The organism is Streptomyces sp. NPDC101234, assembly GCF_044767525.1.
GTDB classification, from domain to species: Bacteria; Actinomycetota; Actinomycetes; order Streptomycetales; family Streptomycetaceae; genus Streptomyces; species Streptomyces sasae.
Genome location: NZ_JBIWOA010000011.1, coordinates 225,380 through 283,050, shown reverse-complemented (window position 1 = coordinate 283,050; position 57,671 = coordinate 225,380). Strand labels below are relative to the sequence as shown.

Genomic DNA, 57,671 nt, shown 5'->3' with positions numbered 1-57,671 from the left:
ACGACACCGCACGCGCCGGCGAAGCCCCGCGCCCCCGTGATGCCCCGCGCGCCTATGGCGCAGCACCCGCCGACGACGCCCCGCGCCTCCACGGACCACCCCGCGCCCACGACACCACCCACACCTACGACGCCCCCCGTACCTACTGGGACACCCGGCACCGCGAAGGCGACGACCTCGCCTCCGGCGGCCACATCGGCCTGGACCGCCCCGGCAACGAGATCTTCTACGCGGTACGGCTCGGCCGGCTCCTCACCCTGATCGGCGACCTGTCCAGCCCCGCCTCCCCGCTGTTCGTGCTCGACGCGGGCTGCGGCAAGGGGCACTTCGCCCGCTCCCTCGTCCGCTGCGGCCACCACGTCGACGCCTTCGACGCCAGCGAGGAGGCCGTCACCCACGCCCGCGCCGAGGGCGGCGGCCCCCGCTACGACGTCTCCGCCCTCGACGAGTGGCGCAGCCCCTGGCTCTACGACGTCGTGCTCTGCGTGGACGTCCTCTTCCACGTCCTGGACGACGCGGAGTGGGCGGCGAGCCTGCGCAACCTCGCCTCCCTCGTCCGGATCACCGGCCGGCTGATCGTCACCGACGAGGACACCCAGGAGCCGGTGCCGCGCGGCGACTACATCCTGCACCGCCCCACAGCCGCCTACCGCAGGGAACTTGAGCCCCTCGGCCTGGGCCACACCCTCTTCCGACCCTACGGCTTCCGCGAGAACCGGGTCGGCTTCCATGTCTTCACGAGGACCCGCTGATGCGTCTGACCGATCTGCTCCACCCGCACCTGGACGAGGTCACCTCCGTCGTGGACGCGACGAGCGGCAGCCTGCGTCTCGACCCGTATCTGCACCTCCCGCCGGGCGTCACGCCGACCAGGCACGAACAGCCCGTCGGTGAAGGGGAGTTGCTGCTCCTCTGCCACGGCCCCGACCCCGCCCTGCACGGCGACGAGGCGGACTGTCTCGCCGCGCTGGAACGCATGCGGCCCGGCGGCCGCGGCCTGATCGTCTTCGGCCACCCCGGGACCGACCTGCCCTACCACCGCCTCCTCGACGCCCTGGTGGCCCACCGCTGCCAGGTGCTGCACGCAGCCTCGCTCGGCTACACGCATCTGCACGCCGGCGCGGTGTTCGCATGCACCGAGGAACTCCTGCCGCCTCACGACTGGTTCGGCCGCCCGCTGCCGGCCGACGGTTTCGCCACCGCCCTCAGGATCGCCGACGAGTACGTCCTCGCCGACTTCGTCTCCCGCTCCCAGCGGGCCCGGCTGATCGACCTGGAACGCGCCACCGAGGAGACCGCCCGCGCCCTGGAGACCGCCCGCGAGGACGGTCTCGCCGAGCGCCTGGCTGTCGCCGTACGCGACAAGGACCAGCTGGCGGCCGCCCTGCGCGGGGCCCGGGACAGGGTCGACGTCCTTGAGACAAGGGTGGCCATGCTGGAGGGCTCCACCTCGCTGCGGGTGGGCAAGGCGCTGGTGTCGGCTGCCCGTTCGCCGCGGCGCGGCGCGGTCCGGCTGCCCAGGGAACTGTACGGGCTGTGGCGGCGACGGAACGGCGGCAAGGGGCGGACCTCAGGCTCCCCAGCCGCCGCCCCCGCCCCGGAGACGGGGGCCGACGACCGCTTCCACCTCTCCCACCGCGCCCTGTCCGTGGCGCCCCGGGACCGGCTGGTGATCACCGGAGTGCTGACCGACCGCACCGCCGAGGACTTCGCGGCGGACGCTGTGGTGAGCCGTGTACTGCCGCACGACGGACGGCTGCTGGTCGAACGCACCGACCCGGACGTCTTCCTCGTCCAGCTCAGTGCGTGCACGGACGAGCACGGCCCCTGGGCGCTCACCGGCACCGGGCTCGCCCCCGACCTGGACCGCACGCTCGCCGAACTGATCGGCCAGGCACGGGCGTCGGGCCGTACGGCCGTGCTGTGGCGGGACGGCCCGGCAACGTGCGCCCCCGGTCTCTCCCTACTTCCGTGGGACGCCGTCCTCGACGGCGACACCGGGGTACGGCTCGCCCGGCTGGACCCCGTCACCGACGGCCGGGACCGGATCCGGGACGTCTTCCAGCAGGACAGCACCCGGGTACGGCTGGCCCTGCTCGCCGAACTGGCGGGCGCCCCCGACCCGTTGGACGCCCGCCGGGTCGCCGTACTGGCCGCGCCCCGGGACGCGACCGACGTCGCCCGGCTCGTCGCCCAGACCCTCGGCCAGCAGCACCGGCCCGCCGAGGTGGTCGTCGCCGACCCCGGGGGCCTCGCCCTCGACGAACTCACCGCCGCTTCGGTAACCGTCCACGCCGGACCGCCCACCGCCCCCTGGGTCGCCGACTGGGCGGACCTGACCGAGGACCGCCCGGACACCCTGCTGCTCGACCTGCTCTGTGCCCAGGAGTTCTCGGGCGCGGACGCGGTGGGCCTCACCCCGGCCGCCGACGACTACGCCTTCGTACCGACCCTGCGCCCCCTGCTCGTACGCCGGTCCCTGCTCGACTCCGGTGCCCCGCCGGACACCTGGTCACGCGCCGGGCACCGCCTGTTCGCCGTGCGTGGAAAGGAGCCGTCATGACCCGCACCCTCAGGGCGCTCGTCTACGGCGACGTCGACCTCAACCTCATCGACGGCTCCGCCGTCTGGGCCCAGTCGACGGTCCAGGTGCTGTCCCGGGCGGGCTGCCGGACCCGTCTCGTCCTCAAGGCCCCGGTGGCGACAGGGAGGTTGACCGACCCGCTGGCCGGACTGCCCGGCGTCACGGTGGTGCGCCCCTACGAGGAACACCTCGTCCCGGGCCAGGGCGCCCACCCGCTCTCGCCCCTCCAGGCCTCGCAGTTGCTGGCCCGCCTCGATGCGGCGGAGCCCTGCGACCTCCTGGTGCTGCGCGGCCGCAGGCTGGTACGCCAGGTCGTCGCCGACGGCGCCTTCGAGGGCCGGATCTGGGCCTACCTCACCGACATCCCGCAGTCCCCGGCCGAGATGACCGAGGAGGCCCGCACCGACCTCGCCCGCATCGCCACCGCCTCCCGGCAACTCCTTTGCCAGACCGAGGAGTTGCGCTGCTTCCTGGAGGCCTGGGTCCCGGAGGCCTGCGGCCGGTCCGTGCTCAGCCCGCCGGCCGTACCCGAACCCGGCTTCCCGGTCCCGGAGCGGAACGGCCCGCACGATCCCCTGCGTCTCGTCTACACCGGCAAGTTCGCACCCCGCTGGAACACCCTGCCCATGACCCGGCTGCCCGCGCTGCTCGCCGAACGCGGGGTGCGCACCGAACTCCACACCGTCGGCGACAAGATCCACCAGGATGCCGCGCACCCCGGCTTCGAGACGGCCATGGCCGAGGCGCTGCGCACCACCCCCGAGGTCGTCCACCACGGCGGTGTGCCGCGCGAGGAGGCCATGCGCATCGCCGCCGACTGCGACCTCGGCCTCGGCTGGCGCGATGCCTCCCTCGACGCCAGCCTCGAACTCTCCACCAAGGTGCTGGAGTTCGGTGTCCTCGGTCTGCCGGTCGTCCTCAACCGCACTCCGGCGCACGAGGCGTTGCTCGGCGGCGACTACCCGCTGTTCGTACCGGGCGGCGCGACCCTCTCCGACGCGGCGGACGCCGTCGCCCTGGCCGTACACGACCCCGGGGCCAGACAGCTCGCCGCCGACCGGTGCGCGGCGGCCGCCCGGAAGTACACCATGGAGGCCGCCGCGACCCGCTGGCGCGCCCACCTCGACCGCGCCTTCCCCGCCGCACCCGCCGCCGTCACCACCCGCGCGCGTCCGCTGCGGGTCGGGGTCGCCGGCCACGACCTGAAGTTCCTCACCCGGCTGCTCGACCACTTCCGCGCACTGCCCGGCCTGGAGGTCCGGGTCGACGAGTGGTCCGCGCTCGCCCGGCACGATCCGGCCGCGAGCCGTGAACTCGCCGGCTGGGCCGATGTGGTGGTCGTCGAGTGGTGCGGCCCGGCGGCCGTCTGGTACAGCCGCCACAAGCGGCGCGGCAGCAGGCTGATCGTCCGCCTGCACCGCTTCGAACTCGACGCCGGCTATCCCCGGCAGGTCGACATCGACGCCGTCGACCGGGTGGTGTGCGTCAGCCCCTACTACGCCCGCAGCGCCCACGAGCGCACCGGCTGGCCCGCCGCGAAGATCACCACGATCGGGAACTGGGTCGACGTCGACCAGTTCGACCGGCCCAAGGCGCCCGGCGCCCGCCACCGCCTCGGCATGATCGGCGTCGCGCCCAGCCGCAAGCGCCTCGACCTCGGCCTCGACGTCCTCGAAGCGCTCCGCGCCCATGACCGGCGCTGGCATCTCTCGGTCAAGTCCAAGCCGCCGTGGGAGTACTGGTGGATCTGGAACAAGCCCGAGGAACGCGCACACTACGAGGAGATCCTGCGCCGGATGCAGACCTCGCCACTGCTCGAAGGGGCCGTGGTCTTCGACCGGTTCGGCCCTGACGTGCCGGGCTGGCTGCGCCGCGTCGGCCATGTGCTGTCCACCAGCGACGACGAGAGCTTCCACCTCGCCCCGGCCGAGGGCATGGCCTCAGGGGCCGTACCCGCGCTGCTGCCGTGGCCGGGCGCGGACGAGATCTACGACCGGCGCTGGATCCACGGCACCCCCGAGGCGATGGCCGAGGCGATCGCCGGGCTCGCCGAGCAGGAGGACTGGCGGGCGGCCGGGGAAGCGGCCCGCGGGCAGGTGCGCGAGGGGTTCTCGCTGGACCGGGTGGCGAAGGACTGGACGGAGCTGCTGGTGTCCGGCTGAGGACAGCGGGTTTCCCGCAGCCCGTCGGCTCCGGGAAATCCGTATGCGGGACTCAGGCCGACACCGCCTCCGGCCGTGCCGCCTGCGCCCCCGGCCGCTCGCCGAGCAGTTCGGTCGGCACCGCGTGGGTCTCCCGTGCCGTCAGCGCGGCGATCACCGGCGGCACGCACAGCGCGGCCGTGAACAGGGCCACCGCCGACCAGTCGGCACCGCCCGGACCCGCGATCTGCGCCGCGAACGTCACCGCGAACCCGGCGACCGCGAAGCCGATCTGGGTGCCGATCGCCATGCCCGACAGCCGTACCCGGGTCGAGAACATCTCGCCGTAGAACGACGGCCAGACGCCGTTCGCCGCGCTGTAGACGACACCGAAGGCGACCACACCGAGCAGCATGATCAGCGGGTAGGAGCCGGTGGAGATCGCCCACAGGTAGCCGAACATCGCCACCGCGCTGCCCACCGCGCCGATCAGGTACACCGGGCGCCGGCCGATCCGGTCCGACAGCGTCGCCCACGCCGGGATCGCGCCCAGCGCCACCAGGTTCGCCAGCGCGCCCACCCACAGCATCGACGTCTTGGACATCCCGACCGAGTCGCTCGTCGCGTACGCCAGCGCCCACACCGTGAAGATCGTGCTCACCGAGGCGATCAGCGCGCCCCCGACCACCCGCAGCACATCCGCCCAGTGGTGCCGCAGCAGTGTCACCAGCGGCAGCCGTACGACACCCTCGCCGGCCGCGTGCTGGGCGAAGGCCGGGGTCTCCTGGAGTTTGCGCCGGATCACCCAGCCGGCCACGGCCACCACCACGCTCAGCCAGAACGGCACCCGCCAGCCCCAGGACAGCAGTTGGTCCTCGGGCAGCTGCGAGACCGCGATGAACACGAGGGTGGCGATCAGCTGACCGCCCTGGGTGCCGCCGAGCGTGAAACTGGTGAAGAAGCCGCGCCGGTCCGGCGGCGCGTGTTCCAGGCTCATCGAACTGGCGCTGGCCTGCTCACCGGCCGCCGAGATCCCCTGCAGCACCCGGCACAGCACCAGCAGCACCGGGGCGAGGCCGCCCACCTGGGCACGGGTGGGCAGACAGCCGATCAGGAACGTCGACAGACCCATCAGGACCAGCGTGAAGACCATGATCTTCTTGCGGCCGATCCGGTCCCCGAAGTGCCCGAGGAACAACGCGCCGACCGGCCGCGCCGCGTATGCGACACCGAAGGTGGCCAGCGAGAGCAGGGTCGCGTTGGCCGGGTCCGAATCGTCGAAGAAGACCTTCGGGAAGACCAGCGCGGCGGCGCTGCCGTAGATGAAGAAGTCGTAGTACTCCAGGGCGCTGCCGATCCAGGCGGCCAGCGCGGCCTTCCTCGGCTGGCCACCGGGTGGAACGGCGGTGGCGGCGGACTGAGCGGGGACGGACACGGCGGTGCTCCTTCGGGGAACTCCAACGTAGGCGGAGTGAGCGGCGGGGGAGAAGGCCGGATCCCAGGGATGACGGGGTCGGCGGACCAGAGGCCGGTGCTAATTAACCCACTGGGTAGTTAGTCGCGATGGGTACGGATGTTGCGCCCGCGTTTCCCCGCTGTCAAGAGGTCGCGCCGGAAGCCCCGGCGCGGCGGTCAGTCCGCCGCACGCTCCGCGGTGAGGTAGGCGATCACCATGTCGCCGAGCATCGTCCGGTAGTGCTCGCGCTGTGCCGGGGCCACCAGGTCGCGGCCGAACAGGGCGCCGAAGGTCGCCCGGTTCGCCACCCGGAAGAAGCAGAACGAGCTGATCATCGCGTGCAGGTCGACGGCGTCGACATCGGCCGTGAACAGGCCGGACTCCTGGCCCTGGCCGAGAATCCGGCGGATCACCTCAAGGGCCGGGGAGCCGATCCGGCCCAGCTTCTCCGAGGCCGCTATGTGCTCGGCGCCGTGGATGTTCTCGATGCTGACCAGGCGGATGAAGTCCGGGTGCTGCTCGTGGTGGTCGAAGGTCAGCTCCGCGAGCCGGCGGATCGCCGCGACCGGGTCCAGATGCTCCACGTCCAGCTGCTGCTCGGCCTCCCGGATCACGCCGTACGCGCGCTCCAGCACCGCCGTGAACAGCTGCTCCTTGCCGCCGAAGTAGTAGTAGATCATCCGCTTCGTGGTGCGGGTGCGGGCCGCGATCTCGTCCACGCGTGCACCGTCGTAACCGGCCCGCGCGAACTCCCGCGTGGCCACGTCGAGGATCTCGGCCTGGGTGCGGGCGGCGTCACGGATCCGTCCGTTGGTCTGTGCCGGTTCGTCGACGCTGGTCATCGGGTTCCTATCGGGTGCCTTCGCAGGGGTGGCCGGTGCGGAGATTCTAGAAGCCCCTGCCGGAGGAGTTCTCGGAGAGGTCTTCCCTTGTCACGGTCTCCGGTGTTATAGCTAACGTACTAGTTCGTACATTAGCGATGCCGCTCGGGAGGGCCACGTGGCCAAGGACTCGTATCTCGTCGGACTGATCGGCTCCGGCATCGGCCCGTCGCTCAGCCCGGCCCTGCACGAGCGCGAGGCCGACCGGCAGGGGCTGCGGTACCTGTACCGGCTGATCGACATCGACGTGCTCGGCCTGGCGCCGGAGGCCGTGGGCGATCTGGTCCGGGCGGCGCGGGATCTCGGCTTCGACGGGCTGAACATCACGCATCCGTGCAAGCAGCTGGTCATCGAGCACCTGGACGCGCTCGCCCCGCAGGCCGAGGCGCTCGGTGCGGTCAACACGGTCGTCTTCGAGGAGGGCGGGCGGGCCGTCGGCCACAACACGGACGTGACCGGGTTCGCGGCGTCGTTCGCGCGCGGGCTGCGGGACGCTCCGCTGGAGCGGGTCGTACAGCTCGGTGCCGGGGGCGCGGGGGCCGCGGTGGCGCATGCGACGCTCACGCTGGGGGCGGAGCGGGTCACCGTCGTGGACGCGCTCGCCGACCGGGCCGCGGATCTCGCGGGCTCCCTGAACCGGCACTTCGGCGCGGGGCGCGCGGTCGCCGTGACGCCGGACCGGTTGCCGGCGTTGCTCGCGGGCGCCGACGGGCTGGTGCATGCGACGCCGACGGGGATGGCCGCGCATCCGGGGCTGCCGTTGCCTGCGGAGCTGCTGCATGCCGGGCTGTGGGTGGCCGAGGTGGTGTACCGGCCGCTGGAGACGGAACTGGTGCGGACCGCAGGGGCGTTGGGGTGCGCGGTGCTGGACGGGGGCGGTATGGCCGTGTTCCAGGCTGCGGATGCGTTTCGGTTGTTCACGGGGCGGGAGCCGGACAGTGCGCGGATGCTGACCGACATAGCGGCGTTGGCGGAGAGCTCGGCGGGTCAGGTCGTGTGACCGGTGCGGGCCGGTTGTGGCTGGTCGCGCCCACGCGGCGGTAGCCGCAAATCGATACAGCCCCGCGCCCCTGACGGGGCGCTGTAGTGCACGTAAGGAAAAAGGTCATGCGTACTTCCATCGCCACCGTTTCGCTCAGTGGGTCCCTCACCGAGAAGCTCACCGCCGCCTCCCGGGCCGGGTTCGACGGGGTCGAGATCTTCGAGAACGATCTGCTGGCGAGTCCGTTGTCGCCCCGTGAGATTCGTTCGCGCTGTGCTGATCTCGGGCTCAGTATCGATCTCTATCAGCCGATGCGGGACATCGAAGCCGTGCCGGAGGACGAGTTCGGGCGCAACCTTCGCAGGGCGCGGCACAAGTTCTCGCTGATGCAGGAACTCGGCGCCGACACCGTCCTCGTCTGTTCCTCCGTCTCCCCGCTCGCGATCGACGACGACGGTCTCGCCGCCGAGCAGCTGTCCCGACTGGCCGATCTGGCAGGCGAGTTCGGCATCCGAGTCGCCTACGAGGCGCTCGCGTGGGGTCGGCATGTGAGTACGTACGACCATGCCTGGCGGATCGTCGAGGCGGCCGGTCACTCCGCCCTCGGGACCTGTCTCGACAGCTTTCACATCCTCTCCCGGGGGTCCGACCCCAAGGGCATCGAGGACATACCCGGAGAGAAGATCTTCTTCCTCCAGCTGGCCGACGCCCCGTTGCTCGCCATGGACGTCCTCCAGTGGAGCCGTCACCACCGGTGCTTCCCGGGGCAGGGCGGGTTCGATGTCGCCGGGCTGGTGCGGCACGTGCTGCGTACGGGGTACGCCGGGCCGTTCTCGCTCGAAGTCTTCAACGACGTCTTCCGGCAGGCCGAGGCCGGGCCGACCGCCGTCGACGCGCACCGTTCGCTGCTGGTGCTCCAAGAGGCCGTCGGTGTGGGGGAGTTGCCTGCGCCGGTCGTGCCGACGGGAGTCGCGTTCGCCGAGCTCGTCACCCCGGACGCCGAACCCGTCGCGGCGCTGCTCGGCGCCCTCGGCCTGACCCGGACCGCCCGCCATCGGAGCAAGCCCGTCGACCTCTGGGAGCGGGGCGAGGCCCGGATCCTGGTCAACACCGGTCCCGCCGCCCGCCGCGACGGCACCGGGCTCGCCGCGATCGGACTGGAGTCGCCGGATCCGCGGGCCGCCGCCCGTCGTGCCGAGGCCCTGCTCGCCCCCGTGCTGCCCCGACGCCGCGCCCCCGAGGACGCCCCGCTCGACGCGGTGGCCGCACCCGACGGCACGGAACTCTTCTTCTGCGCCACCGCCCGTCGACCCGAACTCCCCGACTGGCGAGCCGACTTCACCGAAGTGCCGCACACCCCCGCGCCCGGCCCGGCGCACATCGACCACCTCGCGCTCACCCAGCCCTGGCACCAGTACGACGAGGCGGCCCTCTTCCACCGCAGCGTCCTCGGCCTGCACGCCCAGGACAGCGTCGACGTCGCCGACCCCTACGGGCTGCAGCGCTCCCGTGCCGTCACCAACGCCGACGGCAGCGTCCGGATCGCCCTCGGTGTCGGCGCCGCCCCGACCGACGACACCCTGCACGCCCAGCACATCGCCCTCGCCACCGGCGACGTGGTCACCGCGGCCCGTGCCTTCCGCGCGGCCGGCGGCACCCTGCTGCCCATCCCCGCCAACTACTACGACGACCTGGCCGCCCGCCACGAGTTCGCCGACGGTGAGCTGGAGACGTACCGCGAACTCGGCATCCTCTACGACCGGGACGCGGGCGGGGTCTTCCGGCACTGCTACACACGGACGGTCGGCAGGGTGTTCTTCGAGCTGGTCGAGCGGGATCCCGGGTACCGCGGCTACGGCGCCCAGAACGCGCCGGTGCGCCTCGCGGCCCAGCACGCCGGGCGGCCGGCCCGCTGAGCCGGCGGTCCGTCGCGCCGGCTGTCCCCCGGCCCGTCGAGCCGTTGTGCCGCGGGTGAGCATGCGGTGAGAGGCCGGTGAGACACAGGCGGGATTCAGGATTCTTACAGTTTTCACGACCCACACTCACGAAGATCCTGAATGTTCCTTGGCATTCCGGAAGTGACATTCGTGGAAGTCCAGTCGTCCTACAGGTCGTAGAAGTCCGGGGCGTTCTGGAAGTCCTGGATACCCGGGAGTCCTGGAGGCCGTCCCCGATGCCGAGCCCTGTCAGCGCCGAGCCGCATGTCCGCGTCGAGGGGCCACCGCCCCCGGCGCGGACTCGGACCGAGCGCTACGAGCGCCCGCTCCTCGCCGGTATCGCCGCCGTCGCCGCGCTGTTCTTCTGCTGGGGCATCTGGCACAGCGCCTACCACGCCTTCTACGCCAGCGCGGTCCGCAGCATGACCGACAACCCGGTGGCCTTCCTCTACGGCTCCTTCGACCCGGCGAACTCCATCACCCTGGACAAGCTGCCCGGCTTCCTGTGGCCGCAGGCCCTGTCGGCGCTGGTCTTCGGCTTCCACCCGTGGTCCCTGGTGATCCCGCAGGCACTGGAGGGCGTGGCCTCGGTGGTCCTGCTGCACGTGGTGGTACGGCGCTGGGCGGGCGTCCCGGCCGGGCTGCTGGCCGCCGCCTTCCTCACACTCACCCCGGTGACCGTGGGCCTGGGCCGTTCGGTGACCGAGGACGCGCCGTTCGTCCTGCTGTTGCTGCTGGCCGCCGAGGCCACCCAACGGGCCACCGCCCGCGCCCGGTTGCGCACCCTGGTGCTGGCGGGTGTCTGGGTCGGGGTGGCTTTCCAGTGCAAGATGCTGGAGGCGTGGGCGGTGCTGCCCGCGCTGGCCGTGACCTATCTGGTGGCCGCGCCCACCACCCTGCGCCGCCGGATCCGGGACCTCGCCGTGTCCGGCGCGGTCATGCTGACGGTGTCCCTGTCCTGGATGCTGGTCGCCGGCCTCACCCCCGCCACGGCCCGCCCCTACCTCGACGGCACGACCAACAACTCGCCGTTCGCCCTGGTCGTCGGCTACAACTTCCTGACCCGCTTCCACGCGCTGGGCGTCGACGCGGCCGGCACCGGAAGTATCGTCACCGACCAGGCCGCAGGGCACGGACACGGGCACGGCACGCCGGGCATGGGGGACAGCGTCTGGAAGATGTTCAGCCCCGGGCTCGCCACCCAGACGGGCTGGCTGTACCCGCTGGCGGCCCTGGGCCTGGCGGCGGGAGCGCTGATGCTGTGGCGCCGCCGGGTGCCGCGCACCGACCCGATCCTGGCCGGGTACCTGCTGTGGGGTGTCTGGCTGGTCACGTTCTTCCTGGTCTTCAGCTTCGGCAGCGTGACCGGACACACCTACTACATGGGTGTGGTGGCGGTCGGCCTGTCGGCCCTGGCCGCGGCGGCCGTGACCCGGGTCCGGCGGCGCATCGTGCTGTGCGCGGTACTCGCCGTCAACGTCGCCTGGTGCGCGGCCCTCACCCTGCACTACCCGCGCTTCTTCGCCTGGTCGGTCGCCGTCGCCGTGGCCCTGGCCCTGCCGGCGCTGGTCGTGTTCAGCGTCGGCGGGTCGCGTCCGCGCAGGACCGCCCTTGCCGTCGCCCTCGCCGCCGTCCTGGTCGCCCCCACCGTGTGGTCCGCGTCCGCGATGTCCCTGCGCTACAACCAGCCCGGCGGCTTCGGCAAGATCGGCCCGACCAGCACCCCCACCCGCAACCCCGCCAACGCCCTGGACCCGGCCCAGCAGCGCGTCCTCGCCTACCTCGACGCCCACCGCGACGGCGCCCGCTACCTGGCCGCCGTACCCCGCTGGCAGATGGCGGCGCCCTACATCCTCTCGGACAACGCGTCGATCCTGCCGCTGGGCGGCTTCACCACCCAGGTGCCCTACCCGTCGGCCACGGCCTTCCACCACCTGATCGACACCGGCCGGCTCCGCTACGTGGTGCTGGCCTCCACCGACCTCGCCCACCGAGCCGGAAAAGCCGGAAAAGCGGGGAAAGCCGGGAACACCGGGAACGTACGAGGGGTCCGAAGGGCCCGGGGTGCCGACACACCGGACCGGGCCCTCGTGCGCTGGGCCGTCGGCCACTGCTCGCCGGTGCGCATCTCGCCGTACACGCTGTACCGCTGCGGGAGCGCCGTGCACGGCGGCTGAGCCGCGCGAAGGCCCCGGACCAAGCGGGGTCCGGGGCCTTCGCGCTCGTACGGTTCAGCCGATGTCGGAGAAGACGAAGGAGAACTCCGCCGGTCCGGCGTGCAGTTGGTACTGCGGCAGGACGCCGGGACCGCAGGACTGCGAGCCGATGCCGTGCTGGCCGTGGTCCAGGTTGACCCACACCGTGTCGCCCGGGGTGAGGTCCGTGCGGTGGGCGGCCGCGTCCAGCTGTTCGGTGCTCCAGCGGCGGGCCGTGAACCAGAACTCCGGGTCGCCCTCGATCCGCAGGCCGCCGATCTCCGCCCAACGGACGTCCGCGCGGGCGCCGTTCTCCTGCGGACGGACGTACGGAGTCTGCAAGTCGTCCACAGTCGACTCCCAACGGCTGACCAGGGAGGCCGACTTCGTGTCCGGGTAGGCCTCCTCGGGCCCGCCGCCGAACCACCGCACACGGTCGGCCGACGACAGCCCGAAGCGGATGCCGAGCCGGGGCAGCGGAACCGTCCAGTCGCCGTCGGGGGACACGGAGACGGTGAGCCTGAGGCGGTCGCCGTCCGAGGTCCAGCGGTAGACCGTCGCCAGCCCGAACTCCCAGGCGGCGGGGGCCACCCGGGTGCGCACGGTCAGCGTGTCCCCGGCCGGCTCCACCGCGTCCAGGCGGTGCCGCATCCGGTGCAGACCGAACTTGCGCCACAGCGCGGCGTAGCGGACGTCGCTCTGCCAGGCGGCGCCGTCGTCGTTGTCGGTGGTCGCCCGCCAGACATCCAGCCGCAGACCGGTCACGTCCACCGGGCCGATGCTCCGCAGCGCGCCGCTGCGGGCGTCGAAGACGGCCGGTCCGAGCGTGATCAGCCCCTCGCCGGACACCGGCCCGACGGTCGCGGCGAACGGCGGCGACTGCCGTGCGGAGACGGGGAGTTGCCCCCAGGCCACGACATGTCCCTGTGGTCCCCAGGCGGTGTCGGCCGCCAGTCGCGCCCGTACCGTCCATCCGGTCTCGCCACCGCCCGTGGCGGCGGGCGGCTCCGGCAGCTTGACGTCCGCAGACTCGCCGGGCGCCAGCGCCGGCACGGCCAGGCTGCCCGACTCGATTGTCTCGCCGTCGACCTGGTACGACCACTCGAAGGCCAGCGCGGAAAGATCGGCGAAGTCCTGCTTGTTGGTGACCCGTAGCGTGGTGCCGTCGCCCTCGATGCCGACGGGCTCGATCACCTTCTTGTACTCGACGAGGCCGGGGGAGGGCCGCCGGTCGGGGAAGACCAGTCCGTCGCAGACGAAGTTCCCGTCGTGCAGTTCCTCGCCGAAGTCACCGCCGTACGCGTACTCGTAGCGGTCGTCCTTGATGCCGTGGTCGATCCACTCCCAGATGAAGCCGCCCTGGAGCCGGTCGTACGACTCGAAGATCCGCTGGTAGTCGGCGAGGCCGCCGGGGCCGTTGCCCATGGCGTGGCCGTACTCGCAGAGGATGGAGGGGAGTTGACGGCGCTTGTGGGTGCCGCCGTCCAGGCCCTGGCCGATCCGCTCGACCTCGGCGTGGTCGGCGTACATCCGTGAGTACACATCGGTGTCACGGCAGTCGATGTCACCCTCGTAGTGCACCAGGCGCGAGGAGTCCCGGCCGTGGATCCACTCGGCCATGGCGGTCAGGCCCCGTCCGGTGCCGGCCTCGTTGCCCAGCGACCAGATCACCACCGACGGGTGGTTCTTGTCCCGCTCGACCATCCGGGCGGCCCGGTCGAGCAGGGCCGGGGTCCAGCGGTCGTCGTCGACCGGGTTGTCCCGCCAGGCCTGCTCGGTGAAGCCGTGGGTCTCCAGGTCGCACTCGTCGATCACCCACAGGCCGTACTCGTCGCACAGGTCCAGGAAGTCCGGGTGCGGCGGATAGTGCGAGGTGCGCACGGCGTTGATGTTGTGCCGCTTCATCAGCAGCACGTCCTCGCGCATGGTCTCCAGGTCGAGGGCGCGGCCCTTCTCCGGGTGCCACTCGTGCCGGTTGACACCCTTGAAGAGGACCGCCCTGCCGTTGACCTTGATCAGGCCGTCGGCCAACTCCACCGTGCGGAAGCCGATCCGCAGGGGCACGCGCTCGCCCTCGGTGGCCAGGACCCCGTCGTACAGCTTCGGGGTCTCGGCGGTCCACGCCTCGACCGGGACGGTCACCGGCTCGCCGGTGGCGACATCGATGTCCAGGGCGGGCACGGACACCCGCCCGTCGACGTCGGAGTCGACGCGCAGGGTGCCCTGGCCGGTGGTGTGGTCGTAGGAGGCGTGCACGAAGAAGTCGAGGACGCTGCCCGCGGGGCGGTGCAGCAGGGTGACGTCACGGAAGATGCCGGGCAGCCACCACTGGTCCTGGTCCTCCAGGTAGGAGCCGGCCGACCACTGGTGGACCCGGACGGCGAGGACGTTTCCGGCCGGCTTCAGCAGTCGGCCGACCGCGAACTCGTGCGGCAGCCGGGAGCCCTTGAACTCGCCGATGTCCGTGCCGTTCAGCCACACCCGGGCGCAGGACTCGACCCCGTCGAAGCGCAGGACCGCCCCGCCGTCCGTGAGGTCCCAGCCGTCCGGCAGGTCGAAGAACCGCAGATGGTCTCCGGTGGGGTTCTCGGTCGGCACCCGCGGCGGGTCGACCGGGAACGGATAGAGGTGGTTCGTGTAGATCGGTGCGCCCTGGCCCTGGAGCACCCAGTGGCCCGGGACCGAGACCTCCGCCCAGCCGCCGGCGTCGTACCCCGGCTCGGCGAACGCGTCGTCCTCGGCGTCCGCCGTCGGCGACAGCCGGAACCGCCAACTGCCGTTCAGGGAGAGGGACGCGGCGTCCGAGGCCGGATACCAGGCGCGGGGCGGCAGGGCCCCGGAGCCCGGTGAGACGTCCTCGACGTACTCGGCGGCCGTGGTAGAGCGGAAAGACATCGGTCTCCATTCTTTCGAGGCGGGTCAGCCCTTGATGCCGGTCTGCGCGATCCCCTGGACCAGCCAGCGCTGGAGGAAGAGGAAGACGAACACCAGGGGCAGGATGGAGATGGCGGTGGCCATGAAGATCAGGTGGAAGTTCACGGTCTGGTTGGTCATGAACGAGGAGAGCGCGACCTGCACGGTCCAGGCGTTCGGGTCTTGGCCGATGACCAGCGGCCACAGAAAGGCGTTCCAGCCGCTGATGAACGTGATCGTGGCTATCGCCGCGAAGAAGTTCAGCGAGTTGGGGACGACGATCCGCCAGTACGCGCCCCAGTAGCCGAGCCCGTCCACGCGTGCCGCCTCCTCCAGTTCCTTGGGGAATCCCAGGAAGTACTGCCGGAAAAGGAAGCAGGTGAAACCACTGAACAGACCCGGGACGATCATGCCGCGGTAGGTGTCGATCCAGCCGAGGGACGAGACCAGCACGAAGCTGGGCACGAAGGTGACGGCCGTGGGGACCATCAGGGTCGCCAGAACGGCGTAGAAGACCTTGTTGGCGTGCTTGTAGGGGATGCGGGCGAGACCGTATCCCGCCATGGAGCAGAACAGCAGGGTGCCGACGGTGCTCAGGACGGCGATCACCGTGGAGTTCCACATGGAGTGGGCGAACTCGACGGTGGGGTCGTCGAAGAGCTCGGAGATGTTGCCCCACTGGAAGGAGGGCAGCAGCTTCCAGTTCTCGCCCGTGATCTCCGGGTCGGTGGAGAGAGCGTTGCGGAAGATCAGGTAGAAGGGGATGAGGAAGAGGAACGCGGCGACACCGACGGCGATGTACAGACCGGTGTTGCCGAGGACGCCTGAGCGCTTCTTGCGGTCCCTGCGGACCTGCGGTGCGGTGACGGTCACTTTTCCTCCCCTCCGCCGAAGCCCATGATCTTGCCCTGGGCCAGGGTGACGATGCAGATCAGCACGGACAGGATGACCGCGCCCGCGCTGCCGGCACCGTAGTCCTGGTCGGTGCCGAGGGCCGTCTTGTACAGCTCCATGAGCGGTGTCTGCGCCCAGGTCGCCTTGGTCCCGATGATGTTGAAGAACTCGTCGAACGCCTGGTACGCGGCGATGAGCAGCAGCAGGATCACCGCGGTGGAGGTGGCGCGCAGCTGGGGCAGCGTGATGTACCGGAAGGTCTGCCAGCCCCGCTTGGCGCCGTCGATGGACGCGGCCTCGTACAGCTCCGGCGGGATGTTCTGCAGCGCCGCCAGGAACAGGATCATGTAGAAGCCGGCCTGGATCCACAGCCGCAGCGTCACGATGACCAGCCAGTACCAGGGCGGGCTCGGGTTGGATATCCAGGACATGCTGTCCACGCCGAACCAGCTCATGACGGTGTTCGCCAGGCCGAACCGGACACCGTTGAAGATGGACATCTTCCAGATCAGCGCCGCGGCCACGTAGGAGACGGCGGTGGGCAGGAAGAACACCGACCGGAAGAACGCCCGCATGAAGCGCAGCTGGTTCACCAGCAGCGCGAGACCCAGCGACAGCGCCCAGGTGGTCGGCACGATGAACGCGGCGAACACGGTGAACGTGACCAGCGAGGCGGGGAAGTTGCTGTTGGTCAGGATCTGCTTGTAGTTGTCGAAGCCGATGAAATGGCTCGGCGTGACGGTGTACCGGGCGTCGAAGAAGCTGAGCCAGAAGCTCCAGACGATCGGCACGAAGACGAAGATCACCAGGCCGATGAGGAACGGCCCGGTGAAGAGCCAGAAGTTGAGCGTCGGGTTGCCCCGCAGGCCCCGCCGCGGCCGGGCCGGGGAGGCCTTGGCCGGGGCGGGCTGGGCGACCCCGCGTGTGGTGGTGGTCGACATGTCGTGGACTTCCCGGCGGCCTATCCGAACAGCTTCTTGAGCTCGACATTGACCTTCTTGTCGCAGGCGTCGAGCGCGGCCTCGGGGTCTCCGTTCTTGCGCACGGAGGAGGCGATCACATCGTTGAAGGCGGTGATCATGGTCTGGTCGAAGCCGATGTTGTCGAAGTGGCCGTAGTCGGTGAAGAGCTTGACGCCCTCGGCGGGCAGACCCGACTTCAGCTTGGTGGCCGACTGGGCTATCGAGGTACGCGGCGGGATGTGGAAGCCGTACGAGGTGGCCCAGTCCTCCTGATACTGCTTCTGGTCGATCCACAGCCACTTGACGTACTCCTTGGCCGCGTCGACGTTCTTGCCCTTGGCGTTGACGAAGATCGACCAGCCGCCGTTGTATACGGACAGCTTGCCCGCGCTGCCGATCTTCGGGAACGGGAAGATGCCGAGGTCGTCGCCGAGGGCCTGCTGCATGGCCGGCATGGACCACATGCCGCCCCACTGGATGGCGCACAGGCCCTGGTTGAGCGAGGAAGGGTCCCAGAAGTCGGTCGGGGCGTCGAGGAGTACGTTGCCACTGGTGAACAGGGTCCTGAGCTTCTTCAGGCCCTCGATGACGCCCGGGGTGTGGTAGGCGATCTGGTTCTTCGCGTCGAGGGTGTCGGCGCCGGCCGACCAGATCAGGGTGTTCTGGATCGCGGTGAAGTCGTTGCCGAGGAAGACGCCCTTGACCTTGCTCGTGGTGAGCTTGGCGGCGGCCTCGATCAGCTCGTCGAGCGTGGTCGGGACGTCGACCTTGGCCTTCTCCAGCATCGACTTGCGGTAGTAGAAGAACTGCGGGTCGTCGATCATCCGGATCCCGTAGATCTTCCCGTCGACCGTGTGGGAGTTGATGTCGTTCGGGTTGAAGTCGTCCTTGACCGGGTCGATGATGTCGCTCAGGTCCGCCACCTGGCCACTCTTGACGAGCTGCAGCTGCGGGTGGAACTCGAAGACGTCGGGGGCCTTCTTGGTGAGCAGGGCCGCGAACAGCGCGGACTCGAAGTTGTTGCCCGTGATCCAGCTGGTGCTCACGTCGGCCTTCTTGTAGGCCGCCGCGTACCGCTTGAGGGCCTGCTCGGTGCCCGCCTCGCCGTAGGCGTGGAAGTACTGGGTGAGCTGCGGACCCGAACCGGACCCGCCGGATCCGCCGCGGCCGTTGTTGCCGCCGCACGCGGCCAGCGTGCCCGCGGCGGCCATGCCCGCGGCCGCCCGGAAGATGGACCGGCGGGACCAGTTGTTGTTGCTCATTGCCGACATGCTGACGTCCTTGTCTGTCGAGTGCGGCTGCGGCCCTGCGGCCGTGCGAGGCCCTGAAAACCCCGGGGAGCCAGATGGCTGAAATTGCGCTGCGGTGCGGGACGTTAACCTTCGGCTAATACTTCGGCAAGAGGTTGGACGAAGTCTGCGCGAAACGTTGTACCCGGTTCGGAATGGCGAACAGGTGGGAGGGCAGGGCGAGTTGCGGGCCGCCGGGTCAGGGGTGACCGACGGCCCTCGGTCTGTGCGGGAGTTGTGTGTCTACTGCCGGGCCCAGGCCTCGTTGGTGCCGCTGTTGCAGCTGTAGAGGATCACCTGGCTGCCGTCGGCGGTGGCCTGTCCGCTGACGTCCAGGCACTTGCCGGACGCCTCGCTGAGGATCTGCCCGTTGGCGTTCAGCAGCCAGCGTTGGCTCGCGTCACCGGTGGGGTCGGCGGTGGCCGTCAGACCCGAACCCGACGCCGTCAGATAGCCGTTCGCGCCCTTCAGGGTGCCGTCCGCGTCATACGACCAGGACTGGTCGGCGGCGCCCGTGCAGGTGGCGATGGCGGCCCCCGTGGCGCCGGCGGTCAGGCACTTACCGGACTGTTTGCCCACCAGCGCTCCGGTCACGGCCGAACTCCCGTGTCCCTTCTGGTCGAAGACGTACGTCGTGATCGAGCGGGCCGCGAGGGTGGCGGAGACCGTCCCCGAACTCACGGACGGCTTCCCGGCCCTGGCCCAGTCCTCGGTGGCCGAGGTCCGTACGGCCTGGGTGGCCCGCACCGGCGTCCCGCTGTTGAAGTGCAGGCTCAGCGGGGTGTCGGTGGTGTTCTGGTTGTTGACCACGACCACCCATTTGCCGTTCCGGTCGTAGGCCGACACCTCGACGCCGTCCGGCGCCCCGGTCACGTTGTGGGCGACCGAACCCGGCCTGACGAACTTGCTGTACTGGCCCAGCGCGTAGTAGCGCTTGGTGAAGTACAGCGTCTGGTTGCCGTTCGTCGCGTAGTCGGGATCGTAGTAGATCAGGCCGTCGTTCCAGCCGTCGTCGTTCTTCGCGTTGGGGTCGCTGCCGTACCCGCTGGCGAGCGCCACCCACCACTGGAAGGCCGAGTCGTGGGCGCTCGCGAAGTCCTTGTAGATGATCCTCGACATCAGCAGGGCGTTGTCGATGGTCGGGTCGTACTCCTGGTTCCAGCCCGTGGAGCCCTTGCCGAAGCAGCAGATCTCCGACGCCCAGGACGGCTTGCCGACCGCCGTCGCCGTCTCGTAGACATTGCCGAGCTGGCCGTCGGTGGGGTTGTTGTACGTGTGATGGGCGAGCTTGGACACGTACTGCGCGGTGTCCGGCTGCGAGATCCACTGCGGTAGCTCGGAGACGAACTGGGTGGTCTTGCTGGACTCGTCGGCGATGATCGACGTCTTCTGGTGCCGGGCCCGCTGCTCGGCGCCCAGCGCCCGCACGATGTCGTCGCGTTGGTCGACCGTGACCTGCATGCCCTCCTGGCCGCAGTCCCCGAAGTTGTTGTCCGGCTCGTTGAAGGGGCTGATGTAGTCCAGCTTCACGCCCTTGCGGGCGAAGTGGTCGGTGACATCGGCTATGTACTTGGCGTAGTCGGACTCGCTGCCCGCCTTCAACTGGCCGCCGCAGCTCTGCCCGTTGGTGGTCAGCTGGGCGGGCGCGCTGTTGACGAAGCCGATCAGGTCCTTCACGCCGTACTTCGCCGCGTACCTGAGGAACGTCTGACCGCCCTTGTCCTTGCTCCAGTCGTAGGAGCCGTCGGAGTCCAGGAAGTCCTCGGCGGCCCGGGCCGGGGTGGTGACCGCGACCCCGCCGCCGCCGATGTTGTAGCGGTACGAGCTCATGTCCAGGCCCTGCTTCGAGAACAGCAGCTTCGCCACCCGGGCCTGGACCTTGGGGTCGAAGTTCTGCAGGTCGTCGACCCACCAGGCGCCCGAGGCGCCGATGTCGTCGATGGTCTGGGCGGCGTGCGGCGAGACCTCCGCGGCCGCGGCGGCCGCGGTGTCGGCGGCGTTCGCGGGCGGGGAGCTGATCAGGGCCCCGGTGACCGCCAGCGTGGCCGCGGTCGTGGCGAGGACCGATCTCCTGGTGCGTGACAAAACGGCATCCCTTCCGTCGTCATACGGGCGGTGCGGTACGGCTCCTTGCGGTGGTGATGGTGCGTCTCGCTGTCCTCTGGCCCACCGACTGCAGGGCGCCCTCCAGCGCGAACGTGGCCGCGCCCAGGCACACCGGGTCGGTGGGAATGGGGGAGAGGACGATCTCGGTGGCCGCGAACGGCCGTCTGAGCGCGTGCCGCCGGACGGCCTCGCGCACTTCGTCGAGCAGCGGTGCGCCCAGCTTCCTGGCGACCCAGCTGCTCAGCACGACCACTTCGGGGTTGTAGAGGTTCACCAGGTCCGAGATGCCCGCGCCCAGGTAACGGGCCGTGTCGCGGACGACCTTGACGGCCACCGGCTCGCCCGTGGCCACCCCCCGGGCCAGGGCGTCGATGGTGGCGGTCTGGTCCTCCGGGTGCAACAGAGTGCTGCGCGGGCTGAGTTCACGCAGGTTGAGCATGATGCCCGGCGCACCGACGTATGTCTCCACGCAGCCGTGGTTGCCGCAGTGGCACAGCCGGCCGTCGAGCACGAGCGTCGTGTGTCCCCATTCCCCGGCGCTGTTGCTCACCCCCCGGTACAGGCCGCCGGCCAGGACCAGCCCGGCCCCGACCCCGGTCCCGAGGTTCACCACCACGGCGTCCTCGCGCCCGCGCGCGGCCCCGAACCACAGCTCGGCCACCGCACTCGCCCGCAGCGGGTTGTCCAGGTACAGCGGGTAGGCGATGTGTTCGGAGAGCAGATCCAGCAACGGCACGTCGTGCCAGTCCCAGTTGGGTGCGTACTCGGCGATCCCGGTGTCCCGGTCGACCTGGCCGGGCACGCTCACCCCGACGCCGAGGACCCGCGCCCCCTCGACACCGGCCTGCGCCACCACCGAGCCGACGGCCGTGGCGACATGACCGACCGCCTGCTCGGGCCGGTGCTCCCCGGGGCGCATGTCCTCCTCGGCCCGGGCCAGTACGTTCAGCCCCAGGTCGAACAGCTCCACCCGGACGTATGTCTCCGCCATGTCGACGCCGATCAGCGCGCCGCCCGCCGCGTTCACCGCCACGAGACCCCGGGGGCGGCCCCCCGCGGAGTCCTCGAAACCGACCTCCGTGATCATCCGGAGGTCGAGCAGCTCGCCGACCAGCGTGGCGACCGTGGCCACGCTCAGTCCGGTGGCGGCGGCCAGCGTCTGCCGGGAGGTGGGCGACTGGGCGATGATCTGGCGCAGCACCTCGTAGCGGTTCGCGGTGCGGATGTCGCGCGATGTGCGCTTCACGCAGCTGCCCCTCCCATCGCGTCACGACCGGCCATCTCGTCACGACCGGGCCGGGGCGTACGACGGCACCGGCGCGGCGTCAGGCTATGGGCTTCACAGGACTTTCGACAAGGGGTTAGGAAAGGGGCCGTAGAAACTCTCCGCGGCAGGCGATTGGTATACCTGCCGTTCCGGCCGGGGCCCAATACGTCGAGACGGCCCGCCAGTTGTCACTGGCGGGCCGTCACGGGGTCGATCAGGGCAGGCGTGCCACCGATCAGGGCAGCCGGTTCCACTCGGTGATCACGGGCCACCCGTGTTCCATGGACAGCCGGCTGACCGTCCCGGTCGCCAGCTGGAACAAGCGCCCCTCGGCCGGCGGCAGCCCCAGCCGGCGGGCCGTCAGGACGCGGAGGAAGTGGGCGTGGGCCACGAGGACCACATCGCCGTCGTCGCGGGCGAGCGCGGCGTCCAGCTCGGCGAGCACCCGGTCGGCCCGGGCGCCGATCTGCTCCGGCGACTCGCCGGGGTGGCCCTCGGGGCCGGGCGGGACGCCGTCGGTCCACAGGTACCAGTCGGGGCGGGAGCGGTGGATCTCCGCCGTGGTGATGCCCTCGTAGCCGCCGTAGTCCCATTCGTGCAGGTCGGGGTCGGTTACGACCCCGGTGAGGCCGGCCAGTTCGGCCGTGCGTATCGCACGGCCCAGCGGGCTGGCCAGTACCAGTGCGTAGGTCCGGCCGGTGAGCAGCGGGGCGAGGGACTTGGCCTGTTCCTCACCGTGCTGGGTGAGGGGCAGGTCGGTCCAGCTGGTGTGCTGGCCCGACAGGCTCCACTCCGTCTCACCGTGGCGGACTAGGAGAAGGTCCCCCACGGCGGACTACTCCTTCGACTCGACGGCGTGGCCGCCGAACTGGTTGCGCAGCGCCGCGATCATCTTCATCTGCGGGGAGTCGTCCTGGCGGGACGCGAACCGCGCGAAGAGGGAGGCGGTGATGGCCGGCAGCGGCACCGCGTTGTCGATGGCCGCCTCGACGGTCCAGCGGCCCTCGCCGGAGTCCTGCGCGAACCCCTTCAGCTTGTCCAGGTGCTCGTCGTCCTCCAGGGCGTTGACCGCGAGGTCCAGCAGCCAGGAACGGATGACGGTGCCCTCCTGCCAGGAGCGGAAGACCTCGCGGACGTTGTCCACGGACTTGACCTTCTCCAGGAGCTCCCAGCCCTCGGCGTAGGCCTGCATCATGGCGTACTCGATGCCGTTGTGAACCATCTTGGAGAAGTGCCCGGCGCCGACCTTGCCGGCGTGGACATAGCCGTACGGGCCCTCCGGCTTGAGCGCCTCGAAGATCGGCTGGAGCCGCTCGACATGCTGCTTGTCGCCGCCGACCATCAGGGCGTAGCCGTTCTGCAGACCCCACACACCGCCGGAGACACCGGCGTCGACGAAGCCGATGCCCTTGATGGCGAGTTCGGCGGCGTGCTTCTCGTCGTCCGTCCAGCGGGAGTTGCCGCCGTCGACCACCGTGTCGCCCTCGGACAGCAGGTCCTTGAGCTCGTCGACGACGGACTGGGTGGCGTGGCCCGCCGGGACCATCACCCACACCACGCGCGGGCCGTCGAGCTGCTCGACCAGTTCTTCCAGGGACTTGACGTCGGAGACGTCCGGGTTGCGGTCGTAGCCGATGACGGTGTGCCCTGCGCGGCGGATCCGCTCGCGCATGTTGCCGCCCATTTTGCCGAGACCGATCAGTCCGATCTGCATGTTAGTCACCTTGCGTGGTCCATTCGTGTGCTGTAAGTTACGAAGCTCAGCGTGTGAGAACCGAGCACGCTGCCGGGCAGGTTTCGACCCGGCTGGCGCTGATCGCGTAAGACCTGGCGGGAACGCTGTTTCCACCGGGCTGCGAGAGCCAGGAATCACCCTCGTTCGCGAGAGTGAGGATTCAATTCCTGAGTGTGCGGTATGCGGCCACGAGCCCGGCGGTGGAGGAATCCAGGCCGGGCACGTCGGCGCCCTCGGTCAGGGCGGGCTCGATGCGCTTGGCGAGCACCTTGCCCAGTTCCACGCCCCACTGGTCGAAGGAGTCGATGTTCCAGACGGCGCCCTGGACGAACACCTTGTGCTCGTAGAGCGCGATCAGCTGGCCGAGCACGGACGGGGTCAGCTCGCGGGCCAGGATCGTGGTGGTCGGGTGGTTGCCCCGGAAGGTGCGGTGCGCGACCTGCTCCTCGGCCACGCCCTCCGCGCGGACCTCCTCCGCCGTCTTGCCGAAGGCCAGCGCCTGCGTCTGGGCGAAGAAGTTGGCCATCAACAGGTCGTGCTGCGCCCTGAGTCCACCGCTCAGCTCGGCGACCGGCTCGGCGAAGCCGATGAAGTCCGCCGGGATCAGCTTGGTGCCCTGGTGGATCAACTGGTAGTAGGCGTGCTGGCCGTTGGTGCCGGGCGTGCCCCACACCACCGGGCCGGTCTGCCAGTCCACCGGATGCCCGTCGCGGTCCACCGACTTGCCGTTGGACTCCATGTCCAGCTGCTGGAGATACGCCGTGAACTTGGACAGGAAGTGGCTGTACGGGAGCACCGCGTGCGACTGGGCGTCGAAGAAGTTGCCGTACCAGATCCCCAGCAGGCCGAGGAGCAGCGGCGCGTTGGCCTCCGCGGGCGCGGTGCGGAAGTGCTCGTCGACCAGGTGGAAGCCGTCCAGCATCTCGCGGAACCGGTCCGGTCCGATGGCGATCATCAGGGAGAGGCCGATCGCCGAGTCGTAGGAGTAACGGCCGCCGACCCAGTCCCAGAACTCGAACATGTTGGCCGTGTCGATGCCGAAGTCCGACACCTTCTCGGAGTTGGTGGAGAGGGCCACGAAGTGCTTGGCGACCGCCTTGTCCTCGCCGTCCAGCCCGTCGAGCAGCCACCGGCGCGCGGAGGTGGCGTTGGTGATCGTCTCGATCGTCGTGAACGTCTTGGACGCGACGATGAAGAGGGTCTCCGCCGGGTCCAGGTCCCGGGTCGCCTCGTGCAGGTCGGCGCCGTCCACGTTCGACACGAAACGGAACGTCAACTCCCGTGCCGTGAAGGCGCGCAGAGCCTCGTACGCCATCGCGGGACCGAGGTCGGAGCCGCCGATGCCGATGTTGACGACGTTCCTGATGCGCTTGCCGGTGTGACCGGTCCACTCGCCCGAGCGGACCCGCTCGGCGAAGTCGCTCATCCTGTCGAGGACCGCGTGCACCGCCGGTACGACGTTCTCGCCGTCCACCTCGACCACCGCGTCACGCGGCGCGCGCAGCGCGGTGTGCAGCACCGCCCGCCGCTCGGTGATGTTGATCCGCTCGCCGCGGAACATGGCGTTCCGCAGCCCGAACACGTCGGTGGCGGTGGCCAGTTCCTGGAGCAGGGCGAGGGTCTCGTCCGTGATCAGGTGCTTGCTGTAGTCGATGTGGAGGTCGCCGACGCGTACGACGTACCGCTCGGCGCGCGCCGGGTCCGCCGCGAACAGCTCACGCAGGACCGGCCGGCCCTCGGCGCGGTGGTCCTCCAGGGCGGTCCACTCGGGCCGCCGGGTGAGCCGGGGGGTGTCAGACATGGGAGACGGTCTCCTTGTCGCTGCCCTCGCCGCGCAGGGCGATGGCGTACATCTCGTCGGCGTCGAGGCGGCGGAGCTCCTCGGCGATGAGTTCGGAGGTGGCGCGGACCTTGAGGGCGAGGGTGCGCGGCGGCTGGCCCGGCAGGGTCAGGCTGGCGAGGGGGCCCTCGGGGCGGTCGATGACGATCTCGCCGGTGGCGGTGCCCAGCCGGACGGCCGTGACGACCGGGCCGGGCGAGACCACGCGGTCCACCTTGACCTTGAGGCGGGCCTCCAGCCAGCGGGCGAGGAGTTCGGCGCTCGGGTTGTCCGCCTCGGCCTCGACGGCCGCCGAGGTCACCTTGGCCCGCGCCTGGTCGAGGGCGGCGGCCAGCATGGACCGCCACAGGGTGAGCCGGGTCCAGGCGAGGTCGGTGTCGCCGGGTGCGTAGTTGCGGGCGCGGGTCTCCAGGACCTGCATCGGCCGCTCGACCGCGTACAGGTCGGTGATCCGGCGCTGGGCGAGCGCGCCCAGCGGGTCCTTGGACGGGGTCTCGGGGGCCTCCACCGGCCACCACACGACCACCGGGGCGTCCGGCAGCAGCAGCGGCAGGACCACCGAGTCGGCGTGGTCGGAGACTTCGCCGTACGTCCGCAGCACGACCGTCTCGCCGGTGCCGGCCTCGGAGCCGACCCGGACCTCCGCGTCCAGGCGGGAGGTGGTGCGGTCGCGCAGGGTGCGGGCGTGCCGCTTGATGACGACCAGGGTGCGCGAGGGGTGCTCGTGCGAGGCCTCCTCGGCCGCCTTGATCGAGTCGTAGGCGTTCTCCTCGTCCGTGACGATCACCATCGTCAGGACCATGCCCACGGCAGGGGTTCCGATGGCGCGGCGACCCTGCACCAGCGCCTTGTTGATCTTGCTTGCCGTGGTGTCGGTCAGGTCGATCTTCATGGCCTGCGCCAGCTCCGTCCGTCTCGTGCGAGCATCTCGTCGGCTTCCTTCGGTCCCCAGCTGCCCGACTCGTACTGTGCGGGCTTGCCATGCTTCGCCCAGTACGTCTCGATCGGGTCGAGGATCTTCCAGGACTCTTCCACTTCCTGGTGACGGGGGAACAAATTGGCGTCGCCGAGCAGCACGTCCAGGATGAGCCGCTCGTACGCCTCAGGGCTGGACTCCGTGAACGACTCGCCGTACGCGAAGTCCATCGTCACGTCCCGGATCTCCATCGAGGTGCCCGGCACCTTGGAGCCGAACCGCACGGTCATGCCCTCGTCGGGCTGGACCCGGATGACGATCGCGTTGGAGCCGAGTTCCTCGGTCGCCGTCGAGTCGAACGGCGAGTGCGGGGCCCGCTTGAAGACGACCGCGATCTCGGTGACCCGGCGGCCCAGCCGCTTGCCGGTGCGCAGGTAGAAGGGGACGCCCGCCCAACGGCGGTTGTCGATGCCCAGCTTGACGGCCGCGTAGGTGTCGGTCTTCGACTTGCGGTCGATGCCGTCCTCTTCGAGGTAGCCGATGACCTTCTCGCCGCCCTGCCAGCCCTCGGCGTACTGGCCGCGCACGGTGTGCCTGCCCAGCTCCTCCGGCAGCCGCACCGACTTGAGGACCTTCAGCTTCTCGGTGAGCAGCGCGTCCGCGTCGAAGGCGATCGGCTCCTCCATGGCGGTCAGCGCCATCAGCTGGAGCAGGTGGTTCTGGATGACGTCACGGGCCGAGCCGATGCCGTCGTAGTAGCCCGCACGACCGCCGATGCCGATGTCCTCGGCCATGGTGATCTGCACATGGTCGACGTACGACCGGTTCCAGATCGGCTCGTACATCTGGTTGGCGAAGCGCAGCGCCAGGATGTTCTGGACGGTCTCCTTGCCCAGGTAGTGGTCGATCCGGAACACCTGGTCCGGGTCGAACACGTCGTGCACGACCGCGTTCAGGTCCTGCGCGGAGGCCAGGTCGTGGCCGAACGGCTTCTCGATGACCGCCCGGCGCCAGGACCCGGCGGGCGGGGTGGCCAGGCCGACCTTCTTCAGCTGCTGGACGACCTTGGGGAAGAACTTCGGCGGCACGGAGAGGTAGAAGGCGAAGTTGCCGCCGGTGCCCCGGGAGCTGTCCAGTTCGTCGACGGCCGCCTTCAGCTGCTTGAACGCGGTGTCGTCGTCGAAGTCGCCGGGGATGAACCGCATGCCCTCGGCGAGCTGCTGCCAGACCTCCTCACGGAACGGGGTCCGGGAGTGCTCGCGCACCGCGTCGTGGACGACCTGCGCGAAGTCCTGGTCCTCCCAGTCCCGGCGGGCGAAGCCGACGAGCGAGAAACCGGGCGGCAGCAGCCCGCGGTTGGCCAGGTCGTAGACGGCCGGCATCAGCTTCTTGCGGGACAGGTCACCGGTCACACCGAAGATGACCAGGCCCGACGGGCCCGCGACTCTCGGCAGCCGCCGGTCGCGCGCGTCGCGCAACGGATTGTCCCAGTCGGCCGCGGGTACCACCGGCACCCGCACCTCCTTGGCGGTCTCGCTCATTACGCCTCAACTCCCTTGCTGTCCAGGGACTTCGTGACGGCGTCCAGCAGCTCCTGCCAGGCCACCTCGAACTTGGCGACGCCCTCGTCCTCAAGCTTGCCCACGACCTCGTCGTAGGAGATACCGAGCTTCTCGACGGCCGCAAGGTCGGCGCGGGCCTGCGCGTAGCCGCCGGTCACCGTGTCGCCGTGGATGTCGCCGTGGTCGGCGGTCGCGTTCAGCGTCGCCTCCGGCATGGTGTTGACCGTGCCGGGCGCGACCAGCTCGTCCACGTAGAGGGTGTCCTTGTACGCCGGGTCCTTGACGCCGGTGGAGGCCCACAGGGGGCGCTGCCGGTTCGCGCCCGCGTTCTCCAGGGCGCTCCAGCGGTCGCCGGCGAAGACCTCTTCGTACGCCTCGTAGGCGAGCCGGGCGTTCGCCAGCGCGGCCTTCCCCTTCAGCGCGAGCGCCTCGTCGGTGCCGAGGACGGTCAGCCGCTTGTCGATCTCGGCGTCGACGCGGGAGACGAAGAAGGAGGCGACGGAGTGGATCGTGGCGAGATCCAGGCCCTTGGCGGCGGCCTGCTCCAGGCCGGCCAGGTAGGCGGCCATGACCTCGCGGTAGCGCTCCAGGGAGAAGATCAGCGTGACGTTGACGCTGATGCCCTGGGCGATGACCTCGGTGATCGCGGGGAGGCCGGCCTTGGTGGCCGGGATCTTGATCAGCACATTGGGGCGGTCCACGAGCCAGGCGAGCTGCCTGGCCTCGGCGACGGTGGCGGCGGTGTCGTGGGCGAGGCGGGGGTCGACCTCGATGGAGACACGGCCGTCCGTGCCATGCGACGCATCGTATACAGAATGCAGAATATCGGCGGCGGCCCGCACATCGGCGGTCGTCATCATCCGCACGGCCTCGTCGACCGTGACACCCCGCACGGCGAGGTCGGCGAGCTGCTCCTCGTACCCCTCACCCGAGCCGATGGCGGCCTGGAAGATCGAGGGGTTGGTGGTGACGCCCACGACGTTCTTCGTGGCGACCAGCTCGGCGAGGTTGCCGGTGCTGATCCGCTTGCGCGACAGGTCGTCCAGCCAGATGGAGACGCCCTCGTCGGAGAGGCTCTTCAGTGCTCCCGCGGTGGCGGTTGCTTCGGTCACAGTGATCATCTTCCTCTTCTGGAACTCTTCTGGCTCTTCTTGCGTGCGGATCAGGCGGTACGGGCGGCGGCGAGGGACGCGCGGGCCTGTGCGGCCACGTTCTCCGCGGTGAAGCCGAACTCGGCGAACAGGGTGTTGGCGTCGGCGGAGGCACCGAAGTGCTCCAGGGAGACGATCCGTCCGGCGTCGCCCACGAAGCGGTACCAGGTCAGGCCGATCCCGGCCTCCACGGCGACCCGCGCCTTCACGGCCGGCGGCAGCACGCTCTCGCGGTACTCGCGGGGCTGCTCCTCGAACCACTCCACGGACGGCATCGACACCACCCGGGTGCCGATCCCCTCGGCCTCCAGGAGGTCACGCGCCTCGACGGCGAGGTGCACCTCGGAACCGGTGGCGATGACGATCACCTCGGGGGTCTCGGTGGACGACTCGCGCAGCACATAACCGCCCTTGGCCGCGTCCGGGTTCGATGCGTACGTCGGCACGCCCTGGCGGGTCAGCGCGAGCCCGTGCGGGGCGGGGTGCGTGGCGTGCCTCTTCAGGATCTCGGCCCAGGCCGTCGCGGTCTCGTTGGCGTCGGCCGGGCGGACGACGTTCAGACCCGGGATGGCGCGCAGCGCGGCCAGGTGCTCGACCGGCTGGTGGGTGGGGCCGTCCTCGCCGAGACCGATGGAGTCGTGCGTCCAGACGTAGGTCACGGGGAGCTGCATGAGCGCCGACATCCGGACGGCGTTGCGCATGTAGTCGGAGAACACCAGGAAGGTGCCGCCGTAGATCCGGGTGTTGCCGTGCAGGGCGATGCCGTTCATCTCGGCGGCCATCGAGAACTCGCGGATGCCGAAGTGGACGGTACGGCCGTACGGGTCCGCCTCGGGCAGCGGGTTGCCCTTCGGCAGGAAGGAGGAGGCCTTGTCGATGGTGGTGTTGTTGGAGCCGGCGAGGTCGGCGGAACCGCCCCACAGCTCCGGCAGCACCGGGCCGAGCGCCTGCAGGACCTTGCCGGAGGCGGCACGGGTGGCGACGGACTTTCCTTCCTCGAACACGGGCAGCGCGTCCTCCCAGCCCTCGGGGAGCTGGCCGGCCACGACCCGGTCGAAGAGCTGAGCGTGCGCCGGCTGCGCGGTGCGCCACTCGGCGATCCGCTTGTCCCAGGCCGCGTGGTCCTCGGCACCCCGGTCCAGGGCGCGGCGGGCGTGGGCCAGCACCTCGTCGGCGACCTCGAAGGACTGCTCCGGGTCGAAGCCGAGGACGCGCTTGGTGGCGGCGATCTCGTCCGCGCCGAGCGCGGAGCCGTGGGAGGCCTCGGTGTTCTGCGCGTTCGGGGCGGGCCACGCGATGATCGTGCGCATGGCGATGATCGAGGGGCGTTCGGTCTCGGACTGCGCGGCCTTCAGTGCTGTGTACAAGGCGTGAACATCGACATCACCCTCGGCGGTCGGCTCGATACGCTGGGTGTGCCAGCCGTAGGCCTCGTACCGCTTCAGCACGTCCTCGGAGAAGGCGGTCGCGGTGTCGCCCTCGATGGAGATGTGGTTGTCGTCGTAGACGAAGACCAGGTTGCCGAGCTTCTGGTGGCCGGCCATCGAGGAGGCCTCGGCGGAGACGCCCTCCTCCAGGTCGCCGTCGGAGACGATCGCCCAGATCGTGTGGTCGAAGGGGGAGGTGCCCTCGGGGGCCTCGGGGTCGAAGAGGCCGCGCTCGTAGCGGGCGGCCATCGCCATGCCGACGGCGTTGGCGACGCCCTGGCCGAGGGGTCCCGTGGTGGTCTCGACCCCGGCCGTGTGGCCGTACTCCGGGTGGCCCGGCGTCTTCGAACCGTGCGTGCGGAAGGCCTTGAGGTCGTCCAGCTCCAGCTCGTACCCGGCGAGGAACAGCTGGGTGTAGAGGGTCAGCGAGGTGTGGCCGGGGGAGAGGACGAAGCGGTCACGGCCGGTCCACTCCGGGTCGGCCGGGTCGTGCCGCATCACCTTCTGGAAGATCGTGTACGCGGCCGGTGCCAGGCTCATCGCGGTGCCGGGGTGCCCGTTGCCGACCTGCTGTACGGCGTCCGCCGCGAGGAGGCGCGCGGTGTCCACGGCACGCCGGTCGAGGTCGGTCCACTCGAAGCTGTCCGATGTCTGCGTGCTCATCTTCAAGAAGTCCTCGTTCGAAGCGTTCTGGCTGGCCTGACGCGTTCAAAACTAAAAGTCGGACTTTTGAGAAGGAAGGTCGGAGTGTGTCAGCCTGTGGTGAAAGTGGGACACGGATCTTCGACAGGGACGGCACGAGAAGGACATGGCGGACAGAACGCCCGAAGGGTCAGGCGACGGTGACGGGATCAGAACCTTCCCGTTCCCGGTGGATCTGAGCGTCGGCGGTGTCGGCGTACAGGTCGGGCCGATGGGGAACGGGCGCCGCTGGCACGCCGCGGACGCCCCGCTGGAGCGCGTCCACCGCATCGACTTCCATGTGGTCATGCTCTTCACCGAAGGGCCGGTCCACCACATGATCGACTTCGCCGAGTACGAGGCACGGGCCGGTGAGCTGCTGTGGATCCGCCCCGGTCAGGTGCATCGCTTCTCACGGACCTGCGAGTACCGGGGGACCGTGCTGGCCATGCAGCCCGGATTCCTGCCGAGGGCGATCGTGGAGGCGACCGGGCTCTACCGCTACGACCTGCCGCCGCTGCTCCGCCCCGACCCCGCCCAACTCGCCGCGCTCCAGGCGTCCCTGGCGAACCTGCGGCGTGAGTACGAGGACACCCAGACCCTCCCGCCGAGTCTGCACACCTCGGTGCTGCGGCACTCCCTCACCGCGTTGCTGCTGCGGCTCGCCCATCTCGCGGCCAGCTCGGCGGAGGCGGCCCGCCGCCAGTCCGACACCACGTTCACCCTTTTCAGGGACGCGGTGGAGAAGGACTTCGCCACCAATCACAGTGTCAGTGCCTACGCGGACGCGCTCGGCTACTCCCGCCGCACCCTGGTCCGCGCGGTCCGCGCCGCGACCGGGGAGACCCCCAAGGGCTTCATCGACAAGAGAGTCGTCCTGGAGGCCAAACGCCTCCTCGCCCACACGGACCTGCCCATCGGCCGCGTCGGCGCCGCGGTCGGCTTCCCCGACGCGGCGAACTTCTCCAAGTTCTTCCATCTGCACACCGGGCAGACACCGGTGACCTTCCGCGCGGAACTGCGCTAGCGCGACGGCGGTACGGGGTGGCCGGGCCGGTCGGCCCGCGTCTTCGGGGCGTCGGGACGGCGTCCGCCCCGGGGGATGCCCTTCCGGGGTGGCGGACGGCTCGTCCGGGATTCGCGTGGACGGGGACGCGACCCGTGGGGGCGCCGTCGCTGCGCGCGGCGCGGCCGGACGTCGACACGGCCTGGGCGCGGCACCCCTGGTGGTCATGCGGCAGACCCCGTCACGGGCGTGCGGGTGACGGGCGCGGTGCGGCCTCGACCCGGTGGGCCTGGGGTCTGCGTGGAGCTGCGAGCTGCGAGCTGTGAGCTGTGCGGTCGGGACGTCGGCGCCCGTCCGGTGTGAGGATCCGGCGGGCGCGGCCGGCCCGGCCTGTACGTCGGCTCCGCCCCGGTTCTTCGGCGGGGCGGTGCGCCGACGGCTGCCAGGGACCGGTCAGTACGCGGAGTTGACGTTGTCGATGGAGCCGTAGCGGTGGGCGGCGTAGTTGGCGGCCGCGGTGATGTTCGCAACCGGGTCGGTGACGCTGTGTGCGGTGCCGGCCACGTGGTAGGCGTTGAAGGTGGGGTCGATGACCTGCAGCAGGCCCTTGGAGGGGGTGCCCTGCTTGGCGTTGACGTCCCAGTTGTTCTGGGCGGACGGGTTGCCGCCGGACTCGCGCATGATGTTGCGCTTCAGGCCCTCGTAGCTGCCCGGGATGCCCTTGGACTTCATGATCTGCAGGGACTGCTTGATCCAGCCGTCGAGGTTGTTGGCGGAGCCGGACTTCTGGGTGTGGCTGCCGTGGTCGGAGGCCGTGACCGCACTGGACACGTGCGCCTGCGTCATCTCGGCTGCCTGTGCGTTCGCCGGCATCAGGGTGAGGGCGGCGGCCGCGGCACCGGTGGTGGCGATGCCGGTCAGGGCGATGGTGCGAAGGCGGGCGATGCGGGTGCGAGTGGTCATGGTCATGTGAAAGGAATCCTCCGGTGGGGGACATCGTCGGTGTCGGCTGCGGTCGACGGCCTGCGTGGTGCGGGCCGCGGGCTGCGGTCGAGAGTGGGCGGACCTGGCGGTGATCCGTTCGGTCCATCGCCCGTCTCCCGGCGACGAGAGCAATGGTTAGCGGCGGGAGGAGCCGGGCGCAATGATGTGACGTACTACCCCGCTTAGGAGAAATGCCCGAAATGATGGGTAATGGTGGCTTTCTGTCCTGTTCGGAGGGTTCCGTTCCTACGATGCCGGATAGGATGTGATCTGGCTCCTATGGGTGGCGTCACGCCCACGGGCCCTCTCAGGGCCGTTTTTCGAGGCTGGGACCGAGCCGAAAGACGAGCCGGAAACGGAGCCGGACACCGCCCGGCGGAAGATCCGTCGCGGGCGCGGCTGCGGGCGAGGCGGTCGGCGAACCTGGCCCGCCGGACGGGCATGGCGCGGGGCGAGGGCCTGGTCGGCACCGGCCTGACCGTGTCGACCCGCTCGGCGAGAGGCCGCGGCCGGAGTGCGCGGTGACACCTTCTCGCGCGCGGCGCCCCCTCTATATGTGCGGGGGCGGCCGGTCCGGCGGCGCGCAGGTGCCCCGCGAGCACGCTGTTCGCGGGGCACCCTCCAGCCTTCCGGGCCGGTGTCAGTGACCGAAGTCGAACCAGTTCACGTTCACGAAGTCCGCCGACTGGCCGCTGCTGAAGGTGAGGTACACGTCGTGCGTGCCCGTCACCGAGCTGATGTTGGCCGGGACCGTCGTCCAGTTCTGCCAGCCGCCGGTGTTGGCCACCGAGAAGCTGCCGATCGGGGTGTTGGAGGGGCTGTCGAGCCGGACCTGGACCAGGCCGCTCACCCCGGAGGCCGCGCCGCTCGCCACCCTGGCATAGAACTGGGTGGCCGCCGTGGAGCCGAAGTCCACCCCTTTGTAGAGCGCCCAGTCGCCGTTGGCGATGTAGCCGATGTCCTGGCCGCCGCCGGTGTCCGTGGTGGTCTCGGCGGTGACACCGGACTGGCTGTCGTACGACTCGGCCTGGATCGCGCTGTACGCGTCCCGGCTGCTGCTCGGCGGGGTGGTGGTACCGCTCCCACTGGCCGACAGCACCTGGACGTAGTCCACGACCATCGGGTGGCCGGACTCGGTGGCGCTGGTGGGGCCGCCGCCGAACGCGTCGGGGAAGCCGCCGCCCATCGCCACGTTCAGGATGACGAAGAAGCCGTGGTTCGTGGCGTTCGCCCAGGTGGTGGCGTCGACCTGGGCGGCGGTCACCGTCTGGTAGTTGACGCCGTCCACATAGAAGCGGATCGCCTCGGGGCTCACCGAGCGGTCCCACTCCATCGTGTAGGTGTGGAAGCCGGACTGGCAGGTGGTGTTGGGGCAGGCGGTCGAATTGCCCAGGCCCGTCGTCTCGTTGCAGGGGCCGCCCGGGTTGGTGCCGCAGTGCATGGTCGCCCAGACCTTGTCCAGGCCCTGCACGTTCTCCATGATGTCCAGCTCGCCGACGCTCGGCCAGTTCTGGTAGTTGCCCCGGTAGGGCGCGCCCAGCATCCAGAACGCCGGCCAGTAGCCGTAGGCGGCGGTCCCGGTGACGTTCGGCATCTGGATGCGGGCCTCGACGCGCAGCTTGCCGCCGGCCGGGGGCTGGAAGTCGGTGCGGGTGGTCTCGATCCGGCCCGAGGTCCAGTTGCCGGACGAGTCCCGGACCGGGGTGATCTTCAGGTCGCCGCTGCCGTCCAGGGCGACGTTGGTGGTGCTGGAGGTCATCGTCTCGACCTCGCCGGTGCCCCAGTTGGCGGCTCCTCCGGGGTACGAGGTCCCGGTGTCGTACTGCCAGTCGGAGGTGTTGACGCCGGTGCCCGCGGCGCCGTTGAAGTCGTCCAGGAAGACCTGGCTCCAGCCGGACGGCACGCTGGGCGCCGAGGCGTTGGCGGGAAGGGTCGCGGTCGTGGCGGCCGCGACCGCCAGACCCATGGTGGCGAACGCGGCGATCAGTGCGCGCCGGAACGAACGCCGCCGTCTGTGATCCGCAGGAGGTATACCGGAGGTTTCACTCATGGGGGTGCCTCTCGGGTACGGAGTGGGGTGCGCGGGATGCCTTCGAGAGCGCCAGGACTTGGCTGAGAGCGCTCTCAAAGTGGGCCCAATGTGCTCTCCGCGCCTGCGGCCGTCAAGAGTTAAAACAAAGAATCTCCTTCTACCCCAAGGGAGTTCACACGATGAAGGCGCCCGGGTGTCAGACCGCGCTGCCGGCCTTCCAGTCCGACCAGGACAGGTTCCAGCCGTTGAGACCGTTGGACGCCTCCACGGTCTTCTCGCCGGAGTTCTTGACGATCACCACATCGCCGATCATCGAGCTCTCGTAGAACTTGTAGCCCGCGACCGAGGAGTCGCTCGCGCCCTTGGCGTCGTGCAGGCCGACGCAGCCGTGGCTGGTGTTCTCGCTGCCGAACACCGAGGTGGATGCCCAGTAGTTGCCGTGCACGAAGGTGCCGGAGGTGGTCAGGCGCTGGGCGTGCGGGACGTCGGAGATGTCGTACTCGTCGCCGAGGCCGACCGTGGAGGACTCCATCCGGGTCTGCTTGAACCGCTCGCTGATCACCATGATCCCGGACCAGGTGGTGTGCTGGGCATTGCCGCCGGAGACCGGGTAACTGGCGTAGGTGGCGCCGTCCCGCTTCACGACCATCTGCTTGGTGGACAGGTCGACCGTGCTGATCTGCTCCCGCCCGATGTGGAAGGTGACGTCCTTGGACTGCACGCCGTAGACGCCGTCCTGGCCCTCGACGTCCTTCAGCCGCAGACTCAGCGTGATCTTGGTGCCCTTCGCCCAGTACGTCTCCGGACGGAAGTCGAGCCGGGTGTCGCTGAACCAGTGCCCGACGACCTCCACCTCCGGCTCGGCGGTCACGGTGATCGCCTTCTGGACAGCCGCACGGTCCTTGACGGCATGCGTGAAGTTGATCGACACCGGCATGCCCACGCCGGACGTGGAGTCCGCCTCGGGCGTGAAGTAGCCGACGAACGTCTCGCCGGGGGACTTCGTGCTGAAGGTCGCCACGGTCTCGTCGGTCGCGCCCTCGGCCTTCGCGGTCACCGTGTACTTCGTGCCCGAGTACGGGTTCTTCGCCGACGTCCACTTCGTCTTCGCGCCGTTGAAGGCGCCCGACAGCGTCGAGCCGTCGTTGCCCGCGACCGTCACGGAGGCCAGCGTGCCGTCGGCCACCGTCACCTCGACCGGGCTGCCGAAGTCGGCCTTCCTGGTGCCGGAGACCGGCGTGACCGTGATCGTCGCCTTCTTGGCCGCGGACTTGGCGGAGGCCGTCGCGCCCTTCCCGTCCGTCGAGGCCGAGGCGTCGGCGGAGGAACTGCATCCGGCCAGCGCGGCCCCCGCGGGTACCACGCCGAGAGCGGCGAGGATCCCGCGCCGGGACCACCTTCCCGACTGCCGTCCGGACCGGTTCGATATGTGCTGGACGCCCACGACACGCCTTCCTGACTTGTCCACCTGTGTCAGGGCATCCTGCGCTGGTTGTATGGGGGGTTCCTTTGAATCATGGGGGTGATCCCTGAGATTCGGATGAGGAGCCGGGCGGTCACTCTGCGGAGCGGTGGGAATCCCCCGCCGGGCCGGGGGTGAGTCGGCCGGAACCCGGGTTGTCCCCGCCCGTGTTCATGAACAGAGTATGAACGCCCGACCGGCGGCCTGAGTTTCCGGTGAGTTCCCCTCCCGGAAGGCTTCCCCATGTATCCGATCGGAACAGTAGAGAAGCAGCAGGCCGACCCTCGCCGGAGGTATTCCGTGACCGACGTCCGCAAGCGGCACAGTGTGGCCATCGTGGGAGCAGGAGCGGCGGGCGCACTCACCGCCGTCCAGCTCTGCGAGACGGCGCACCGCCGCCGGACCGCCCTCGACCTCGCCCTGATCGACCCGGCACCGGAGGCCGGCCGGGGCACCGCCTACGCCACCCGCGACCCCCGGCACCGCCTCAACGTGCCCGCCGGCAACATGAGCGCCTACCCGGACGACCCCGGGCACTTCGTCCGCTGGCTGTGCCGGCACGGCGAACCCACCGTCACCGGCGCCGACTTCGCCACCCGCTACCGTTACGGCGCCTACCTCGCCGACACCCTCGGCCAGGCCCTCGTCCGCGCCCACGGCACGGTCGCCGTACGCCGGCTGCGCACCCTCGCGGAGAGCTGTACCGGCACCGCCGACGGACGGGTGGAGCTCCACCTCGCCGACGGGGGACACCTGGTGGCGGACGGCGCGGTCCTCGCCACCGGACCGGCGGGCGCCACGGCCGGCTGGGCCCCGCCCGCCCTGCGCACCTCGCCCCGCTTCATCACCGCCCCGTGGTCTCCGGGTGCCCTGGACGCGGTACGGGACAACCCCGACGACGTCCTCCTGGTCGGCACTGGCCTCACCGCCGTCGACCTCGCCCTCACCCTCGACCGCCCCGGCCGCACCCTGCACGCCCTCTCCCGCAGCGGACTGCTGCCCCAGCCGCACGCCCTCGGCCCGGCCGGCGCCATGCCCGCCCCGGAGGGCCTCGACGACACCTCGCTGGGCCGGCTGCGCCGCGCGGTCTACCGGCATGTCAGCCGCTCCGTGCGCACCCACGGCGACTGGCGCCCCGGCCTGGACAGCCTCCGCCCGCACACCGCACGGCTGTGGCGCAGCCTCACCCCCGAGGAGCGCGAGGAGTTCCTGACCCGTGAGGGCGCCCTGTGGAACACCCACCGCCACCGGATGGCCCCCGCCACCGCCGAACACGTCTCCCGCGCCCGCATCGCCCGCCGGCTGCACGTCCACACCGGTACGGTCCTCCGCGTCACCGAGTCCGAAGACGGCTCCCTCGCGGTCGAGTTGTCCGACGGGCAGGTGACGCGGGTCGGTTGGGTCATCGACTGCACGGGACCGGGCCGCCGCCCCGACTCACCCCTGTGGCAGGCCCTGTTCGGCTCCGGCCTCGCCGTCCCCGGCCCGCTCGGCATGGGCGCCGCCACCCGCGACGGGCAGCTCCTCGACGCCCGGGGCCGGGCCGCGGCCCCCCTGTTCACGCTCGGTGCCCCACGCCGGGGCGAGCTGTGGGAGACCACCGCCATCCCGGAAATCCGAGTCCAGGCGGCCGAGTTGGCCCAGCGGCTGCTGCCCCTGCCGAGCCGGAGGCGGACCTCCCGGCGGCCCGTCGACGGCCACGGGCTGTCCCTCTCCACCCACGCCGAGGCGGCCGCCGCCTACCGCAGCGGTCTCGGCCGGGTCCTCAAGGTGCGCTCCGGTGCCGAGGACGCCTTCGCCCGCGCGGTCGCCCTCGACCCCGGCTTCGCCCTCGGCCACGCGGCCCTCGCCCTGCTGGGCCACGAGTGCGCCGCCGCCGTCGACGTGCCCCGCGCCCTCGCCGACGCCCAGCGCGCGGCCCGTGAGCGCTCCGACGAACGGGAGCGGTCCTTCGTGGCGGTGGTCACGCGCCGGGTGACCGGCGACGACGGGGACGAGGCGCTCGTACGGCATCTGCGCGAGCACCCCGGGGACGCGCTGGCGCTCGCGGCGGCCGTGCCGACCATCGCGTTCTCCGGGGTGAGCGACCTGCACGACGACGACGCCCTCGGGCTGCTCGAACTGACCTCGCCCGCCTACGACGGGCACTGGTTCCACACCTCGCTGCTGGCCTTCCTGCGCCAGGAGGAGGGACGGCTGCACGAGGCGGGGGAGCTGGCCCACCGTGCGCTGGCCGTCGAGCCCGCCTCCGGGCACGCGGTGCATGCCCTGGCCCATGTCCACTACGAGTCCGGGGCGCACCGGGCGGGCCGGGACTGGCTCGACGGGTGGGTGTCCGGGCGCGGGCGGGGCGCGGTGCACCGCGCGCACTTCTCCTGGCACATCGCCCTGCACGAACTCGCCCTCGACGACCCGGCCGCCGTACGCCGCCGCTGGTTCACTCAGCTCGCGCCGGGCCGGGTGCACGGGCTGCGGGCCCTGGTCGACTCGGGTTCGCTGCTGTGGCGGGCCCGGCTCAGCGACAGCTGGGACGGGGAGCTGCCGACGGCGGACGTACTGGACTCGGTGGCCAGGGAGGTGCTGGAGCGGCCCGCCACCGCGTTCACCGCGCTGCACGCGGCCGTCGCCCTCACCGCGGCCGGCGACCTGCCGGCGCTGCACCGGCTGCGCGACCACGCGGCCGGCGCCGATCCCGTGCAGCGGGAGGTGATCGCACCGCTGTGCGAGGCCCTCGCCGCGCTGGTCGAGGAGCGCTTCCACGAGGCGGCCCGGGGACTCGACGCGCTGCTGCCGGTGCTGCGTCGGGTCGGCGGCAGCGCGGCCCAACGGGAGGTTGTCGAGGAGACGTTGCTGTACGCCCTCGTCGCGGCCGGGCGCTGCGACGCCGCCCGGCGCCTCCTGGACACCCGGCTGGACCGCAAACCCGCGCCACGGGACCGGCGGTTGCGGGCGGCGCTGCCCTCCTGAGCCGACGGCGCGGTCCCGCGAGGGCCGGCGACCGGTACGGACGGACCGACGGGCGGAAGCCGCACCCCTGGGTGAAGGGGTGCGGCTTCCGTTTGTGATCATTCTGATGTCACGGAGAGGGAACCTCGGACCCCGAGATTCCCTCTCACGAGACGAACCCATTTGTCGAAACCGAGTGTTCACGGTGCGTGCATGGTCCTGGACGGACGGCAGCGATCACCATCTGTTCAGCAGCACGCACCGCCGTCACCCCGGGGGATCCGTATGCCCAGCCGCCGCCGTTTCCTCACCGGGGCCGCCGCCGCGCCCGTCGCGCTCGCGGCGGTCACAGCATGCGAGGACGGGGACCAGGCACAGTCCGCCCGGCAGGCCCGGCACACCGTCAAGCCCGCCGCCGTGGCATCCGCCGCGCAGAGCCCGTCCGACCGGCTCAACTTCGTGGTGATCCTCGCCGACGACCTCGGCTACGGCGAACTCGGCTCCTACGGCCAGCAGCTGATGCACACCCCGCGCCTGGACGCCCTCGCCGCCGAGGGCCTGCGTTTCACCCAGGCCTACGCGGCCGCCCCGGTGTGCGCACCCTCGCGCTGCTCGCTGCTCACCGGCCTGCACAGCGGGCACGCGACCGTGCGGAACAACCCCTTCGGACCGGGCGGCCAGGGTGCCCTCACCGACAGGGACTTCACCTTCGCCGAGGCGCTCAGGGCGCTCGGCTACCGCACCGCCCTGATCGGCAAGTGGGGCTTCGGACCCGATGCCCCGGACCAGCCGAGCCACCCCAACGCCCGTGGTTTCGAGGAGTTCTACGGCTACCTCACCCACCACCACGCCCACGACTACTTCCCCGACTACCTGTGGCACAACGGCACCCGCGAGGAGATCCACGCCAACAAGGGCGGTGCTCAGAAGGTCTACGCCCCCGACCTCATCTCCGAACGCGCCCTCGGCTTCATCGACAGCCACCGGCACGAGCCGTTCCTGCTCTACCTCGCCCCCACCGTGCCGCACGCCCCCAGCAAGGACCCGCACCTCGGCGAGTACGCCGACCGCCCCTGGACCGGCCCCGACAAACGGCACGCCGCCCAGGTCACCACCTTCGACACCCTGGTCGGCAGCGTCACCGACAAGCTCACCGCACTCGGCCTCGCCGACACCACCGTCGTCCTCGTCACCAGCGACAACGGACCGCACGAGGAGGCGGGCACCGACCCCGAACTCTTCGACGGCAACGGCCCGTTGCGCGGCTTCAAACGGAACCTGTACGAGGGCGGCATCCGTGTCCCCTTCATCGCCTGGTCCCCGCGGCACGTCCCGACCGGTACCACCGACCGGCCCACCCCGCTCACCGACCTGCTGCCCACCCTCGCCGACCTCGCGGGCGCACCCGCCCCGACGGACGTCGACGGTCTCTCCATCGCCCCGCTGCTGCGCGGCTCCCGGCACACCGCCCACCACGACAGCCTCTACTTCTACCGCAACCACGCGGGCGTCACCGCCCGCCAGGACGCCGTCGACCACGGCCGCGGTGACCGGCTCGCCGAGGCTCTGCGGCGCGGCGACCTCAAGGCGATCCGCTTCGCGCCCGGCCAGAACCTTCGTGCCCCGGACGACCGGTGGGACGTCGAGCTCTACGACCTCGCCCGCGACCCCGGCGAGGAGCACGACCTCGCCGCCGCACGGCCCGCCCAGGCGGACGCCCTGGTGAAGCTGATGCACGAGTCATGGGCGCCGGTGTACCCGCGCAGACCCTTCGGCGTGACGCTCGAAGTCACCGGCAAGGGAGCGGAGTTCACGGTCACCGCCACGCTCGCCAACGGCTCGGCGCGCCCCTGGCGGGCCGCCCGGCTCACCCTCGACGCCCCCGGCGGCTGGCTGGTCCACGCACGGGACGCGGCCGCCGCGACCCGGCTGGACCCCGGCGAACACCTCACGACGCACTGGCAGGTCACCCGCCGCCAGGTCTCCACCGCCACCACGCTCACCTGCCGGGGCACCGCCCACCACGGGGACGACGAGGTGACGTACACGGCCACCGCGACGGCCGGCTGACGGAACGTCTCCGTCGGGGCCCCGATTCGATCACGTGTCGGAAACGGGTCCCGTCGGCCGTCGTACCCGGGGGCAGCCTGGGGACATGGGGGACGACAGACTGCGGGACCATCGGCAGGAGCGGGCCGTGCGACGCGGTGAGCCGCACCTGCGGCCCCCGGACGAGGCGGCCCGGGGGAGTTCGCTCGGGAAGGGCGGCGTCGCGGGCTGTCTGTGGAACGGCTGCCTGGCCGTGCTGGTGACCGCCCTGCTGATGGTGATCGGCGCCTGGGCATGGCTCGGTGCCATCGGCCCCGCCCACTACCGCAGCCAGGCCCGCGCCGACCTGCGGGCCTCCGTGACCGAGTCGGCGTCCCGGCTGCGGAAGTCCGCGGCGGACGGCACCCTGCTCTACCGGGAGATCGACCAGGACGTGACAGGCGCCCCGTACCGGCCCCGCGCGTGGGTGCGCAGGCAGGGCGACACCGTCACCGTGACCGCACGGATCACGGGCGTCGCACCGGCCGTCCTCTTCGGCGACACCGAGGTCGGCGGCTGCTACGAGTTCCGGGTCCGGCCGCCGGAGGTGTCGGTCCGGCGGCTCTCCGACAAAGGCTGCAGCGGCAGGCCCGACGAGACGTCCCGGCTGTCGGCCGGGACCGCCGCCCACGTGGTCGCCGCACTGCGCTCCGCCTACCGCCGCGCCGGTCCGGAAGCGGCGTACGACGACCCGGTGTGGCGGAGCCGGGGCATCGAACTCGCGATGCGGGATCTCGATTTCTCGGGAGGCCGGCTGGTGGTCCGCGCCTGGCTGACGACCAACGAGTGGCCGCTGGGGCGGGACTGCTACGAGTTCCGCGCCCAGGCCGGGTCCGTGACCGCCGAGAAGCTCACCCCCGGGCCCTGTTACCGCCCGCTCTGACCCCGGACGTGCGCCGGCACCGCCCACCACTGGTCCGGCCGGTCCACGACCGGAGCGTCCGGACCGCTGCCGAGATACCGCGCGAGACGCAGCAGATACGCCGAGATGCCCGCCGCGCCCTGCATCCACGACGTGCCCGGCGGCAGCAGCGGGGGATCGTTGCGGTGCTCAAGGAACCGCCAGTAGGCACCCGCCCCGTCCGTGATCGCCCGCTCCACCAGCGCGTCGCCCATCCGCACCGCCCCGTCGGCCAGCGTGTCCGCACGGGGCGTCCCCGCGCAGTCCTGTGCCGCGTCCAGGAGGATGTCCCCGACCCCCGCCGTGCCGCAGCAGCGGCCGTCGTTGTCCCAGAACCCGGGACGCAGCCGCTCCGGGATTCCCGAGGCGAGGGTCGAGGTCAGACAGCGCTGCCGCAGCGCCGCCACCTCGTGGCCCGCCACCTCCTCGACCCCCGCGTGCGTCAGCGCGGCGAACAGGTGCGAGGTGCCCGCCGGGCCGTGGCACCAGGTGTACGTGACCGGTTCCACCTCGCGCTTCGACGGCGGAATCGTGTGCGGGACGATGAAGCCGCCGTCCGCCGACGAGCCCACGGACAACACGTGCCGGGCTCCTTCCACGGCGGCCGTGACGAAGTCCTCGCGGTGCAGCGTCGCGCCCGCCACCGCCAGGGCGGCGGCCACCCCGGCGGCACCGTGCGAGTAGTTCGGGCACCGCCACTCCGTGCTCGGCGAGATCCCCCAGTCCAGGCCCGCTTCGGTCCTGTCTGCCATCCGCAGCAGGGCTTCGCCGCCGGTCGTCGCGATCGGTTCGGCGTACTCCCCGCCCGCCCAGACGGCCGTCATGACCACGCCCGCGACGCCCATGATGATGTCGGTCAGGGGCGCGTCGGAATCCGGTACGAACGTGGTGGTGGTCCGCCAGCCCTCGGGGGTCGCGAGCTCGGCGAGCCGCCGCAGCACGACCGCCTCGCTGCCCGGTTCGAGGAGCCGCAGTGCCGTGGCGTGGCCCGCCAGACCGATGTAGAGGGAGGGTTCGGTCACGACGGGGGCCTGCGCCGACAGGCGGCGTACGATCCCGGCCGCCAGAGCCTGTTCCCGCTCGCTGAGCGCCCGGTACCGCGTGATCTCCGCCAGCACCGGGGCCAGACCGGCGATCCCCGCGTACAGCGAGTCCCGGTCCTCCGCCGGTGCGAGGTCCTGGGCCTCCTCCTCGGCCACCGTCTCCGGCAGCCAGGGCCCCTCGTCCTCCCGCACCTGGTCCAGCACCCATGACCAGGCGGCCTCGCCCAGTTCCCGATACACCTCGCTCGCCGTCACCGGGCCACGCTACACGGCCCGGTCCGTCCGCTCCGGCTGCCAGCCCAGCGCCCGGGAGATGCCCCGCGCGGCCAGCCGCACCGCCGGGACCAACGCCGGTACCTGGGCGTCGGCCTGGGGCACCACCACCGAGACGGCCGCGGCCACCTGCCCCGTGGCCCCGCGCACCGCAGCCGCCACCGACAGCGCGTCGTCGGTGACCTGACGACTGCTCACCGCCACACCCGTGCGCCGCACTTCGGCCAGTGAACGGCGCAACCCGGCCGGATCCGTGATGGTGTACGGCGTGAAGCAGGCCAACGGTCCCGCGCAGTACTCCTGTTGGAAGGCGGGCGTCTCGTGTGCGAGCAGCGCCAGCCCCACCCCCGTCGCGTGCAGCGGCCAGCGGGCGCCCACCCGGATGTGCACGCCCACCGCCGAACGCCCCGACAGCCACTCGATGTAGACGACCTCGGACCCGTCCCGCACCGCCAACTGCACGTTCTCGTGGGTCGCTTCGTACAGGTCCTCCAGGTACGGCAGCGCGATCTGGCGCAGCGCGAGACCCCGAGGTGCCAGCGCGGCCAGCTCCCAGAGCCGCAGCCCCACGTGGTACAGGCCGTCGGTGTCCCGCTCCAGCGCGCCCCACTCGGTGAGCGCGCCGACCAGCCGGTGCGCGGTGGTCAGGGAGAGCCCGGCCCGGCGGCTGATGTCGGTGAGGCTCAGCGCCGGATGCCCGTGGTCGAAGGCGGCCAGGACCGCGAGCAGCCGGTCGGGCGCGGAGCGGGCGGTGGCCGTCATGGCCGGTCGGCGACGCGCAGCAGCAGGTCGTGCAGCGCCTGGCGTTCGGCGGGGCCGAGCGGGCCCAGCAGGTCGTTCGTCACCCGCTGGCCCGCCTCGTCGGTGTCCCGCAGGAACTGCCGGCCGGCCTCGGTCAGGACGACGATCCGGCTGCGGCGGTCGTCGGGGGAGGGGCGCCGCTCGGCGAAGCCCAGCTTCTCCAGGTCGTCGACCAGGCCGACGATCGCGCTCGGGTCGTAGCCGAGCCGGGTGCTCAGCTCCCGCTGCAGCGCGCCCTCCGCGGTGACGAGGAAACGCAGCACCGCGTAGTGGCGCAGCCGCACCCCCGACTCCTGGAGGAACGAGTTGAAGAGCTGCCCCGAGCGCAGCCCCAGGCGGTACAGCAGGTAACCGGTGTCCGCGTGCAGCCCGCGCATCCACGGCTCGTCCGCGTCGATCGAGGTCGGGTTCTCGGTGTGCTGGCGGGTGATGGCGGTCTCCCTGGTACGGGCCCCGGGCGCTGGGGCGGTCTGTGGCACGCATTCCAGCATGGCGCACCCCTCGGATGACAACAACTATTGACGTCAACAATTATTGCTCTTAGCTTCGATCTCGGAGTCGCAACCGTCGTTGCGCAGTCGCAACCGTCGTTCGTGAAGGGACACCGCCCGTGCCCACCATCGATCTCACCGGCAAGGCCGCCGTCGTCACCGGCAGCGGCCGGGGTCTCGGCCTCGCCTACGCCCATGCCCTCGCCGCCCACGGCGCCTCCGTGGTCGTCAACGACGTGGACGAGGCCGTCGCCGAGCAGGCCGTGAAGTCCATCACCGAGGCAGGCGGCACCGCCGTCGCCGAGGTGGTCCCTGTCGGCACCGCCGAGGCCGCCGACCGGCTCGTGAACAGGGCGGTCCAGGAGTTCGGCCGCCTCGACGTCCTGGTCACCAACGCGGGCATCCTGCGCGACAAGGTGCTCTGGAAGATGACCGACGACGACTTCGACGCGGTGATCGCCACCCACCTCAAGGGCACCTTCACCTGCGCCCGCGCCGCCGCCGTGCGGATGCGCGAGCAGGGCGAGGGCGGCACCCTGATCCTGGTCGGCTCCCCGGCCGGCCAGCGCGGCAACTTCGGCCAGACCAACTACGCCGCCGCCAAGGCCGGCATCGCCGCCATGGCCCGCACCTGGTCGATGGAGCTGGGCCGGGCGAACATCACCGTCAACGCGATCGTCCCGGTGGCCGCCACCGCGATGACCGAGACCATCCCGGCCTTCGCTCCCTACGTCGAGGCGATGAAGAACGGCGAGCCGCTCCCGGACTTCCTGCGCAAGGGCGAGGGCTTCGGCACCCCCGAGGACTGCGCGGCCCTCGTTCCCTTCCTCGCCTCCGAGGCCGCCCGCGGAATCACCGGCCAGGCCATCGGCATCGGCGGCGACAAGGTGGCACTCTGGTCGCATCCGCAGGAGGTCAGGGCGGCCTACGCCGACGGAGGCTGGACCCCGGCCACCCTGGCCGACGCCTTCCCCACCTCGGTCGGCGCCGAACTCCAGACGGTCGGCATCCCGGCGCCGAAGCTCCCGGAGGCATGATGGACATCGAGGCACTGACGGCGATCGACGTCCACACCCACGCCGAGATCTCCTCCAAGGGCCACTCCTCCCTCGACGACGACCTGCACGACGCCTCCTCCGCCTACTTCAAGGTCGAGGGCAAGCGGAAGCCGACGATCGAGGAGACGGCCGCCCACTACCGCGAGCGGAACATGGCCGCCGTGATCTTCACGGTGGACGCCGAGTCCGCGACCGGCACCGCACCGGTCCCCAACGAGGAGGTCGCCGAAGCCGCGGCCGCCAACTCCGACGTGCTGATCCCCTTCGCCTCCATCGACCCCTTCCGCGGCAAGGCCGGCATCAGGCAGGCCCGCCGTCTGGTCGAGGAGTACGGGGTGAAGGGCTTCAAGTTCCACCCCAGCATCCAGGGCTTCTTCCCGAACGACCGCGCCGTGGCCTACGGCCTCTACGAGGTGATCGAGGAGACGGGCACCATCGCCCTCTTCCACACCGGCCAGACCGGCATCGGCGCCGGCGTCCCGGGCGGCGGCGGCATCCGCCTCAAGTACTCCAACCCGCTGCACGTGGACGACGTGTCCGCCGACTTCCCGCACCTCAAGATCATCCTGGCGCACCCCTCCTTCCCCTGGCAGGACGAGGCCCTCGCCGTCGCCACCCACAAGCCGGGCGTGCACATCGACCTGTCCGGCTGGTCGCCGAAGTACTTCCCGCCACAGCTGGTGCAGTACGCCAACACACTGCTCAAGGACAAGGTGCTGTTCGGCTCGGACTTCCCCGTCCTCACCCCCGACCGGTGGCTCGCCGACTTCGCGAAGCTGCCGATCAAGGACGAGGTCCGGCCGAAGATCCTCAAGGAGAACGCCGCCCGTCTGCTCGGGCTGACCAAGCCATAAGGGGCCGCAGATGCGCAACGAGGGACTGGGCTCATGGCCCGCACGCCGGGCCCGCAAGACCCCGCACCGCACGGCGCTGGTGCACGGCGACCGGTCGACCGACTACCGCACCCTGCACCACCGCACCACCCGCCTCGCCCATGCCCTGCGGGCGAGGGGCATCCGCCGCGGCGACCGCATCGCCTACCTCGGCCCCAACCACCCCGCCTACCTGGAGACCCTGTTCGCGGCCGGCATCCTCGGCGCGGTCTTCGTCCCGCTCAACACCCGCCTGGCGGGCCCCGAGATCGCCTACCAGCTCGCCGACTCCGGCGCCAAGGCCCTCCTCTACGGCCCCTCGCACGCCGGTCAGGTGGCGGGCCTGCCCGGTACCACCGACGTCCGGACGTACGTCGAAGTGGGCGCCGAGTACGAGGAGTTGCTGGAGTCGGCGGCCGACGACCCGATGGACGAACCCGTCGCCCCCGACGACACCTGCATCATCATGTACACCTCGGGGACGACCGGCCGCCCCAAGGGCGCGATGCTCACCCACGCCAACCTGACCTGGAACGCGATCAACGTCCTGGTCGACACCGACCTGATCGCCGACGAACGCGCCCTGGTCTCCGCCCCGTTGTTCCACACGGCGGGCCTGAACATGCTCACCCTCCCGGTCCTCCTCAAGGGCGGCACCTGCGTCCTGGTCGAGTCGTTCGACCCGGAAGCCACCTTCGACCTGATCGAACGGCACCGGATCACCTTCATGTTCGGGGTCCCGACGATGTTCGACCAGATCGCCAGGCACCCCCGCTGGCCGGCCGCCGACCTCTCCTCCCTCCGCATCCTCACCTGCGGCGGCTCCCCGGTCCCCACCCCCCTGATCGCGGCCTACCAGGCACGCGGACTGACCTTCCTCCAGGGCTACGGCATGACCGAGGCCTCGCCCGGCACCCTCTTCCTCGACGCCGAGCACGCGATCGGCAAGGCGGGCTCGGCGGGCGTACCGCACTTCTTCAGCGACGTACGGGTGGTACGGCCCGACCTGAGCACGGTCGACGTCGGCGAACCCGGCGAGGTGGTGGTCCGCGGGCCCCATGTCATGCCCGGCTACTGGGGGTTGCCGGAGGAGACCGCGGCCTCCTTCACGGACGGCTGGTTCCGCAGCGGGGACGCGGCCCGGGTCGACGAGGACGGCTATGTCTTCATCGTCGACCGCCTCAAGGACATGATCATCTCCGGCGGCGAGAACATCTACCCCGCCGAGATCGAGGACCTGCTCCTCACCCACCCGGACATCGTCGAGTGCGCGGTGATCGGCGTCCCGGACGACAAGTGGGGCGAGGTGCCGCGCGCGGTGGTCGTCCCGCGCGAGGGCGCGGTTCTCGACCCCGACGAGGTGCTGGCCTCCCTGGCAGGACACCTTGCCAAGTACAAGCTCCCCAAGACCCTGGTGCTCGCGGACGAACTCCCGCGCACCGCCTCCGGAAAACTCCTCAAGTCCCGCGTGCGCAAGCGCTACGGCTCCGGCTCCTAGACAACTCCCAGACAAGGAAAGCGACATGAGCGTCACCGTCAACGGCCTCGACGAACTGAAGAAGCTCGCGGGCAGCGACCTGGGCAGCAGCGACTGGATCGAGGTCACCCAGGACCGCATCGACACCTTCGCCGACGCGACCGGCGACCACCAGTGGATCCACGTCGACCCCGAGCGCGCGGCGAAGGGCCCCTTCGGCGCCCCGATCGCCCACGGCTACCTCACCCTGTCCCTCTTCATCCCCCTGTTCACCGAACTCCTGGACGTCCAGGGCGTCACCACGAAGGTCAACTACGGCCTGAACAAGGTCCGTTTCCCCTCCCCGGTGAAGGCGGGCTCCCGCATCCGCCTGACCGCCCGCCTCGCGGAGGTCGAGGACGTACCCGGCGGGGTACAGATCGCCGTCGACGGGACGATCGAGATCGAGGGCGGGACAAAGCCGGCGGCGGTGCTGCAGAGTCTGTCGCGGTTCTACGCCTGACGGCCGCACGGGCGGTAAGCTCGGGTACGGCGACCGACGGTCAGGGCGTCCAGCACCCGACGAGGCCGCCCGTACTGTGCGCAGTCACCCCTCCGCAGGCGCTTTCACCCGCTCGGCGCAGCTGTCTGAGCCGTCACATGCCCCATGAGCTGGGACGACGAAATTGGCCACGCCAACTGGCGAGCGAGAGGGTCCCGCTGGCTGTAAGTTGCTCACACTGACCCTTGTCGGACTTCCATGTGAACGCAGGGTCGGTCTGTCGTCCCCCAGCCCTTGCCCGCGCAGGGAAACACATAGGGAAAGCCGTGACCATTCCAGCAAGAACCACTGCAGCAACGACTGCACAGTCGATGGTCCCCGCCGGGTCTCCCAAGGCCACGCTGCGTCTTGACACTCCGTCCGACCCGAAGAGGGTCAGAGGAGTGCGCCGAGCTCTTTCGTCCACGCAGGCAGCCAGAGGGGCAGGGGTGACCTTCCAGTCATCCATCTGACATCACGTCCGCCGAAGTCGCCCGACACTCCGTCATGACCGGGTCCGTCGTCCCGCTGCGCCAGCTGGTGCTGAAAGTACACAGCCGGTGCGATCTCGCATGCAGGCACTGCTATGTCTACGAGCATGCCGACCAGAGCTGGACATCCAGGCCCACGGTGATCTCCGAGGAGATCGTGTCCCGGACGGCACTGCGGCTGGCGGAGCACGCGAAGGCGCACGAACTCGCCTCCGTGCAGGTCATCCTGCACGGAGGCGAGCCCTTGCTGGCCGGGCCCGGACGGCTACGGTTCGTCTGTGAGCAACTGCGCGGCGCGTTACGGGGCATCAGCGACCTCGACCTGCGCATCCACACCAACGGCCTCCAGCTCAACCAGCGTTACCTGGACCTGTTCGCGGAGTACGACGTCCGCGTCGGCATCTCCCTCGACGGCGACCGCGCGGCCAACGACCGCCACCGCCTCTACCGCGACGGCCGCAGCAGCTACGACAAGGTGCTCGCGGCGATCGCCCGCCTCCGGCAGGACCGCTACCGGCACCTCTTCGCAGGCATCCTCTGCACGGTCGACGTGCGCAACGATCCGGTCGCCGTCTACGACGCGCTCGCCCTGCTGCGGCCACCGCGCATCGACTTCCTTCTCCCGCACGCCACTTGGGACACGCCACCGCCGCGCCCGCAGGACACGGCCACCCCGTACGCCGACTGGCTGCTGGCGATTCACGACCGGTGGACCGGACAGGGCCGCCCGGTGCCGGTGCGGCTCTTCGACTCCGTGATCAGCACGCTGGGCGGCGGGCCCGCGCAGACCGAGTCGATGGGCCTGGAATCGGCCGATGTCGTCGTGGTCGAGACCGACGGCACCTACGAGCAGGCCGACTCCCTCAAGACCGCGTACGACGGCGCCCCCGGCACCGGCAAGGACGTCTTCCGGCACACCCTCGACGAGGTCTCCCGGCACCCCGGCATGACCGCACGCCAGCACGGACTCGACGATCTGTCCGCCCAGTGCCGTGCCTGCCCCGTCGTCCGCTCCTGCGGTGGCGGCCTCTTCGCGCACCGCTACCGCGGCGACGGCAGCGGATTCGACAACCCTTCGGTCTACTGCGCCGATCTGAAACAACTCGTCGAGTCGCTGGGTACCCGCACCGGAGTCGACGCGGCCCGCCCGGTCGACGGCTTCGACGCACTGGCCGACGGCACCGACGACGGCACCGCCGTACGGGCCCTGGCCGAGATCCGGCAGCACGTCACCCTGGACCTGCTCAAGGAACTCAACGCCGAACCCGCCCGCCCCGCAGGGAAGTTGTGGGAACCTGCCTGGCAGCTCGCCCTGGACCTCCAGCTGCGGGACGAGCGCGTGCTCCCCTCGCTCCTGGCGCACCCCTACACTCGCCCCTGGGCCATCCGCTGTCTGGACGCCACCGCCTCCCCCGACCACCTGGCCTCGCTGGTGGCCGCCGCCGCTCTGCCCGTCGGAGCGGCCGACTCCGTCGAGGTGCCGGTCACGGACGGCATCGCGTATCTCCCCGGGGCCGGCCGGCTCCGTGTCGAAACCGTCGGCGACAGCGTCGAGTTGACCTCGGACGTCCTGCGGTGCGCCGGCTGGGAGCCGGTACGCCGGCTGCGGTTCGGGGGATGCGAGGTCGCCCTCGACGACATCGACCCGTACCGGGACTCCTTCGCCGTCCCCGTGCGGTCACGGCTGACGGACGACGAGGTCGCGCTGTGGCGTCAAGTGCTGCCCCAGGCGTGGCAGTTGATCGTCCAGGCGCTGCCGGGTACGGCCGCGGGCATGGCGGCCGGGCTCCGCGTGCTGTCCCCCCTCGTCGCCCCGCCCGGACCGGACGCCACCGGCGCCGGGAGCGGCTTCGCCGCCCTCGGTCTGCACCTCGCACCCCGCGACCCGGAACCGGTCCGTGCCGCCGCCGACCTGGTGCGCGGATTCCGGCTCGGCATCCTGGACGTCCTGCTCGACGAATGCGAACTGCACGACGAAGCCGACACGTCCACCGGAGCGCTCCTCGCCGACACCTACGCCCGTGCCGCCACCGACACCCTGCACGACGACCCCCGCTCGGCCGCCCGGACCCGGGCGCGGTGGCGGGAGCTGTCGGACTCCGCCTCGCTGACCGCGCTCGGGCGACGGTTCGTCGACGGCATCGGCCGGTCACTGTGAACGGGGGCGGCGTCGGCGCGCTCGCCAAGGACCTCGCGGAACTCGGCGTCGCCTCCGGAGCCACCCTGCTCGTCCACGCCTCCCTGCACCGCGTCGGCGCCGGTCCCGAGACCGTCCTCGCCGCACTGCTCGACGCCCTCGGCCCCGGCGGCACGGTCGTGGTACCGGCCTTCACCGCCGGCAACTCCGACACCTCACCGTCGTATCTCGACCGCACCCGGGATATGACGGAACGTCAACTGACGGCTCATCGTGCGCAGATGCCCCCCTTCGAGCGGGACCGCACGCCCTCCGAGGGTATGGGGCGGCTGGCCGAGGCGGTGCGGTGCGCCGACGGGGCCGTGCGCAGTGCCCATCCGCAGACCTCGTTCGCGGCGCTCGGCGCGCGGGCGCGGGACCTGGCGGCCGGACACGACGAGGAGTGCCACCTGGGGGAGCGGTCCCCTCTCGCACGGCTGGAGCGGGCGGGGGCGCAGGTGCTGCTGCTCGGGGTGGGGTACGGGGTGTGCAGCGCGTTCCACCTCGCCGAGTACCGGGTCGGCGAGCCGCCCGAGCGGGAGTACCGCTGTGTGGTGCGGCGGGACGGGATCCGCACCTGGACCTCGTACCGGGACGTCGCCCTCGACGACCATGACTTCCCGGTTCTGGGGGCGGACTTCGAGCATCGGGTGCCGGTAGTCCGGCGGGGTCGGGTGGGCGCCGGCGAGGCACGGCTGTTCCCCCTGGCGGAGGCGGTGCGGTTCGCCACCGGCTGGCTGTCCGAAAATCGCTTGTGCGGGGTTTTCCGCTAGCCGTCACAAAACGCCGCACGGTTCTTACACTGAGTGTCCGCGCCCCGGACGACGGGGCGGGGGATCGGGGGATCCTGTGCAGCCGACGGAACCGACGGGGGCGGACGCCACCGTGCCCTATTTCTTTCTCAGTTACGCGCACGTCCCCCGGGACGGCTCCGACGAGACCGACCCGGACTTATGGGTGCACCGTCTCTTCCGCGATCTGTGCGTGCACATCCGGAACATGACCACGGTGCCCGCGGGCTCGGCCGGGTTCATGGACCGGACCATGCGCGCGGGGCAGATCTGGAGCCAGGAACTCGCGGAGTCGCTGACCACCTGCCGGGTGTTCGTCCCGCTGTACTCCCCGCGCTACTTCATCAGCCCCTGGTGCGGCAGGGAGTGGACCGTTTTCGGCCAGCGGCCGGCCCGGTACCTGAGACCGGACCAGCTGCGGGACCGGAGCCCGGTGTCGGACCTGCGCGGTCGGCCCACCGCCGTCGTCCCCGCCGTGTGGGCTCCCGTCCCCGAGCACCGGATGCCCGAGTGCGTGAAGGACGTGCAGTACTACGGGCCCGAACACACCGAACGCTACAAGCGGTTCGGGCTGTACGGACTGGCCAAGCTGAGCTCGTTCCGCAGCGACTACCAGAAGGCGGTGCTGCTCCTGGCCCAGCGGATCGTGGACGTGGGGGAGAGCGTCGTGGCCGAACGGGGCGATCCGGAGGCACTGGACCGCGCGCACGACGCCTTCGCGCCCCGCACGACGGCTCGTTCGGCGACCGGGCGCGGGCTGCGGATCAGCGTCGCGGCCGGCTCGCACGCGCGGCCGCCCGCAGGGCCCGGCCCCGACCGCTACGGTCCGACCCCCCTGGACTGGCGGCCGTTCCACCCCGCCCACCCCCATCCGGTCGGCAAGCTGGCGTCCGACATCGCGGCCCGCCTCGAATTCCGCCCCGACGTCATGGAGTTCGACCACGCGCGCGCCCCCGCCGACGGACCCGAGGTCCTGCTCCTCGACCACCGGTTGCTGCGCGACCCCGAACACCGCGCCCGGCTGGGCGAGTTCGACACCCGCGACCGGAGGGCGGCCGGGCTGGTCGTGCCGTGGAACGCTGCCGACTCCGACGACGCCGCCGAACACGAGGTGGCCGCGGAGGTGGAGGCCGTCCTGCCGGAGCGCACCCGCCGCCAGCGGCAGGCCCGCCACCCGGTGGTGATCGGCCCGGACCACAAGGCCCTCGGCGAACACCTGCCGCGTGTCATGCAGTGGGCCGCGACCGAGTACCTGAGACAGGCCACCCCGCGGACACCGCCGGGAGAGAGCATCCCGCGCTTCCGGCTCGGCGCCGGGGAGACGGCAACGCCAGCAGAGCAGCACACGGACCAGCAGACCGAGCCGCACGCCGACCACAACACCGATCAGCAGACCGATCCGCACACCGACCAGCACGGACACTGCCGGGACGCCGGGGAGGAAGACCGCCTTGAGCCTTGAGGAGCAGGACGGCCGCGCAGGCCGTATCGTGACGTTCTACTCGTACAAGGGCGGCACCGGGCGGACCATGGCCCTCGCCAACACCGCCTGGATCCTGGCCGCCAACGGCAAACGCGTCCTCGCCGTCGACTGGGACCTGGAGGCGCCCGGACTGCACCGCTTCTTCCATCCGTTCCTCGACCCGGCCACGGTCGGCGCCACCACCGGTGTCATCGACCTGCTCACCGAGTACGCCTGGGCGGCCACCGGCGACGGCGACGACGAGCCGCGCCCCGAGGACTGGCACCGCGAGTACGCCCGCATCCAGCGCCACGCGGTGTCCGTGGAGTGGCCGTTCCCCGAACCCGGCACCCTCGACCTGGTGTCCGCGGGCCGGCAGAACCGCGACTACTCGGCGATCGTCGCCACCTTCGACTGGGACAACTTCTACGACCGGCTCGGCGGTGGCCTGTTCTTCGACGCGCTGCGCGAGGACATGCGGCGCAACTACGACTACGTTCTCGTCGACAGCCGCACCGGACTCTCCGACATCGCCGACATCTGCACCGCCCATCTGCCCGACCTGCTCGTGGACTGCTTCACCCTCAGCGACCAGAGCATCGACGGCGCGGCCGCGGTCGCCCGCGACATCCACGACCGGTTCCGCAGCCGCCGGATCCGCATCCTGCCCGTCCCCATGCGAATCGACGAAGGTGAGAAGGAGAAGGCGGACGCCGGCCGTTCGCTCGCGCGAGCCAAGTTCGACGGGTTCCCCTCCGGGCTGACCGGAGACGAACTGGCCTCCTACTGGGGGTCGGTGGAAGTGCCGTACCGGCCCTATTACGCCTACGAGGAGACCCTGGCCACCTTCGGCGACGAGACCGGCAACCCGACCTCGCTGCTGTCCGCCTTCGAACGGCTCACCAGTGTCCTCAGCGACCAGGCCGTCACCGCACTGCCGCGGATGGACGAGGACGTGCGGCTCGGCATCAAGCGCCGGTTCACCCGCACCCGCTCCTCGCTCCCCGCCGACCTGCACCTGAGCTATGTCGCCGAGGACCGGATGTGGGCCGACTGGATCGGGGTGCTGCTGTCGCGCGCCGGGTTCCGGGTCATTCCCAGGTACGTCGGCTGCGAGGGCGACGGCGCCGAACGGCCCGCTGACCGTACCGTCGTCGTGATCTCCCCGGCCTACCAGCGGTCCGCGCGCGCCCGACAGGTGTGGGAGACGGCCACCGGCAACGACCCCACGGGGCGCCGGCAGGTCGTGGCGGTCCGGGTCGGCGACTTCCGGCCGGCGCCGACGTTCAGCGAGTGGGCCTCCGTCGACCTGGTGCGCACCAACGAGAAGAACGCGGCCTCCGCGCTGCTGCGGGCCCTCGGCAAACCGCCGCTGCCGGTCGAGCTCTCCGACGACACGATCACCCCCGACGCCCGCTTCCCCGACACCGTCCCCAGGATCTGGAACGCCTCCCCGCGCAACGCCTCCTTCACCGGCCGCAGCGCCCTGCTGGAACACATCCGCGACGACCTGGGCAGCAGCGGCTCCGGCACCTCCGCGGCGGCCTACGCACTCTACGGCCTCGGGGGCGTCGGAAAGACCCAGATCGCGCTCGAATACGTACACCGGTTCGCCGCCGACTACGACCTGGTGTGGTGGATCCCCTCCGAGCAGAACGAGCTCATCGTCTCCGCGCTGGCCGACCTGGCGCCGAAACTCGGGCTGCGGGTCGGTGACGACGCGGCACAGGCCGCACAGGAGGTACGGGACCATCTGCGCCAGTCCAGCCCGACCCTGCGCTGGCTGCTGGTCTTCGACAACGCCGACGAACCGCAGGAGGTCAGCCGGTACTTCCCCGGCGGCAGCGGCCACGTCCTGGTGACCTCCCGCAACCAGACCTGGCTGCAGTACGGGGCCGCCCTGGAGATCGACCCGTTCCTGCGCGAGGAGAGCATCGAGCATCTGCTGCGCCGGGCCGCCGACCTCACCCCCGACGCAGCCGACCGGGTCGCCGAGGCCGTCGGCGACCTGCCGCTGGCCCTGGAACAGGCGGGCGCCTGGCTCGCCGAGACCGGCACCCCCGTCGACGAGTACCTGGCGGAACTCGGCGAACAGGCCGAGCGCGTCCTGTCGTTCAGCCAGCCCGCCAACTACCCCGAGCCGGTCGGCGCCACCTGGAACGTCTCCATCGAACGCCTCAAGGAACGCTCCCCGGCCGCCGTACGACTGCTGCAGCTGTGCGCGTTCTTCGCCGCCGAACCGATCTCCATGAAACTCCTCTACGGCGACGAGATGATCCGCGTCCTGGCCGCCGAGGACCCCTCGCTCCAGGAGAAGATGGTCCTCGGCCGGGTGATCCGGGAGATCGGCCGGTTCGCGCTCGCCAAGGTGGACCGCTCCCCGGGCTCGATCCAGGTGCACCGGCTGGTACAGGCCGTGATCCGCTCCCAGCTGACCCCCGTGGAACAGCTGGAGGCCCAGCACGTCGTGCACCGCATCCTCGCCGGGGCCCGTCCCACCGGCGAGGAACCCATCGACGACCCGGAGAACCAGCCCACCTTCGCCGCCATCTGGCCGCATCTGGACGCCTCCGAGGCCAGCACGTGCGACGAACCCGAGACCCGCCAGCTCCTCCTCGACCGGGTGCGCTACCTCTGGAAGCGCGGCGACCTGAACGCCGCCCTCACCTTCGCCGGCGGCCTGCGCACCCTGTGGGAAGGGCAGTTGCGAACCAGCCGCGAACGCATCGAGGAACTCACCGAGGCCGGCGGCAAGCCGGCGAGCCGGCCGATGCCGTACGACGGCCGGCCGCCGCGCGCCCTCCCCGAGGAACGGCGCTACCTCACCAACCTCCAGATCCAGCTGCTGCATCTGCAGTTCCACATCGCCAACGTGCTGCGCTCCCTGGGCAAGTACGTGGAGGCGGCGGAACTGGGCTCGGACACCCTGTCCCGCCAGCGCTCGCTGCTCATCCCAGGGCACCCGCACATCCTCATGACCGCCAGCGGTCTGGCCACGGACCTCGGCAGCGTCGGCCGCTTCAACGACGCCCTGGAGATGGCCACCGAGGCCTACCAGGGCTTCAAGGAGAGCTTCGGCGAGGACCATCCGCGCACCCTCAGCGCGAACAACAACCGGGCCGTGTGCCTGCGGCTGCTCGGCCGCTTCAACGAGGCCCGCGACGTCGACCAGGAGATCTACGACCGCCGCCGCAACGACCTGGGCGCCCAGCACCCGCACACCCTGATCAGCATCACCAACCTGGGCCGCGACCTGCGCGAGACCGGCGAGTACGACGCCTCGATCTCCCTGCTGCGCAGCAGCTACGAGTCGTACATGGACCTCTTCGGCGAGGTGTACCCGGAGACCCTGCGCAACGCGAAGAGCCTCGCCGTCTCGCTGCGCAAGGCCGGGGTCGTGGAGGAGGCACGGGCCCTGACCCTGCAGACCCGCGAGCACTACCGGCGGCGGGAGACCCCGACGACCACTCCGGACGTGCTGGACTGCACCCTCAACTACGCGACGGACCTGTACGCGACCGGCGCCCGGGAGGAGGCCCTCGCGCTGGCGCAGGACATCGTGCGGCAATACCGGATAGCACCCGGCGAACTGCATCCGGCGACGCTGGCGGCGGTGAACAACTGCGGGATCTTCCTACGCGGCTCCGGTGCCGCGGACCAGGCCCGTACGCTGCTGGAACGCAATCTCGCCGTCCTGCGCAAGGTGCTGGGCGACGGACACCCCTACACGCTGGCCTGCGCGGTGAACCTCGCCAACACGCTGGCGGAGCTGGACGAGCTGCGCCGGGCGGAGGAGCTGGAGCGGCTGGCCGTCGCCGGGTTCCAGGCGGCCCTCGGGTACAAGCATCCGGACACCGTCGTCTCGCGCGCCAACCTGT

Annotated in this window: 39 protein-coding genes (2 of these 39 running past the window's edge); 18 read left to right on the top strand and 21 right to left on the bottom strand. The window is 70.9% G+C overall.

Annotation, left to right across the window (positions count from 1 at the left end; translation table 11 throughout):
• The 3 genes in view from ACIRR9_RS22060 to ACIRR9_RS22050 are tightly spaced (each overlapping or abutting the next) and all read left to right on the top strand, a layout consistent with a single transcriptional unit that may run on beyond the window.
• On the top strand, nucleotides 1–752 hold the 3' portion of the coding sequence (locus ACIRR9_RS22060) for a class I SAM-dependent methyltransferase (protein ID WP_403754310.1). The gene continues 40 nt to the left of window position 1, outside the view; only the last 752 of its 792 coding nucleotides appear in the window; its start codon lies off the left edge, out of view; the stop codon is at nucleotides 750–752.
• Nucleotides 752–2,563: a hypothetical protein gene (locus ACIRR9_RS22055; protein WP_403754307.1), complete on the top strand. Its 1,812-nt coding sequence runs from the start codon at nucleotides 752–754 to the stop codon at nucleotides 2,561–2,563. The genes ACIRR9_RS22060 and ACIRR9_RS22055 overlap by 1 nt, the downstream gene beginning before the upstream one ends.
• Complete coding sequence (locus ACIRR9_RS22050) at nucleotides 2,560–4,746, top strand: glycosyltransferase (RefSeq protein ID WP_403754304.1); 2,187 nt, start codon at nucleotides 2,560–2,562, stop codon at nucleotides 4,744–4,746. Before ACIRR9_RS22055 ends, ACIRR9_RS22050 begins: the two co-directional genes overlap by 4 nt.
• A 52-nt stretch (nucleotides 4,747–4,798) precedes the next feature.
• Here ACIRR9_RS22050 and ACIRR9_RS22045 read toward each other — a convergent pair whose 3' ends face one another.
• Nucleotides 4,799–6,160 carry an MFS transporter gene (locus ACIRR9_RS22045; protein WP_403754301.1) on the bottom strand — a complete coding sequence of 454 codons (1,362 nt, stop codon included), beginning with the start codon at nucleotides 6,158–6,160 and terminating at the stop codon, nucleotides 4,799–4,801.
• 197 nt (nucleotides 6,161–6,357) lie between these two features.
• Complete coding sequence (locus tag ACIRR9_RS22040; protein ID WP_123972205.1) at nucleotides 6,358–7,023, bottom strand: TetR/AcrR family transcriptional regulator; 666 nt, start codon at nucleotides 7,021–7,023, stop codon at nucleotides 6,358–6,360.
• 157 nt (nucleotides 7,024–7,180) lie between these two features.
• On the opposite strand from ACIRR9_RS22040, the gene ACIRR9_RS22035 reads away from it, so the two are divergent.
• The 3 genes from ACIRR9_RS22035 to ACIRR9_RS22025 all read left to right on the top strand — a co-directional run bounded on the left by ACIRR9_RS22035 (nucleotide 7,181) and on the right by ACIRR9_RS22025 (nucleotide 12,158).
• A complete protein-coding gene (locus ACIRR9_RS22035; RefSeq protein WP_403754298.1) occupies nucleotides 7,181–8,062 on the top strand; it encodes a shikimate dehydrogenase in 882 nt (293 codons plus the stop codon).
• A gap of 107 nt (nucleotides 8,063–8,169) precedes the next feature.
• Nucleotides 8,170–9,960 (top strand): bifunctional sugar phosphate isomerase/epimerase/4-hydroxyphenylpyruvate dioxygenase family protein, encoded by a 1,791-nt coding sequence (locus tag ACIRR9_RS22030; RefSeq protein ID WP_403754295.1) that lies wholly within the window; start codon nucleotides 8,170–8,172, stop codon nucleotides 9,958–9,960.
• A 257-nt stretch (nucleotides 9,961–10,217) separates the two neighbouring features.
• Nucleotides 10,218–12,158 (top strand): ArnT family glycosyltransferase, encoded by a 1,941-nt coding sequence (locus tag ACIRR9_RS22025; RefSeq protein ID WP_403754292.1) that lies wholly within the window; start codon nucleotides 10,218–10,220, stop codon nucleotides 12,156–12,158.
• Between the two features lie 54 nt (nucleotides 12,159–12,212).
• On the opposite strand, the gene ACIRR9_RS22020 is transcribed toward ACIRR9_RS22025, so the two are convergent.
• The 13 genes from ACIRR9_RS22020 to tkt all read right to left on the bottom strand — a co-directional run bounded on the left by ACIRR9_RS22020 (nucleotide 12,213) and on the right by tkt (nucleotide 30,901).
• The gene (locus ACIRR9_RS22020) at nucleotides 12,213–15,071 is read right to left on the bottom strand and encodes a glycoside hydrolase family 2 TIM barrel-domain containing protein (RefSeq protein WP_403754289.1); all 2,859 of its coding nucleotides are present in this window, start codon (nucleotides 15,069–15,071) and stop codon (nucleotides 12,213–12,215) included.
• Between the two features lie 24 nt (nucleotides 15,072–15,095).
• On the bottom strand, nucleotides 15,096–15,962 hold the full coding sequence (locus ACIRR9_RS22015) for a carbohydrate ABC transporter permease (protein ID WP_403754286.1): 867 nt from the start codon (nucleotides 15,960–15,962) through the stop codon (nucleotides 15,096–15,098).
• Nucleotides 15,959–16,924: a carbohydrate ABC transporter permease gene (locus ACIRR9_RS22010; RefSeq protein ID WP_403754283.1), complete on the bottom strand. Its 966-nt coding sequence runs from the start codon at nucleotides 16,922–16,924 to the stop codon at nucleotides 15,959–15,961. The genes ACIRR9_RS22015 and ACIRR9_RS22010 overlap by 4 nt, the downstream gene beginning before the upstream one ends.
• Nucleotides 16,925–16,944: 20 nt before the next feature.
• A complete protein-coding gene (locus ACIRR9_RS22005) occupies nucleotides 16,945–18,216 on the bottom strand; it encodes an ABC transporter substrate-binding protein (protein WP_123972198.1) in 1,272 nt (423 codons plus the stop codon).
• 261 nt (nucleotides 18,217–18,477) lie between these two features.
• Nucleotides 18,478–20,319, bottom strand: coding sequence for a glycoside hydrolase (locus ACIRR9_RS22000; protein ID WP_403754280.1), 1,842 nt, complete (start codon nucleotides 20,317–20,319; stop codon nucleotides 18,478–18,480).
• A 19-nt stretch (nucleotides 20,320–20,338) separates the two neighbouring features.
• Entirely contained in the window at nucleotides 20,339–21,586 is a 1,248-nt protein-coding gene (locus ACIRR9_RS21995; protein ID WP_365335135.1) for an ROK family protein, read from the bottom strand.
• Nucleotides 21,587–21,842: 256 nt separating this feature from the next.
• The gene (locus ACIRR9_RS21990) at nucleotides 21,843–22,436 is read right to left on the bottom strand and encodes a histidine phosphatase family protein (protein ID WP_403754276.1); all 594 of its coding nucleotides are present in this window, start codon (nucleotides 22,434–22,436) and stop codon (nucleotides 21,843–21,845) included.
• 6 nt (nucleotides 22,437–22,442) lie between these two features.
• The gene (gene gnd, locus ACIRR9_RS21985) at nucleotides 22,443–23,456 is read right to left on the bottom strand and encodes a phosphogluconate dehydrogenase (NAD(+)-dependent, decarboxylating) (protein WP_403754273.1); all 1,014 of its coding nucleotides are present in this window, start codon (nucleotides 23,454–23,456) and stop codon (nucleotides 22,443–22,445) included.
• Nucleotides 23,457–23,502: 46 nt separating this feature from the next.
• Nucleotides 23,503–25,143: a glucose-6-phosphate isomerase gene (gene pgi / locus ACIRR9_RS21980; protein ID WP_403754270.1), complete on the bottom strand. Its 1,641-nt coding sequence runs from the start codon at nucleotides 25,141–25,143 to the stop codon at nucleotides 23,503–23,505.
• A complete protein-coding gene (gene opcA, locus ACIRR9_RS21975; RefSeq protein WP_403754267.1) occupies nucleotides 25,136–26,074 on the bottom strand; it encodes a glucose-6-phosphate dehydrogenase assembly protein OpcA in 939 nt (312 codons plus the stop codon). Before opcA ends, pgi begins: the two co-directional genes overlap by 8 nt.
• Nucleotides 26,071–27,639: a glucose-6-phosphate dehydrogenase gene (gene zwf / locus ACIRR9_RS21970; protein ID WP_365335145.1), complete on the bottom strand. Its 1,569-nt coding sequence runs from the start codon at nucleotides 27,637–27,639 to the stop codon at nucleotides 26,071–26,073. Before zwf ends, opcA begins: the two co-directional genes overlap by 4 nt.
• Entirely contained in the window at nucleotides 27,639–28,781 is a 1,143-nt protein-coding gene (tal, locus tag ACIRR9_RS21965) for a transaldolase (protein ID WP_403754264.1), read from the bottom strand. The genes zwf and tal overlap by 1 nt, the downstream gene beginning before the upstream one ends.
• 41 nt (nucleotides 28,782–28,822) lie before the next feature.
• The gene (gene tkt / locus ACIRR9_RS21960) at nucleotides 28,823–30,901 is read right to left on the bottom strand and encodes a transketolase (RefSeq protein ID WP_403754261.1); all 2,079 of its coding nucleotides are present in this window, start codon (nucleotides 30,899–30,901) and stop codon (nucleotides 28,823–28,825) included.
• Nucleotides 30,902–31,046: 145 nt separating this feature from the next.
• Here tkt and ACIRR9_RS21955 point away from each other — a divergent pair, with 145 nt between their 5' ends.
• Entirely contained in the window at nucleotides 31,047–31,946 is a 900-nt protein-coding gene (locus ACIRR9_RS21955) for an AraC family transcriptional regulator (RefSeq protein ID WP_403754258.1), read from the top strand.
• 432 nt (nucleotides 31,947–32,378) lie between these two features.
• Here ACIRR9_RS21955 and ACIRR9_RS21950 read toward each other — a convergent pair whose 3' ends face one another.
• The 3 genes from ACIRR9_RS21950 to ACIRR9_RS21940 form a co-directional block, all read right to left on the bottom strand.
• The gene (locus tag ACIRR9_RS21950; protein WP_403754255.1) at nucleotides 32,379–32,894 is read right to left on the bottom strand and encodes a transglycosylase SLT domain-containing protein; all 516 of its coding nucleotides are present in this window, start codon (nucleotides 32,892–32,894) and stop codon (nucleotides 32,379–32,381) included.
• Between the two features lie 655 nt (nucleotides 32,895–33,549).
• Nucleotides 33,550–34,959, bottom strand: a complete 1,410-nt coding sequence (locus tag ACIRR9_RS21945) for a glycoside hydrolase family 16 protein (RefSeq protein ID WP_365335155.1) — start codon at nucleotides 34,957–34,959, stop codon at nucleotides 33,550–33,552.
• 178 nt (nucleotides 34,960–35,137) lie between these two features.
• The gene (locus tag ACIRR9_RS21940) at nucleotides 35,138–36,385 is read right to left on the bottom strand and encodes an Ig-like domain-containing protein (protein ID WP_403754252.1); all 1,248 of its coding nucleotides are present in this window, start codon (nucleotides 36,383–36,385) and stop codon (nucleotides 35,138–35,140) included.
• Between the two features lie 318 nt (nucleotides 36,386–36,703).
• Here ACIRR9_RS21940 and ACIRR9_RS21935 point away from each other — a divergent pair, with 318 nt between their 5' ends.
• The 3 genes from ACIRR9_RS21935 to ACIRR9_RS21925 all read left to right on the top strand — a co-directional run bounded on the left by ACIRR9_RS21935 (nucleotide 36,704) and on the right by ACIRR9_RS21925 (nucleotide 42,320).
• Nucleotides 36,704–39,370, top strand: coding sequence for an FAD/NAD(P)-binding protein (locus ACIRR9_RS21935; RefSeq protein WP_403754249.1), 2,667 nt, complete (start codon nucleotides 36,704–36,706; stop codon nucleotides 39,368–39,370).
• Between the two features lie 264 nt (nucleotides 39,371–39,634).
• Nucleotides 39,635–41,419, top strand: coding sequence for a sulfatase-like hydrolase/transferase (locus ACIRR9_RS21930; protein ID WP_403754246.1), 1,785 nt, complete (start codon nucleotides 39,635–39,637; stop codon nucleotides 41,417–41,419).
• A gap of 85 nt (nucleotides 41,420–41,504) precedes the next feature.
• On the top strand, nucleotides 41,505–42,320 hold the full coding sequence (locus tag ACIRR9_RS21925) for a hypothetical protein (protein WP_403754243.1): 816 nt from the start codon (nucleotides 41,505–41,507) through the stop codon (nucleotides 42,318–42,320).
• Here ACIRR9_RS21925 and ACIRR9_RS21920 read toward each other — a convergent pair.
• The 3 genes from ACIRR9_RS21920 to ACIRR9_RS21910 are packed head-to-tail and all read right to left on the bottom strand — an operon-like array spanning nucleotide 42,305 to nucleotide 44,832.
• The gene (locus ACIRR9_RS21920) at nucleotides 42,305–43,636 is read right to left on the bottom strand and encodes a lanthionine synthetase LanC family protein (RefSeq protein WP_403754240.1); all 1,332 of its coding nucleotides are present in this window, start codon (nucleotides 43,634–43,636) and stop codon (nucleotides 42,305–42,307) included. The two genes, ACIRR9_RS21925 and ACIRR9_RS21920, sit on opposite strands and share 16 nt — an antisense overlap.
• Nucleotides 43,637–43,645: 9 nt before the next feature.
• Nucleotides 43,646–44,416: an IclR family transcriptional regulator gene (locus ACIRR9_RS21915; protein WP_403754237.1), complete on the bottom strand. Its 771-nt coding sequence runs from the start codon at nucleotides 44,414–44,416 to the stop codon at nucleotides 43,646–43,648.
• Complete coding sequence (locus tag ACIRR9_RS21910; RefSeq protein WP_403754441.1) at nucleotides 44,413–44,832, bottom strand: MarR family winged helix-turn-helix transcriptional regulator; 420 nt, start codon at nucleotides 44,830–44,832, stop codon at nucleotides 44,413–44,415. The genes ACIRR9_RS21915 and ACIRR9_RS21910 overlap by 4 nt, the downstream gene beginning before the upstream one ends.
• Nucleotides 44,833–45,065: 233 nt before the next feature.
• Here ACIRR9_RS21910 and ACIRR9_RS21905 point away from each other — a divergent pair, with 233 nt between their 5' ends.
• From ACIRR9_RS21905 to fxsT, 8 genes are all read left to right on the top strand, one after another.
• Complete coding sequence (locus tag ACIRR9_RS21905) at nucleotides 45,066–45,983, top strand: SDR family NAD(P)-dependent oxidoreductase (protein WP_403754234.1); 918 nt, start codon at nucleotides 45,066–45,068, stop codon at nucleotides 45,981–45,983.
• On the top strand, nucleotides 45,983–46,858 hold the full coding sequence (locus ACIRR9_RS21900; RefSeq protein ID WP_384567853.1) for an amidohydrolase family protein: 876 nt from the start codon (nucleotides 45,983–45,985) through the stop codon (nucleotides 46,856–46,858). The genes ACIRR9_RS21905 and ACIRR9_RS21900 overlap by 1 nt, the downstream gene beginning before the upstream one ends.
• A gap of 10 nt (nucleotides 46,859–46,868) precedes the next feature.
• On the top strand, nucleotides 46,869–48,374 hold the full coding sequence (locus tag ACIRR9_RS21895; RefSeq protein WP_403754231.1) for a long-chain fatty acid--CoA ligase: 1,506 nt from the start codon (nucleotides 46,869–46,871) through the stop codon (nucleotides 48,372–48,374).
• Between the two features lie 25 nt (nucleotides 48,375–48,399).
• Nucleotides 48,400–48,855, top strand: coding sequence for a MaoC family dehydratase (locus tag ACIRR9_RS21890; RefSeq protein ID WP_403754228.1), 456 nt, complete (start codon nucleotides 48,400–48,402; stop codon nucleotides 48,853–48,855).
• A 525-nt stretch (nucleotides 48,856–49,380) separates the two neighbouring features.
• A complete protein-coding gene (locus ACIRR9_RS21885) occupies nucleotides 49,381–51,522 on the top strand; it encodes an FxsB family cyclophane-forming radical SAM/SPASM peptide maturase (RefSeq protein WP_403754225.1) in 2,142 nt (713 codons plus the stop codon).
• Nucleotides 51,519–52,313: an aminoglycoside N(3)-acetyltransferase gene (locus ACIRR9_RS21880; RefSeq protein ID WP_403754222.1), complete on the top strand. Its 795-nt coding sequence runs from the start codon at nucleotides 51,519–51,521 to the stop codon at nucleotides 52,311–52,313. Before ACIRR9_RS21885 ends, ACIRR9_RS21880 begins: the two co-directional genes overlap by 4 nt.
• A 112-nt stretch (nucleotides 52,314–52,425) precedes the next feature.
• Nucleotides 52,426–53,793, top strand: coding sequence for a TIR-like protein FxsC (locus ACIRR9_RS21875; protein ID WP_403754220.1), 1,368 nt, complete (start codon nucleotides 52,426–52,428; stop codon nucleotides 53,791–53,793).
• Nucleotides 53,783–57,671, top strand: partial view of an FxSxx-COOH system tetratricopeptide repeat protein gene (fxsT, locus tag ACIRR9_RS21870; protein WP_403754217.1) — the 5' portion only. It continues 161 nt past the right edge of the window; 3,889 of the gene's 4,050 nt are visible here — the first part of the coding sequence; its start codon is at nucleotides 53,783–53,785; its stop codon lies off the right edge, out of view. The genes ACIRR9_RS21875 and fxsT overlap by 11 nt, the downstream gene beginning before the upstream one ends.

Coding starts and splice junctions, on each gene's coding strand:
- tal (WP_403754264.1), bottom strand. CDS start 28,781: ATGATCACTGTGACCGAAGCAACCGCCACCGCGGGAGCACTGAAGAGC.
- pgi (WP_403754270.1), bottom strand. CDS start 25,143: ATGTCTGACACCCCCCGGCTCACCCGGCGGCCCGAGTGGACCGCCCTG.
- ACIRR9_RS22010 (WP_403754283.1), bottom strand. CDS start 16,924: ATGTCGACCACCACCACACGCGGGGTCGCCCAGCCCGCCCCGGCCAAG.
- ACIRR9_RS21945 (WP_365335155.1), bottom strand. CDS start 34,959: ATGAGTGAAACCTCCGGTATACCTCCTGCGGATCACAGACGGCGGCGT.
- ACIRR9_RS22025 (WP_403754292.1), top strand. CDS start 10,218: ATGCCGAGCCCTGTCAGCGCCGAGCCGCATGTCCGCGTCGAGGGGCCA.
- ACIRR9_RS22050 (WP_403754304.1), top strand. CDS start 2,560: ATGACCCGCACCCTCAGGGCGCTCGTCTACGGCGACGTCGACCTCAAC.
- ACIRR9_RS21930 (WP_403754246.1), top strand. CDS start 39,635: ATGCCCAGCCGCCGCCGTTTCCTCACCGGGGCCGCCGCCGCGCCCGTC.
- ACIRR9_RS22020 (WP_403754289.1), bottom strand. CDS start 15,071: ATGTCTTTCCGCTCTACCACGGCCGCCGAGTACGTCGAGGACGTCTCA.
- ACIRR9_RS22055 (WP_403754307.1), top strand. CDS start 752: ATGCGTCTGACCGATCTGCTCCACCCGCACCTGGACGAGGTCACCTCC.
- ACIRR9_RS21915 (WP_403754237.1), bottom strand. CDS start 44,416: ATGACGGCCACCGCCCGCTCCGCGCCCGACCGGCTGCTCGCGGTCCTG.
- ACIRR9_RS21910 (WP_403754441.1), bottom strand. CDS start 44,832: ATGCGCGGGCTGCACGCGGACACCGGTTACCTGCTGTACCGCCTGGGG.
- zwf (WP_365335145.1), bottom strand. CDS start 27,639: ATGAGCGAGACCGCCAAGGAGGTGCGGGTGCCGGTGGTACCCGCGGCC.
- ACIRR9_RS22040 (WP_123972205.1), bottom strand. CDS start 7,023: ATGACCAGCGTCGACGAACCGGCACAGACCAACGGACGGATCCGTGAC.
- ACIRR9_RS21925 (WP_403754243.1), top strand. CDS start 41,505: ATGGGGGACGACAGACTGCGGGACCATCGGCAGGAGCGGGCCGTGCGA.
- ACIRR9_RS21885 (WP_403754225.1), top strand. CDS start 49,381: ATGACCGGGTCCGTCGTCCCGCTGCGCCAGCTGGTGCTGAAAGTACAC.
- ACIRR9_RS21950 (WP_403754255.1), bottom strand. CDS start 32,894: ATGACCATGACCACTCGCACCCGCATCGCCCGCCTTCGCACCATCGCC.
- ACIRR9_RS21890 (WP_403754228.1), top strand. CDS start 48,400: ATGAGCGTCACCGTCAACGGCCTCGACGAACTGAAGAAGCTCGCGGGC.
- ACIRR9_RS21900 (WP_384567853.1), top strand. CDS start 45,983: ATGGACATCGAGGCACTGACGGCGATCGACGTCCACACCCACGCCGAG.
- ACIRR9_RS22005 (WP_123972198.1), bottom strand. CDS start 18,216: ATGTCGGCAATGAGCAACAACAACTGGTCCCGCCGGTCCATCTTCCGG.
- ACIRR9_RS22030 (WP_403754295.1), top strand. CDS start 8,170: ATGCGTACTTCCATCGCCACCGTTTCGCTCAGTGGGTCCCTCACCGAG.
- opcA (WP_403754267.1), bottom strand. CDS start 26,074: ATGAAGATCGACCTGACCGACACCACGGCAAGCAAGATCAACAAGGCG.
- ACIRR9_RS21895 (WP_403754231.1), top strand. CDS start 46,869: ATGCGCAACGAGGGACTGGGCTCATGGCCCGCACGCCGGGCCCGCAAG.
- ACIRR9_RS21955 (WP_403754258.1), top strand. CDS start 31,047: ATGGCGGACAGAACGCCCGAAGGGTCAGGCGACGGTGACGGGATCAGA.
- tkt (WP_403754261.1), bottom strand. CDS start 30,901: ATGAGCACGCAGACATCGGACAGCTTCGAGTGGACCGACCTCGACCGG.